Genomic DNA, 56,235 nt, shown 5'->3' on the forward strand with positions numbered 1-56,235 from the left:
CCCCGCGCCGGGCCGGCGCGCTTGGCTGGCGGCCCCCGCCGCGAACCCACCGGGCTGGCGAACTTGCCGCCCGACTTGCGCGGCGCGCCCGGGCTCGCCTTGCCGCTGGCCTGCCCGCGGTCGAGGACCACCGGCTGGTCCCGCGGCACCAGGTGGCGCGGCGAGGCACCGATCAGGTCGGCGCGGCCCATGGCCCGCAGGGCCTCGCGGATCAGCGGCCAGCCCTCGGGGTCGTGGTAGCGCAGGAGCGCCTTGTGGAGGCGGCGCTGGCGGCCGGACTTGGGGGTGTCCACCGCCTCGGAATCTGCCGACACCTTGCGCAGGGGGTTCTTGCCCGAGTGGTACATGGTGGTGGCCATCGCCATCGGGGTCGGCATGAAGGTCTGCACCTGGTCGAGCTTGAAGCCGCTGGCCTTCAGCCACAGGGCTAGGTTGACCATGTCCTCGTCGGTGGTGCCCGGGTGGGCGGCGATGAAGTAGGGGATCAGGTGCTGCTTCTTGCCGGCTTCTTTGGAGAATTGCTCGAACATCTCCTTGAAGCGCTCGTAGGTGCCGATGCCCGGCTTCATCATCTTGTCGAGGGGGCCATCCTCGGTGTGCTCGGGAGCGATCTTGAGGAGGCCGCCAACGTGGTGGGTGACGAGCTCCTTGACGTATTCGGGGGAGCGCACCGCCAGGTCGTAGCGCAGCCCGGAGCCGATCAGCACCTTCTTGACGCCCGGGATCGCCCGCGCCTTGCGGTACAGGCGGATCAGCGGGCCGTGGTCGGTGCCGAGGTTCTCGCAGATGCCGGGGAACACGCAGGACAGGCGGCGGCACGACGATTCGATCTTAGGGTCCTTGCAGGCCATCCGGTACATGTTGGCGGTGGGGCCGCCGAGGTCCGAGATGGTGCCGGTGAAGCCGGGCGTCTTGTCGCGGATCTCCTCGATCTCCTTGAGGATGGAGGCCTCCGAGCGGCTCTGGATGATGCGCCCCTCGTGCTCGGTGATCGAGCAGAAGGTGCACCCGCCAAAGCAGCCGCGCATGATGTTGATCGAGAAGCGGATCATGTCCCAGGCCGGGATGCGCGCCTCGCCGTAGCTGGGGTGCGGGCGGCGGGCGTAGGGCTGGCCAAAGACCCAGTCCATCTCCTCAGTCGTCAGCGGGATCGGGGGCGGGTTGAGCCACACGTCGCGGCAGCCGGGGCCGACGCCGTGGGCCTGCACCATCGCGCGGGCGTTGCCGGGGTTGGATTCGAGGTGGAAGGTGCGCGAAGCGTGGGCGTACATCACCTTGTTGTCCTTCACCACCTCGTAGGCCGGCAGGCGGATCACCTGGCGGGCTCGGTCGGCCTTGCGGGCGGCGACGCGTTCGGCGGCGGGAACGATGCGCACCGGCTGGGCGCCGGCCGGCAGCGCCGGGGTGGGCGGCGAGGGCTCCATCGCGTAGGGGTCGGGGTGGGGCTCGACGGGGCCGGGGCGGTCGATCAGTGTGGAGTCGATCTCGACCCAGCCCTCCGGGTGCCAGCCCGGCTTGACCATGAAGGCGGTGCCGCGCAGGTCGCGGATGGCTTCGATCGGCTCGCCGGCGGCGAGGCGGTGGGCCAGCGCGATGACGGCCCGCTCGCCGGAGCCGAAGATCAGCAGGTCGGCCTTGGAGTCGGGCAGCACCGAGCGGCGCACCTTCTCGGACCAGTGGTCGTAGTGGGCGATGCGGCGCAGGCTGGCCTCGATGCTGCCGATCACGATGTTGGCGTCGGGGTAGGCCTCGCGGGCACGCTGGGCATACACCACCACGGCACGGTCGGGGCGCTTGTCGGGCAGCGCGTCGGCGGTGTAGGCGTCGTCGGAGCGTGGTTTGCGGTCGGCCGTGTAGCGGTTGATCATCGAGTCCATGTTGCCGGCGGTGATGCCGTAGAACAGGCGCGGCTTGCCCAGCGCCCGGAAGGCGTCGGCCGAGTGCCAGTCGGGCTGGCTGATGATGCCGACCCGGAAGCCCTGGGCCTCGAGGGTGCGGCCGATCAGCGCCATGCCGAAGCTGGGGTGGTCGATGTAGGCGTCGCCGGTGACGACGATGATGTCGCACTCGTCCCAGCCGAGGGCGTCCATCTCGGCCCGGGACATGGGCAGGAAGGGCGCCGGCTTGAGGCCGGGGCGATGGCGGGGATAGCTGAGGAGCGAGGGGGCGGTGCCGGGTTTTTCCATGGGCGCGATTGTACGGGAGGTGGGAAATGGGGAGTAGGAAGTAGGTAGTAGGGAGTGGGAACCCCCCAAAAACCCACTACCCACTCCCCACTACCCACTACCCATCAGACCCCCAGCGCCTCCTTGACCGCCGGCCACTGGCGGCGGCTCACCGGCAGCTGCTCGGGCACCCCGTCGAGCATCACCACCCAGTGGGCCTCGCCGTCCTCGCCGGTGGTGGCGCGGGCGACGCCCTTCACGGCGTGGCGGGCGATCAGGCAGTTGCGGTGGATGCGCAGGAAGCGCTCGGGGAACTCGTCCTCGAGCTGCACCAGGGATTCGTCGAGCAGGTATTCGCGCTCGGCGCTGCGCGCCACCACGTATTTCTGCTCGGCCTTCAGGTAGAGCACCTCGGCCACCGGCACCAGCAGGATGCGGCCGCGCTCGCAGATGCTGAAGTGGCTGCGGATGGCCGGCGCCATCTGGCGCAGGATCTCGTCGGCAGGCGGGCGCAGGCGCCGGGCCTTGGCAATGGCCTCCGCCAGCCGCGCCGCGCGCACCGGCTTGAGCAGGTAATCCACCGCCGCCAGCTCGAAGGCGCGCACCGCGTATTCGTCGTAGGCGGTGGTGAAGATCACCGCCGGCGACTGGGGCAGCCGCCCCAGGTGGCGGGCCAGCTCGATGCCGTCCATGGCCGGCATCCGGATGTCGGTGAGCACCAGGTCGACGGGCTCGCGCTCCAGCACCGCCAGGGCCTCGACGCCGCTGGCCGCCATGCCGGCGATGCGGGTCGGCTGGGTATCGGCGATGTCGCCCAGAAGATCGCGCAGGCGGTCGCGGGCCGGCGCCTCGTCATCGACGATCAGCACCGACAGGGGGGCGAAGTCGGTGCTCATGGGCGAGGCCGCGGCGCCGCGGCGCGGAAGGGCAGCACGATGCGGACGCGGTAGGCGTCGGGCTCCTGCTGGGTGTCGAGGGTGGCTTCAAGGTCGTAGAACAGCATCAGTCGCTCACGGATATTGTCGAGGGCCATGCGGTTGCCCGGCTGCTGGCTGGTCGGGTCGGGCAGCGGGTTGGCAATCTCGATGTGCACCACCGGCCCGCGCCGCGCGATGGTAATCGAAACCGTGCCCGGCCCGACACCCGGCTCGATGCCGTGGAAGACGGCGTTCTCGACCAGCGGCTGGAGCAGGAAGGGCGGCACCAGCGCCGTGTCGGCCGCGGCATCGCGCTGCCAGGCCACCTGCAGGCGCTCGCCCAGGCGCAGGCTCTCGAGGCTCAGGTAGCGCTCGCACAGGGCGAGCTCGTCGGCGAGCGGGATCAGCTCGCGGTTGTCCTGCATCAGCGCGCGGAACAGGTCAGCCAGCTCTTCGAGCGCCTCCTCGGCCCGCCGCGGGTTGGCCCGCAGCACGCCGAGCACGCCGTTGAGGCTGTTGAACAGGAAGTGCGGGCGGATCCGCGCCGTCAGCGCCAGCAGGCGCGCCTCGGCCAGCGCCGGCTCGTGGGCGGCCACGTGGCGGCGAAAGTAAACCAGCACGCACAGCGCCGCCGCCAGCGCCCAGCCCACCACCCGCACCAGGCCGCCATCGGCCGAGGCCAGCAGGCCATGGCTGAAGACGGCGCCCCCGGCCACCACGCCCGCCACCGCCAGCCAGCCCACCACCGCTGCGCAGCGGGCCAGCCACGGCTGGAGCAGGAAAAGGAGCGCCACCGCGAGGATCAGCGGGAATTCCACCCGCATCGCCATGTCCAACAACTCATCAGGCAGCAGCGAGACATCGGCATTGCGCAGCAGCACTGCCACCACCGCCAGCCCGTTCACAAGCAGCAGGATGCGCAGCACGACGCCCAGGTTGCGGAAGTCCGGCAGCGCCCGGGGCGCCTCCGCAGCCCCGGCGAGATGCGGGTTTTGCTTTATAATCATGGGTCAACACATGGGCTGAAAGCGAGTCTCCACGCGATTCTCCGGCCCGCTCCCTCATCGCACAAGGCATTAATTGACATCGACTATGGCAGATCAATCCGCGCCCCAGGACAACCCCGCCAAGGCCTGGTCCGGCCGCTTCTCCGAACCCGTCTCCGATCTGGTCAAGCGCTACACCGCCAGCGTGTTCTTCGACAAGCGCATGGCCGCCCAGGATATCCGCGGCTCGCTGGCCCACGCCAGGATGCTGGCCCGCCAGGGCATCATCGGCGCCACTGATCTCGCCGACATCGAGCGTGGCATGGCGCAGATCATCGCCGAGATCGAGCGCGGCGAGTTTGCCTGGAACCTCGACGACGAGGACGTCCACCTCAACATCGAAAAACGCCTCACCGCGCTGGTCGGCGACGCCGGCAAGCGCCTGCACACCGGCCGCAGCCGCAATGACCAGGTCGCCACCGACATCCGCCTGTGGCTGCGCGACGCCATCGACACCATCCTCGGCCTGATCCGCGAGTTCCAGCTGGCCGTGCTCGAGCTGGCCGAACACCACGCCGACACCCCGCTGCCCGGCTTCACCCACCTGCAGGTCGCCCAGCCGGTCACCTTCGGCCACCACCTGATGGCCTACTTCGAGATGACCCGCCGCGACGCCGAGCGCTTTGCCGACTGCCGCAAGCGGGTCAACCGCCTGCCGCTGGGCGCCGCCGCGCTGGCCGGCACCACCTTCCCGATCGACCGCGAGTTCGTCGCCGCCGAGCTGGGCTTCGACGAGGTGTGCTTCAACTCCCTCGACGCGGTCTCCGATCGCGACTTCGCCATCGAGTTCTGCGCCGCCTCGTCGCTGCTCATGACCCACCTGTCGCGCCTCTCCGAAGAGCTCATCCTGTGGATGAGCCCGCGGGTCGGCTTCATCGACCTGGCCGACCGCTTCTGCACCGGCAGCTCGATCATGCCGCAAAAGAAGAACCCCGACGTGCCCGAGCTGGTGCGTGGCAAGACCGGCCGCGTCAATGGCAGCCTGATCGCCCTGCTGACCCTCATGAAGGGCCAGCCCCTGGCCTACAACAAGGACAACCAGGAAGACAAGGAACCCCTCTTCGACACCGCCGACACCGTCATCGACACCCTGCGCATCTACGCCGACATGATGGGCAGCCGCACCGATGCCGACGGCACGCGTGTGTTCAACGTGCGCGTCAAGCGTGAGGCCATGCGCGCCGCGCTGCGCCAGGGCTACGCCACCGCCACCGACCTCGCCGACTACCTGGTCAAGAAGGGCCTGCCCTTCCGCGACGCCCACGAGGCCGTCGCGCTGGCCGTGCGCGGCGCCGAGAAGCGCGGCATCGACCTGCCCGAGTTCACCCTCGACGAGCTCAAGGCCGAGATGGCCGAGGTGCCCCGCGCCGTGCCGCTGCTCGAGGCCGACGTGGCCCATGTGCTCACCGTCGAAGGCTCCCTCGCCGCCCGCCAGCACATCGGCGGCACCGCCCCCACCCAGGTCCGCGCCGCGATCGCCCGGGCACGGGCAGCCCTGGCCTGAGGCACGCACCATGGAAAGGATCGGCAAGTACGAAATCAGGCGGGTGCTGGGTGAAGGCGCGACCAGCACCGTCTACCTCGGCTACGATCCTTTCGCCCAGAGCGAGGTGGCGATCAAGCGGCTCCACCCGGAGCTGCTGCGCATCACCGACCACACCACCCTCTATCACCACCTGCTGCTCAACGAGGCCGCCCTCGCCGGCAAGCTCCAGCACCCGCACATCGTCCAGATCCACGACGCCGTGATCGAGGACAACGACGCCTACGTGGTGATGGAATACGTCCCCGGTGGCACCCTCGAAGCCTTCACCAGGCCCGGGCACCTGCTGCCCTTCGAGCGCCTCGTCGAGATCGTCTTCAAGTGCACGCGGGCGCTCGACTACGCCTACCTGCAGGGCGTCACCCACCGCGACATCAAGCCGGCCAACATCCTGCTCGTCTCCCCCACCGGCCAGGACATCAAGATCTCCGACTTCGGCGCGGCCATCTTCACCGCCAGCGAAACCACCCAGACCCCCAACCTGGGCTCGCCGGCCTACATGTCGCCCGAACAGGTGCGCGAGCAGCCCATCGACCACCACACCGACATCTACTCGCTGGGCGTCGTGATGTACCAGCTGCTCACCGGGCAGCGCCCCTTCGAAGGCAGCAACAACGCCAGCCTCGCCTACCAGATCGTCCACCACGTTCCGCCGCCGCCCTCCAGCCTGCGCCCCGAGGTCCCACCCGAGCTCGACGCCATCGTGTGCAAGGCAATGCAGCGGGATGTCGACCAGCGCTACGCCACCTGGATGGAGTTCTCCCACGACCTCGCCCAGGCCTACCGCAACCGCAAGCTCGCCCCCGACCGCGTCGAGCTGCCCGAGAGCGAGAAGTTCGAGCGCCTGCGCGCCTTCCACTTCTTCCGCGAATTCAGCGACGTGGAGATCTGGGAGATCGTCCGCCTGTCCGAATGGCGCAGCCTCGAAGTCGGCACCGTCGTCATGAAAGAGGGCGAGCCGGGCAACTATTTCTGTGTGCTCGTCGACGGCCGGCTGCGGGTGCTCAAGCAGGGGCACCTGCTCAACACCCTCTCGCCCGGCGACTGCTTCGGCGAGATGGCGTTGTTCACCGCTGGCCGCGGCGCCCGCACCTCGTCCGTCGAGGCCACCAGCGAAGCCTGCATCCTCACCATCCGGGCGCCCTCGCTGCTGCGCGCCTCGGCGGTGTGCCAGATGCACTTCTACAAGGGCTTCCTGGAAGTCCTTGCCACCCGGCTGTCGGTGGCCAACAGCCGCATCGCCAACGACTGAGCGCGCCGCCCCCCGGCGCCGTCGACGGCCATCGCCGCCCCCCGTTTTACCCGCCGCCTGACCATCCGCCCCATGCGCCACGATGGCGCAGCACGCACCAACCCGGTGCCCGCCACCGGCAGCCGGCCACCCCAGCCTGGCCAGAAACCCCGCCAGATCAAGGCTGCGGTCCTTGGCATGGAACCTGCTAAAGATCATCCAAGCCCGACGGCAGCGCCGCCGCGGGCCCTTTGCCTCCGCCAACGACGGCGGGACCGGAGCGAGCCTGACGCGCCAACGCGCGGCGCTCGCCAGTTCCAACCCGACCTTGATCCGCGTTCCGCGGGGGCCCAGTCAGCCGCGTCACTCACCCCGGTGAGCCAGACGCCCTGATCCTGCATGGCCTCTCCGGGCCCGGACGTGCAGGATTCCCCATGAAAATCATCGTTGTCGGTCACGGCATGGTGGGCCACAAGTTCCTCGAGGAACTCCACCAGCTGAACCTCCCCCACGCCGAAGTCAGCGTGCTGTGCGAAGAACCGCGCCCCGCCTACGACCGGGTGCATCTGTCCGAATTCTTCGCCGGAAAGAGCGCCGAAGACCTGTCCCTGGTGGCACCGGGCTTCTTCGGGCAGACCGGCTTCTCGCTCCGCCTCAAGGCCCGCGCCAGCGCCATCGACCGCCGCAAGAAGACCGTCACCACCGCCGACGGCGAAGTGCTGGCCTACGACAAGCTGGTGCTGGCCACCGGCTCGGTGCCTTTCGTGCCGCCGGTGAGCGGCAACGACCGCGCCGACTGCTTCGTCTATCGCACCATCGAAGACCTCGAAGGCATGACCGAATGCGGCGCCCGCTCGCAAAGCGGCGTGGTGGTGGGCGGCGGCCTGCTCGGCCTCGAATGCGCCAAGGCCCTGCGTGACCTCGGCCTCGAGACCCACGTGGTGGAGTTCGCCCCGCGCCTGATGGCGGTGCAGGTGGATGACGACGGCGGCCGCGTGCTGCGCAGCAAGATCGAAGCCCTCGGCGTGCAGGTGCACACCAACCGCAACACCGTCGAGATCACCGACGGCGCCCGCGCCCGCCACCGCATGGTGTTCGCCGACGGCAGCCACCTCGAGGCCGACATGATCGTGTTCTCCGCCGGCATCCGCCCACGGGACGAGCTGGCCCGCCAGCACGCCCTGGCGGTGGGCGCCCGCGGCGGCATCGCGGTGGACGACCACTGCCGCACCAGCGATCGCGACATCTACGCCATCGGCGAATGCGCGGCCTGGAAGGACCAGACCTTCGGCCTGGTCGCCCCGGGCTACGAAATGGCCCGCGTCGCCGCCCGCCACCTGGCCGGCCAGAGCGACGCCGCCTTCGCCGGCGCCGACATGAGCACCAAGCTCAAGCTGATGGGCGTGGACGTGGCCAGCATCGGCGACGCCCAGGGCAAGACGCCCGGCTGCCGCAGTTTCCGCTACGCCGACGAGCTGAAGCAGATCTACAAGAAGATCGTGACGAGCGCTGACGGCAAGCGGCTGATCGGCGCGGTGCTGGTGGGCAACGCCGACGAATACGGCACCCTCCTGCAGATGGCCCAGAACGGCATCGCGCTGCCGGCTGCGCCGGAGTTCCTGATCCTGCCGGCCAGCGACGGCCAGGCCAAGCCCGGCCTGGGCGTGGATGCCCTGCCCGACAGCGCCCAGATCTGCTCGTGCAACAACGTGAGCAAGGGCCAGATCTGCGCGGCGGTCGAAGGCGGCGCCACCACCATCGGCGAACTCAAGGCCTGCACCAAGGCCGGCGCCACCTGCGGCGGCTGCGTACCGCTGGTCACCCAGGTGATGAAGGCAGAGATGGCCCGCCGCGGGATGGCGGTGAACAACCACCTGTGCGAACACTTCGCCCACTCCCGCCAGGCGCTGTACCACCTCGTCCGCGTGGGCCAGATCAAGACCTTCGACGAACTCCTCGCCCGCCACGGCCAGGGCCTCGGCTGCGACATCTGCAAGCCCACCGCGGCCAGCATCCTCGCCTCGTGCTGGAACGACTTCGTGTTGAAGGACGACCTGGCCAGCCTGCAGGACAGCAACGACTACTTCCTGGGGAACATCCAGAAGGACGGCAGCTACTCGGTGGTGCCGCGCATGGCGGGCGGCGAAGTGACGCCGGACGGCCTGATCGCCGTCGGCCAGGTGGCCAAGAAATACGGCCTCTACACCAAGGTCACCGGCGGCCAGCGGATCGACCTGTTCGGCGCCCGCGTCGAGCAGCTGCCCTTCATCTGGGAAGAGCTGATCGCCGCCGGCTTCGAATCGGGCCACGCCTACGGCAAGAGCCTGCGCACCGTCAAAAGCTGCGTCGGCTCCACCTGGTGCCGCTACGGCGTGGGCGACAGCGTCGGCCTGGCGGTGGAACTCGAGAACCGCTACAAGGGCCTCCGCGCGCCGCACAAGATCAAGTTCGGTGTGTCCGGCTGCACCCGCGAGTGCGCCGAAGCCCAGGGCAAGGACGTGGGCATCATCGCCACCGACAAGGGCTGGAACCTGTATGTGTGCGGCAACGGCGGCATGAAGCCGCGCCACGCCGAGCTGCTGGCCTCCGACCTCAGCAAGGAGGCGCTGGTCCAGCTGATCGACCGCTTCCTGATGTTCTACGTGCGCACCGCCGACCGCCTGCAGCGCACCAGCACCTGGCGCGACAACCTGGAAGGTGGCCTCGACTACCTGAAGGACGTGGTGCTGAACGACAGCCTCGGCCTCGCCGCAGAGCTAGAGGCGCAGATGCAGCACGTGGTGGACAGCTACCAGTGCGAATGGAAGACCGCCGTCACCACCCCCGATGTGCGCAAGCGCTTCCGCTCCTTTGTAAACAGCGACAAGGCCGACGAGCACATCGTCTTCGTCGAGGAGCGCGGCCAGATTCGCCCCGCCCGCCCCGACGAATGCCCCGCCACCCCGGCCACCGGCGACGCCGCCGAGCTCGCCACCACCGCCTGAGGAGCCCCGCCATGAGCATCGAACCCCTCGTCTGGACCACCGTCTGCGCGGTGGACGACATTCTGCCCGACACCGGCGTGTGCGCCCTGGCCGAGGGCCGCCCCGTGGCGGTCTTCCGGGTCGGCCACACCCAGTTCTACGCCATCGACAACGTCGACCCGAAATCCGGCGCCAGCGTGCTGTCGCGGGGCCTGGTCGGCAACCTGGGCAAGCACGTCGTCGTCGCCTCGCCGCTCTACAAGAACCACTTCGACCTCAGCGACGGCGTCTGCCTGGAAGCCCCCGAGCACTCCGTGCGCGCCCACTCGGTGCGGGTCGAGGACGGCCGCGTGCTGGTCGCCCTGGGCTGACGCCTGCCCGAACAACAAGATCGCCTGAACTAAAAAGGAAACAACATGGCCTACCTCGCCCCCGCCGAGTTCGTCACCAAAATGGTGGACGCCGGCGAATCCAAGCTGCTGATGTCCACCCGCGACACCCTGATCCGCGCCTACATGGCCGGCGCCATCCTCGCGCTGGCCGCCGCCTTCGCGGTGACGGTGTCGGTGAACTCCGCCAACCCGCTGATCGGCGCCCTGCTCTTCCCGGTCGGCTTCTGCATGCTCTACCTGCTCGGCTTCGACCTCCTCACCGGCGTGTTCACCCTCGCCCCGCTGGCGGTGTTCGACAAGCGCCCCGGCGCCACCTGGAACGGCGTGCTGCGCAACTGGGGGCTGGTGTTCACCGGCAACTTCGCCGGCGCGCTGACCGTCGCGGTGTTCATGGCCATCATCTTCACCAACGGCTTCACCGAGGCCCCCAACGCCGTCGGCCAGAAGATCGGCCACATCGGCGAGGGGCGTACCGTCGGCTACGCCGCCCACGGCGCCGCCGGCATGCTCACGCTGTTCGTGCGCGCGGTGATGTGCAACTGGATGGTGTCCACCGGCGTGGTCGCCGCGATGATGTCCACCAGCGTGTCGGGCAAGGTCATCGCCATGTGGATGCCGATCCTGGTGTTCTTCTACATGGGCTTCGAGCACAGCATCGTCAACATGTACCTGTTCCCGTCGGGCCTGATGCTGGGCGGCAACTTCACCTTCATGGACTACATGATCTGGAACGAGATCCCCACCGTGCTGGGCAACCTGGTGGGCGGCCTGACCTTCGTCGGCGCCACGCTGTACTCCACCCACTACAAGACCGCGCCCAAGCGCCGCGCCGCCTGAGCGCCCGCGCCGGCCGAGGGGCACATCCCATGACTGCACGCTTGCGGGTGACCCTCGGCCAGGCGTCCCTGGTCGGCGCCCACGACACCAACCAGGACTTCCACGGCGCCCTCCTGCCCGAAGGGCACCTGCTCGCCAGCAAAGGCATCGCCCTGGCCATCGCCGACGGCATCAGCTCCAGCGCGGTGAGCCAGCTGGCCAGCCAGACCGCAGTGCGCAGCTTTCTCGACGACTACTACGCCACCTCCGAAGCCTGGTCGGTACGCCGGGCCGTCGAGCGGGTGCTGGGCGCGCTGAATTCATGGCTGCACGCCCAGACCCAGGCCAGCGACGCCCGCTTCGAAAAAGACCGCGGCCACGTGTGCACCTTCAGCGCGCTGATCCTCAAGGGGCGCGAACTGCACCTCGTGCATGTGGGCGACTCGCGGATCTACCGCCTCCACGCCCAGGCCCTCGAACAGCTCACCGACGACCACCGGGTGCGCCTGTCGTCCACCGAGTCCTACCTCGGCCGCGCCCTCGGCACCGGCCCCCACGTGGAGATCGACTACCGCAGCTGGGAGGCCGAGCCCGGCGAGATCTACCTGCTGGCCACCGACGGCGCCTACACCCACCTCGACGCAGCGGCAGTGCACGACGCCGTGGCCCGCCACCCGGGCGACTTCGACGCCGCCGCCGTGTGGCTCACCCAGCAGGCCCGGGCCTGCGGCAGCAGCGACGACGCGACCCTGCAGCTCCTGCGCATCGACGCCCTCCCCGAGCCCGGCGCCTCTCACCCGCAGCTGCGCCGGGACGGCCTCGCCCTGCCGCCGCCGCTGGCCCCGCGGGCGGAGTTCGAGGGTTTCACCATCGTGCGCGAGCTGCAGCAGAGCGCCCGCAGCCACGTCTATCTGGCCACCGACACGGCAAGCCAGCGGCCGGTGGTGCTGAAGACCCCGTCGGTCGAACGGCGCGAGGACAGCGCCTACCTGGACGGATTCGTGCTGGAGGAGTGGGTCGCCCGCCGGGTGGACAGCCCCCACGTCATCAAAGCCTGGCCCGACGATCGCCGGCGGGCCCACCTCTATGTGGCGATGGAATACATCGACGGCCAGACCCTCGCCCAGTGGATGGCCGACAACCCGGAGCCCTCGCTGGCCAGCGTGCGCACCATCGTCGAGCAGCTCGCCCAGGGCCTGCAGGCCCTGCACCGGCGCGAGATGCTGCACCAGGACCTGCGCCCCGAGAACGTGATGATCGACGGGCAGGGCACCGTCAAGCTCATCGACCTCGCCACCGTCCACGTCGCGGGGCTGGACGAGATGCACGGCTACGCCGCTGCCGACCCGGTGCCCGGCGCGCTGCAGTACGCGGCCCCCGAATACCTGCTCGGCCAGGGCGGCAGCCCGCAGTCCGACCTGTTCTCGCTGGCCGTCGTCACCTACCGGATGCTCGGCGGGCAGCTCCCCTACGGGCTGGACCTCGCCAGGGCCCGCGCCCCGGCCGATGTGCGCAGGCTGCGCTACATCCCCCTGCGCCACCACCGACCCGACCTGCCGGCCTGGCTGGACGCGGTGCTAGGCAAGGCCCTGCAGGCCGACGCGGCCCGGCGCCAGGCGGTGATCTCGGAGTTCATCCACGACCTGCGCGCGCCGGGGCAGCAGTTTCGCAGCCAGCGCCCGCCCCCGCTGATCGAGCGCAACCCGGTGCTGTTCTGGCAAGCCTCGACCCTGGTGCTGGCCCTCGTCGCGCTGGCGCTGGCCTTCCGGCAGGCGTAAAAAAAAGCAGCCGAAGCTGCTTTTTTTACGGGTAGCACAGGACGCTCAGGCCATCTCGGCCAGCATCTGGCGCAGCTCGCCGGACTCGTACATCTCGCGCATGATGTCGGAGCCGCCGATGAACTCGCCCTTGATGTAGAGCTGGGGGATCGTCGGCCAGTTGGCGTATTGCTTGATGCCCTGGCGGATGTTCTCGTCGGCGAGCACATCCACGGCCAGCACTTCACGGGCGCCGCAGGCCTGCAGGATCTGAACGGCGGTGGAGGAGAAGCCGCAGCGCGGCATCTGGGGAGTGCCCTTCATGTACAGCACCACCGGGTTGGAGGTGACTTGTTCGTGAATGATCTTTTGAACGTCCATCGTGATCTCGCTAATAGTTGAGCAATTCAGTCGGGAAAGTCTAGGCTTGCCGGGCGCCCGCGTCAACACCACGGAGGGGGTAGCGGCCCAGGGTGACCCGCTCGATGCCGGCCAGGTCGCGGGCCGAGGCCACCGCAACGAAGCCTTCGGCCTGCAGCAGCACGCGCACCGCGGCAGCCTGGTCGTAGCCGTGCTCCATCAGCAGCCAGCCGCCCGGCGCCAGGAAGGCCGGCGCGGCGGCGGCGATCCGCGTGAGGTCGTCCAGCCCGCTGCGGCCCGAGGCGAGGGCCGTGCGCGGCTCGAAGCGCACGTCGCCCTCGGCCAGGTGGGGGTCGTCGTCGACGATGTAGGGCGGGTTGCTGACGATGAAATCAAAACGCGCTGCACCCACCGCGGCGAACCAGTCGCTCTCGACAAAACTCACCTGCGCGCCGAGGGCCGCCGCGTTGCCCCGGGCGACCGCCAGCGCGGTGGGCGACAGATCGACCGCGGTGACCCACGCCGCCGGGATCTCGAGGGCCAGCGTGACGGCCAGCGCGCCGCTGCCCGTGCCGAGGTCGAGGATGGCCGGCGCCGCCTCCGGGGCGATGCGGGCCTTGACGAGGTCGACGATCAGCTCGGTCTCGGGCCGCGGGATCAGCACCGCCGGCGAAACGCCGAAGCGGCGGCCGTAGAACTCCCGCTCGCCGAGCAGGTAGGCCACCGGCTCGCCGGCCGCGCGGCGGTCGAGGAGTTCGACGTAACGGGCGGCCTGTTCGGCGGCGAGCCCACGCTCGGGGTAGGCCGCCACCTGGGCCGCCGTGCAGCCGGTGACTTCGCGGAGGAACATCCGCGCCTCGCCGGCCGGGATGCGCCCCCGCGCGGCGGCCAGCGCCTCGCCAAGGGTGGCCGGCAGCTCAGCCATTCTCGTCGGCAAGCTGGGCGAGCAGCTCGGCCTGGTGTTCGGCGGTGAGGGCGGCGGTGACCTCATCGAGCTCGCCCTGCATCACCGCGTCGAGCTTGTAGAGGGTGAGGTTGATGCGGTGGTCGGTGAGCCGGCCCTGGGGGAAGTTGTAGGTGCGGATGCGCTCGGAGCGGTCGCCGCTGCCCACCAGGCTCTTGCGGGTGGCGGCCTCTTTGGCCTGCTGCTCGCGCACCTGGATGTCCTTGATGCGGGCCGCCAGCACGCGCAGGGCCGAGGCCTTGTTCTGGTGCTGGGAGCGCCCGTCCTGGCATTCGGCGACGATGCCGGTGGGGAGGTGGGTGATGCGCACCGCCGAGTCGGTCTTGTTGATGTGCTGGCCGCCAGCCCCGGAGGCGCGGAAGGTGTCGATGCGCAGGTCGGCCGGGTTGAGCTCGACTTCGCCCACCTCGTCAGCCTCGGGCATCACCGCCACGGTGCACGCCGAGGTGTGGATGCGGCCCTGGGTTTCGGTGGCCGGCACGCGCTGCACCCGGTGGCCACCGGACTCGAACTTGAGCTTGCTGTAAGCGCCATTGCCCGCCACGCGGACAATGGCCTCTTTATAGCCGCCCAGCTCGGAGTCGCTGGCCGAGATGATCTCGACGCGCCAGCCCTGGCGCTCGGCGTAGCGGGTGTACATGCGCAGCAGGTCGCCGGCAAACAAGGCCGCCTCGTCGCCGCCGGTGCCGGCGCGGATCTCGAGGAAGATGTTGCGCTCGTCGTTGGGGTCGCGGGGCAGCAGGGCGGCCTGAAGCTCGGCGTCGATGCGCGCCTGGGCTTCCAGCGCCGATTCGAGTTCGGCGGCGGCGAGCTCCTTCATCTCGGGGTCGGAGAGGAGCTCGCGGGCGGTGGCCTCGTCTTCCAGGGCCCGGCAGTAATCGCGGTAGAGGCCCACCACCGGCGTGATCTCGGCGTGCTCGCGGGTGAGCTTGCGGTAGTTGTCCATGTCGCTGGCCGCCTCGCTGGTGGCGAGCAGGCGGTCGAGCTCCTGCAGACGGTCGGCGAGGTTGTCCAGCTTGTCGCGGATGCGCTGTTTCATGGGATGAGGGCCCGCGGTGGCGGGCATGGCAGACCCCGACCCGGCAGGCTAGTGGTCGCGGTGGAGGTTGAAGAGGCGCTGCACCAGCTCGGCGCAGTCGCCGTGCAGTTCGCCCTCGGCGTCGTTGAGGAAGCGCGTCGGGGCGTGGATGAGCTTGTTGGTGAGGCCCTGGCTGAGGGCTTCGAGCACCTTGTGGGGGTCTTCGCCCCTGGCCAGCAGGCGGGTGGCGCGCTCGAGCTCGGCTCGGCGCAGGGCGTCGGCGTGCTGGCGCAGGGCGCGGATGGTGGGCACCGTGCCACGGCTGTCGAGCCAGTGCAGGAAGCCGTCGACCCGCTCGTCGATGATGCCCTCGGCCTCGATCACCGCCGCCTGGCGGGATTCGAGGCCCGAATCGACAACCTTGGCGAGATCGTCGACGGTGTACAGGAACACGTCGCCCGAGGCGGCCACCTCGGCTTCGATGTCCCGGGGCACGGCGAGGTCGACCATCACCATCGGGCGGTGGCGACGGGCCTTGAGGGCGCGCTCGACCATGCCGAGGCCGATGATGGGCAGCGGGCTGCCGGTGCACGAGACGACGATGTCGTAGCCAGCCAGCACCTCGGCCACCTGGTCGAGGCGGATCACGTCGGCGCCGAAGCGGGCGGCCAGCGCCTCGGCACGGGCCGCGGTGCGGTTGGCGATGGTCACCTTGCGCGGCTGCTCGCCGCAAAAGTGGGCAGCGCACAGCTCGATCATCTCGCCGGCGCCGATGAAGAGCACGCGCTGGTCGCGCACGCTCTCGAAGATGCGCTCGGACAGATGCACCGCAGCGGCGGCCATCGACACGATGTTGGCGCCGATGGCGGTGGTGGAGCGCACCTCTTTGGCCACCGAGAAGCTGCGCTGGAAGAGCTTGTGCAGCGTGGAGCCGAGGGTGCCGGCCTGCTCGGCGTGGCGCACGGCGTCCTTCACCTGGCCGAGGATCTGCGGCTCGCCGATGACCATCGAGTCGAGCCCGCTGGCCACCCGGAAGACGTGCCGGATGGCGTCGCGCTGGGGGAAGGTGTACAGGTAGGGCGACAGATCCTGCAGCGCCACCCGGTGATATTCGGCGAACCAGTCGGCGGCGTGCTGGGGGTGCTCGGTGGCGAAGTAGAGCTCGGTGCGGTTGCAGGTGGAGAGGATCGCCGCCTCCTTCACCGGTTTGGCCCGCACCAGGTCGGCCAGCGCCTCGGTGAGCAGCTCTGGCCGAAAGGCCACCTGCTCGCGGATGGCGACGGGCGCAGTATGATGGTTGAGTCCGAGGGCGAAGAGTTGCATGCGCGACACCGGGTCGAGCCGAAATTTTCAACCCGCGAGTATATCACCCCGACTTTTTCGGGTAACGACGGGCTTCCCTGATGGCGGAGCCCGGGCAGGTCTGCTGCCCGGGCTCCGCCCGCCGCTCAGCCCGGCCCCAGGCCGACCGGCGCCGGGGCGATGTTGACGATCTTCGAGAAGAGCTGCTCGTACTCCCCGGCCGGGCCGCTCCAGGGGTTGTCGTTGGCGAGGAAGGCGGCGTCGATGGCAGCCCAGTCGTCGGCCTGCAGGTCGCGCTCGGCGAGGGGGAAGATCTCGTGCTCCTCGGCGTTCATGTGCCGCCACTCGGCGTCGATGTATTCGACGACCGCCGCCTGGAAGCCCGCAAAGCCGGCCGGGCCGCGCTGCTCGTAGGCCTCCAGCGCCGCCTCGAGGGCGCGGATGCGCGCGTCGCCGATGCGGTGCTCGGCCTCCAGCCGCTCAATCACCGGCACGGCCTCGGGGCAGCGCAGGCGCAGGCGGGCAAAGAGGTATTGGTCTTCCTTCGGGTGGTGGACCTTCTCGGGCACCTTGTCGATGTACGCGATCATCTTCCGGAACAGCCCGAAGTCGGGCTTGATGCGGCCCTTGGCGATGCCGTCGACGAGCTGCCGCAGGCCGTTGAGCATGGCCGCCAGGGCGCGGTGCTCGGCGTGGATGATGCTCAGGGATTTCTTCATGATGGGCTCCTTTCCTTAGACGCCGAGGTGCTTCTGGATCAGGCCGGGGTCTTCGCGCACCTGCTCGCTGCTGCCGTCGAAGACGACCTCGCCCTTCACCAGGATCATCGCCCGGTCGCAGATCGAGGTGACCGCCGAGTGGTTCTTGTCGACGATCATGGTGGCGATGCCAGTCTTGCGGATCTCCTTGACGATGCGCCAGATCTCGAGGGCGATCAGCGGCGCGAGGCCCTCGGTGGCTTCGTCGAGGATCAGCAGGTCGGGGTTGGTCATCAGCGCGCGGCCGATGGTGAGCATCTGCTGCTCGCCGCCCGACAGCTGCCAGCCGCCGTTGTTGATACGCTCGCCGAGGCGCGGGAAGGTCGCCATCACCCGGTCGAAGGTCCATTCCCGCTGGCCGTCGACGCCGGCGCGGGCGGCCATCTGCAGGTTTTCGCGCACCGACAGGTTGGGGAAGATGCCGCGCCCCTCCGGCACGTAGGCGATGCCGCGCTGCACGGTGCGGTAGGTGGGCGCGCGGGTGAAGTCGTCGCCGCGCACCAGGATGCGGCCGTGGCGCGGGCGCACGATGCCCAGCATGCTCTTGATGAGCGTGGTCTTGCCCATGCCGTTGCGGCCCATCAGCGCGATGCCCTCGCCCTGGCGGATGTGGAAGTCGATGCCGTGCAGGATGTGGCTGGCACCATAGTAGGTGTGCAGCTCCTTGGCCTCGAGCAGCATGTTAGACATGGAAGCTATCCTCCTGGCCCAGGTAGGCCTCCTGAACGGCGATGCTGGCGCGGATCTGCGCCGGGGGCCCGGACTCGAGCACCTGGCCGTTGACCATCACGGTAATGGTGTCGGCGACGGCAAAGACGGCGTCCATGTCGTGCTCGACGAGCAGGATCGCCCGCGTCTCGCGCAGGCGCTTGAGCACATCGACCATCTTGGCCGATTCCTCCGAGCCCATGCCGGCCAGCGGCTCGTCGAGGAGCAGCACCTGGGCGTCGGTGGCCAGCACCATCGCAATCTCGAGCTGGCGCTGCGCGCCGTGGCTCATCACCCCGGCCAGGCGCCCTTCGTTGCCGGCCAGGCCGGCCTCGGCGATGCAGGCCATGGCCTTGTCGATGGACCACTGCTGCTTCATCGCCTGGCTGAAGATCCGCCAGGGTTGCTGGCGGCGCGATTGCGCGGCCAGACGCACGTTCTCGAGCACCGTGAACTTGGGGAAGATGTTGGTGCGCTGGTAGCTGCGCCCGATGCCCACCAGCGAGCGCTGGGCGGCAGTGAGGCCGCTGATGTCGCGCCCCTGGAACAGGATGCGCCCCGAGCTCGGCGGCAGGTCGCCCGACAGCATGTTGATGCAGGTGGACTTGCCGGCGCCGTTGGGGCCGAGCAGCGCGTGCAGCTGGCCCCGCGCCAGGGTCAGGCAGACGTCCTGGTTGGCCAGCAGGCCACCGAAGCGCCGGGTGATCTTGTCGGCCACCAGCAGGGCTTCCGGGTTGCGTGAATCAGTCATTGGCGGAACCTCCCTGAAGCGCCCGCTTGATGCGCCCAGGCACCGCAGACAAGCCGCCCGGCATGAACAGCACGGCGGCAACGATCAACAAGCCCATGGCGAGCTGCCAGTGCTTGGTCCACATCGAGAACACCTCCTGCATCGCGACGAAGGCGAAGGCCCCGGCCACCGCCCCCACCAGGTTGCCCATGCCGCCGAGGATCACCATCAGCAGCACGTTGCCCGACTGGTGCCAGGACATCAGCTCCGGCGTGACGAAGCCGAACACCACCGAGTACAGGAAACCCGCCACGCCGCCCAGCCCGCCGGCCAGCGCGAAGGCCGCCAGCTTGTAGCGGAAGGTCACGTAGCCCAGCGACTGCATGCGGTGCTCGTTGCTCTTGATGCCCACCAGCACGCGGCCGAAGGGTGACTGGAGGACACGGGCCAGGAACAGGTAGACCAGCACCAGCATCGCCAGGATGAAGTAGTACAGGTGGGTGGGGTTGTCGAGGTCGAAGGGCATGAAGCCCGCGATCTCGGCCGTCGGCTTGACGTTGAGGTAGAGGCCGTCGGAGCCACCGCCCAGCGGCGTGTCGTGGAACACATAAAAGAACATCTGGGCGAAGGCCAGCGTCACCATGATGAAGTAGATGCCCTTGGTGCGCAGCACGAAGATGCCCACCACCAGCGCCGCCAGCGCCGCCAGCCCCACCGAGGCGGGCAGCACGTACCACAGGCTGGCCGCCTCGTATTTGGGCGACAGCAGCGCCACCGCATAGGCAGCGACGCCGAAATAGGCCGCGTGGCCGAAGCTCACCAGCCCGGTGAAGCCCACCAGCAGGTCGAGGCTCATCGCGAAGATGGCCATCACCAGGGTCTTGGCAATCAGCTCGGTGTAGAAGTCGGCGCCAGCCAGCGGGACGCAGGCGAGCCCCACCAGCGCCAGCAGCTTGAAGGCCATGGAAGTGTCGAATTTCATTGCATCAACCTTTCTTGAAGATGCCTTCGGGCCGCCACAGCAGCACCGCCGCCATGACCAGATAGACGACCATTCCCGACAGCTCCGGCACCAGCACCTTGCCGAAGGTGTCGGCAAAGCCGATGACCAGCGCCGCCACGAGGGCGCCCCACACCGAGCCGATGCCGCCGATCACGACGATCACGAAGGAGATGATCAGCACATGGCTGCCCATGTTGGGGAACACCGACGAGATCGGCGCCGCCAACATGCCGGCCAGCGCCGCCAGCGCCACGCCGAGGGCGAAGACGACCCGGTAGATCATGTTGATGTTGATGCCCAGCGCCTCGACCATCACCCGGTCGTGGTTGCCGGCGCGGATCATCATGCCCAGGCGGGTGCGCTGGATCACGAAGTACAGCGCCACCGCCAGCACGATGCACACCGCCGAGATCACCAGCCGGTACACCGGATAGCTCAGCACTTCGCTGAGCTGGATCGAGGCGCTGAACACCGCCGGGATATCCACCCCGTGCACTTCGTCGCCCACCAGCAGGCTGCGCACCTCCTCGAAGATCAGGATCAGGCCGTAGGTGAGCAGCACCTGCTCCAGGTGGTCGCGCTTGTAGAGGTGGGAAAACAGCGCCCATTCGAGGAAGGCCCCGAACAGCAGCGCCAGCGGAATGCCCAGCGCGATCGCCGCAAAAAGGTTGCCCGTGAGGCTCGCCAGCACGAAGGCCAGGTAGGCCCCGATCATGTAGAAACTGCCGTGGGCGAGGTTGATGATCCCCATGATGCCGAACACCAGCGTCAGCCCGCTTGCCACCAGAAAAAGTAGCAAGCCGTACTGCAGCGAGTTCAGCGTCTGGATCAGGAATGATGCGAAATCCATGACGTGCTCCTGCCCGGCCATCGCGGAGGGGTGGCCGGTGAAAGAGTGTTGAAGGTGGAGAGCCGAGCCCCGCAGGGCTCAGGGCATGCCCGCCGAAGCGCCCCGCGCAGGAGAGGCGGATCGTCGCCGGAGCCGGACGCAGCTCCGCCGCCCCGGCTCAACCCGGGCAGGGAGGCGCATCGACGCGGCGGCGATCCGGCCCGCTGGCGGGCCGGCAACGGACAGGCCCTTACATCTTGCAGCCGCGGGCCGGGTCGGCGAGACCCTTGATGAGGGTGCTGACGACCTTGTTCTGGCCGCCCTGGACTTCACGCAGGTAGATGTCCTGCACCGGGTTGTGGGCCTTTGAGAGGGTGAAGGTGCCACGCGGGCTGTCAACCTTGGCGCCCTCCATGGCCTTGATGATCTCGGCCTGCTTGGCGGGGTCGCCACCGGCGGCGCTCAGGCCGGCGTGATAAAGCTGGGCCGCGTCGTAGCCCTGCATCGCGTACACGTCGGGCTGCAGCTTGTAGGTCTTGGCGTAGTTGAGGCGGAAGGCCGCATCCTTCTTGTTGGGGAGGCCGTCGGCGTAGTGCAGGGTGGTCTGCAGGCCCTTGCCCGCCTCGCCCATCGCGTCGAGGGTGCCGTCGGTCAGGAAGCCCGAGGCGTACAGCGGGATGGTGTTCTTGAGGCCGGCCGCGTGGTAGTCGCGGACGAACTTGGCAGCCCCGGCGCCGGCAAAGAAGACATACACCGCGTCAGGCTTGAGCGCTGCGATCTCGGTCAGGAAGGGCTGGAACTCGACGTTCGGGAAGGGCAGCGTCATCTCCTTGACGATCTTGCCGCCGCCCTTCTCGAAGCTCTCCTTGAAGCCCTCGATGGACTGCTGGCCGAAGGAATACTTCCAGGTGAGGGTGACCACCCGCTTGTGGCCCTTGTCGGCCACCACCTTGCCCATCGCGTAGGCCGGCTGCCAGGCCGAGAACGAGGTGCGGAACAGGGTCGGCGCGCACAGCGGGCCGGTCAGCTCGTCGGCGCCGGCGTTGGCCACCAGGAAGAGCGTCTTGTTCTCGCGGGCGACCTTGGCCATTGCCAGCGCGACCCCCGAATGCACGGTGCCGACCAGCACGTCCACCTTGTCGCGCTTGATAAGCTTGTTGGCGTTCTCGGTGGCCTTGGAGGGGTCGGACTCATCGTCGACGGAGAAGTACTCCACCTCACGCCCACCCAGCTTGCCGCCCTGCTCCGTCACGAACAGCTTGAAGCCGTTGCCGATCGCCGTGCCTGGCGAGGCGTAGGTGCCGGTGGACGGCAGCATCAGGCCAACCTTGACCTTGGGCTGCGCCTGGGCATGAAGGGCACCGCAGGTGGCGGCGAGGGCAAGAGCGAGGGCTGCCTTGCCGAAGAATTGCTGAGTGGTTTTCATGAAAATGTCTCCTCGTCTCTTTGTACGATGGTGTGTTTATTCGGGTGTGGCGCTGAGTCGCGCAGGCTTGGAGTAGCAGGCACGCAGCCCAGTTGCCACTTCTTGAGATTACCTCAATTTATCGAGAAATCAATAGAATCTATCGAAAAATCGTGTATTTCTCATCGGCCCCAGCGCGCACAAGGCAGACAAGGCGCGGCGCAGGCACACCCGGACAGTGAATCGACGCGCCCCACCCCGAGCGTGCCAGTTCAAAGCAAGGTTAGCCCGCCGGTTTTGAAGAGTCGGAATGAGAGTACGGCTGGACGAGGACCGATTTTGTCGATTTTGCCGGCCCATGCATGCTTCATCGGCCGCCAGAGCGGCGAAACACGGGCCAGCCGGGCAGCCTAGCGGCCGATCACCTTCAAGTCCGACCGGCGCTAGGCCGCGCCCCGGTCGATGAGTGCGATCAGCACGTCTTCGGGGAGCTCGTCGCCCACCTGCACATGCACCGACACCACCCGCCCGGCCACGCTGGTGGGCACGTCGGTGCTGACCTTGCTGGTCTCGGTGCGGACGATGACCTGGTTGAAGCTGACCTCGTCGCCGGGGGCGATCAGCACCTCGGTGACGAAGGCGCCCTCGCCGGCGCAGTTGCCGCAGCTTTTCCAGCACACGGGCCACAGGGGCGAACGGACCTCGACGGGTGCGGACATGGCTCTCTTTCGCAGCGGGGCACCCGCCCTCAGCGGGTGCAGGCCTCGGCGGCCTTGGGTTCGAGGTGGGGCAGGATGACCGGACCCATCGACTTCAGGATCTGCACCGGCAGCGCCGAGGTGAAGTTGTACTTGCCGGCCTCGGGGCCCATGACGTAGGCGGTAAGCGTACCGAAGTGGCGCGGCCCGAGGTAGAACACGAAGGTGGCGGTGCGGTTGAGGGCCACGCCGCGGGCACTGCCGCGGCCGATCACGATGCGGTTGTCACCGGTGCCGGTCTTGCCGCCCAGGGCCAGCGGCGTGCCGTCGGCGAGCTTGAAGGCCCCCGCCAGGCGCCGCGCCGTGCCGCCCTCGACCACCTCCGACAGCGCCGTGCGCAGCGCCGTGGCCACCTCGGCCGGCAGCACCCGCTCGCCCTCGCCGGTCTTCGGCGCAAAGCGCGTCTCGTAGGGCGTGCCGACCGCAAAGTTGAGGCGGTCGACGCGCAGCGTGGGCTGGCGCACGCCGTCGTTGGCGATGATGCCCATCAGCTCGGCCAGCGCCGCCGGGCGGTCACCGGAGCTGCCCAGCGCGGTGGCGAACGAGGGCACCAGGTGGCCGAAGGGGTAACCCACCCGCGCCCAGCGCCGGTGGATGTCCACAAAGGCCTCGAGCTCCAGCATGGTGTAGATGCGGGAATCCTTGGCGCCCTTGTGGCGAGTGCGGAACAGCCAGCGGTACACCGCCTGGCGCTCTTCGGCGCTGTCCTTCACCACGTCGGCCCAGGTGGCGTCGGGCTTGTTCTGCAGATAGGCGGCGAGCCACAGCTGCAGCGGATGGATCCGCGCCACGTAGCCCCGGTCGGCCAGGTCGTAGGCCTCGAGGCCGTTGCGGGCGTAGAGCTTGTCGATGTTCTGCTCTGAGAACACCTTGCCGTCGAGCCGCTCTTTGAGGAACTCGCCCAGCGCCTGGGGCGTAGCCTTCGGCGACAGATAAAGGAACACCGCCGACAGGCGATCGACGCCAGGGCGCAGGTCGTCGAGCAGGTCTTCGCGGATCTCGTCCGGCTTCTTGCCGCGGTACTTGTTCCAGAAGCGGCGCAGGAAAACCTGCCCCTCCCGGTCGGCGAAGCGGGCGAGGTATTCCTGCCGCCGCGGGTCGTCTTCGTCCTCGAGGAGCCTGGAGAGGTTATCCGGGCCCTGGTAGATGGTGTGGCGCACCACGTCGCGCATGATGCGCACGAAGGGCAGGTTGATCGAGCCCTGCAGGGCCTCGCGCACGGTGGGCTGGCGGCCGTCGTCCTGGTGGCGGAAGTTGTTGAAGGTGTGCACGCCGCCGCCGGTGAAGAAACCCTCGCCGGGGCTGGCGGAGTAGCGCCGCTCGAGGGCGGCCTGGAGCATCGCCGGCAGGCCGCGGTCCTTGGCGGCGGCGAGGTATTCCACCGCCCACAGGCTCAGCCGGTCGCGGGAATCGGGCTTGACGGCGCGCAGCTCGGCGAGCGTCTTGCCGGCGTATTTTTCGTGCAGCTCGGCGACGATCTCGAGGTAGGTGGTGAGCACCCGCAGCTTGGCGGTGGAGCCGAGCTCGAGCTTGCTGCCTTCGTTGATGTCGAGGGCCTGGTCGCTGGTGTCGGTCTGCACCCGCACGCGGTTGCCGCCGGGGGTGCTCTCGACCAGGTTGAAGCTGTAGCGCACCGCCTTCAGGCTGGCCGGGCTGAGCATGCGCTCGCCGGCGAGGCCCTGCTTGCGGGCGAACTCGGGCTCGGCGAGGCGCTCGAGAAACTCGCTGACCTCTTTCTGCAGGGCGCCGTCGAGGGTGGTGGACACGTCGGCGTCGAAGCGGTCGAGCTCGTAGAGCGAGGCGTCGAGCATGCCCGCCAGGCGGTTGCGGAGGGTGATCGTGCCCTTGCCCAGGTCGGCGGGCAGGAGGGCCGGGTTGGCCTGCATGTCGCGAAACTTGAGGGGTTCGGCGAGGGCCGCGTCGCGCAGGGCGGGGCTGATCACGCCGTTTTCGGCAAACAGGCGCAGATAGCTCGCCGACAACTGCCCCAGCCGCTCGCGCCCGCCACCGGCAAGGTAAAACGACGGCCGGCGGTGGGCGATCATCAGCGCCACCACCTGGTGCAGCGCGCGGCCCTGGGCGGCCAGGTCCGCGCCGCTGGCTTCGGGCGCGGCGAGCAGCTTGTTGGCGGCGTCGAAATCGGCAGCGAACCACACCCACAGGCCGTCGCCGAGGCCATTGACCTCACCATGCCCGGGCGCCGCCGACAGCGGCACGGTGTTGAGGTAGTCGAGCAGCAGGCGCCGGCGGGCCGGCAGGGTTTCCTCGCCGTCCTGGTAGGCGCGCACGCTGGCCGAGGCCATCTGGCGCAGCTTCTCGCTGCCGCTGTAGGTGACGCCGTCGCGGGAGTGGCGGAACTTTTCGATCTGGGTGGCCAGGGTGCTGCCGCCGGGGGCGTCGAAATCGCTGCTCACCAGGTGCCCGACCCGGCCGAGCACGGCGCGGGCGAAGCGCACCCAGTCGACGGCCGGGTTCATCTGCGGGCGGGACTCGTCGAGGAGGTCGCGGTTCTCGATGAACATCAGCGCCTGGGCCACCCGCGGCGGCACCGCGGCGAAGTCGGCGTAGCCCCGGTAGGGGTAGCGGAAGCCATGCAGCGGCTTGCCGCGGCAGTCGGCCATGTCGAGGCCGGCGCGGGTCTTCTCGCGATAGGGGGCGAACAGGCCGTGGCCGGTGTATTCGAGTAGGTCCTTCGAGAAGCGGGCCTGCTCGGTGAGCGCGTAGCCGCGATCAGTAAGGCGCTGGGCAAAGCGCGGCAGCTCGGTGTAGCCCATGCGCTGGTCGAAGGGGCCGTGGAGCGGAAAGCGGATCGCCTCGCTGGGGCCCTTCAGCACCTGGAAGCTCAGGCTGCGGGCATAGGCCGCCAGCTGCGTGGCCTGGAAACGGGAGGTCTCGATCTCTTCGGCCACCCAGTAGCCGCCGGCCGCGAGCAGCACCGCCAGCAGCCCGACCGCCTTGGCGTGGCGACGCAGGAAACCGCGGGTGGGCGGGGGCGGAGCGGGAGGCTCGGCGGGCGGAGGCGTGTCATCGGAAAGCGACGCTGCAGGGGGCGCCTCGGCAGGAGGCATCCCTGCGGAGGGCGTATCGGCGGCAGGCGTTGCGACGGGATCGTTGGGGCTCACAGGGGGAATCTTCGATGTTGCACCGCCGCAAGTATCGCCCATCCGGCATGACGGAATCGAGATAAATACGGCGTGCCGCCGGGCGGCAGCGGGGTGGATGTGGTCAGGTGACTTTCTTGAACAGCGCGGCCGTCTCGAGGGACTCGATGGGCTTGTAGAAGAGCTCGCCGAAGATGCGGTCGACCATCGTGTAGCGGCCGTCGCTGAGCAGCACGGAATGGCAGATGTTGTCGGCGGTGCTCTCGAAATGGCGGATGCCGTACTCGGCGAGGTCCATGTCGAGCACGTACTCGCAGTCGCGCCCGATGCCGGGGGAGACGTCGAAGTAGGTTTTGGCGGCGGCGTCCACGTTCCACCAGTGCTGCACGATCTCGGTCTTGTTGAGCGCCTTGTCGTGGGGCCGCACCAGCCAGCCGCTGACGATCTTGATGTTGCGCTCGCGGTCGATGCGGCGGTGGGCGTTCATGTAGCCATTGCCGTCCTCACCGCCGCCGATCTGCTGGACGCTGACCTGCTTCACCGCGTACTTGGCAAACGGCTGCCGGTCTCGGATGAAATCCCTGGTGGCTTTGTACATGGGCGTGGAACCTGGAGAGTGAGCCTGGAGTCGGTGCCGCCGCAGCCGGGCGGGAACACGGCGAAAGCCCCGGATTATGGCCCAAAATGGCCTTCTGCCAAGGGCCAGCCACGCAGCCGGCACGCTCCTACCGGCGCACCCGCCCCGAGGAGCCCGCCGACGCCCGCGGGGCCGGCCGGGTGATCAGCGCCGGCGCCCCGGGCCGTTGCCCCCGGCCGGCGCATAGGCGCAGTAGCCCGGCCGCGGCCCGACCTGGGGGTGCTTGCGGCAGGTGTCGGGGCGCTGTTCGTACACCGTGCAGCGGCGCGTCGATGCGTCGAGGTACAGGCAATCGCCGCTGGCCCGGCGGGCCAGGGTGAAGATGCTGCGCTTGAAGTTGAAATGCTCGACCACGCCGGCCTTGGCGAGGCGCCGGGCGATCTGCTTGGGCGCCTCATGCTCGGCCTCGAAGGCGTCCACCAGCTGCAGCCGCACCAGGTCGGGCAGCCGCACCTCCACCGGCATGGTGCAGCAGTTGGCCACGCAGCCGGTGCACAGGCCATTGCGGTAGCGGGTCCAGGTGTCCAGACGATCGACGTCCACCTGGGAAGAGCCGGTTGATGCCATCGAAACTCCCTCGGGTTGCAGACAAACCCGGCCGGGGCAGGCCAGGCCGGGGGCGCATGTATCGGCCCCGGGGCCCGCTTCTGTCAAGGGCAAGCTGACGGGCCGCTTGGGCGGCGCACCACACCGGGGCATAATTGACATAAATTCACCCAAAGAGACCCCCGATGTCCCTGCGCCATTTTCTCACCGCCGCCCTGCTCGCCGTGGCCCTGCCGTCCGCCTCGGCCCAGGAGCCCTCCTACCGCTTCTCGCCGGTCAATCAGTGGGACATCAACAAAACCGCCGCCTACTGGAACCCGATCATCCAGTACGTCTCCGAGAAGAGCGGCGTGAAACTCCAGCTCAAGATCGGGCGCACCTCGGCCGACACTACCAGCTATGTGCTGGCCCAGGAGGTCGAATTCGTGTTCAGCAACCATCTGTTCAGCCCGGAGCGCGAGGCGCTCGGCTGGAAGGTCTTCGGGCGCCGCAACGCGCCGGCGCTCCATGGCCAGATCGCCGTACCCGCCGATTCGCCGATCACCCGGCTCGAGGAGCTCCAGGGCCAGGAGGTGGCCTTTGCCGGGCCGGAAGCCTTCATCGGCTACAAGGTGCCCTACGCGCACCTGGCCTCGAAGGGCGTCGACGTGAAGGTGGTCTTCGGCGGCAACCAGAACGCGGCGATCGCCCAGATGTTCGCCGGCAAGGCCAAGGCCACCGGCAGCAACTCGATGCTGATCGAGGGCTACGCCAGGCGCGAAAACAAGAAGTTCCGCATCCTGTGGACCTCCGAGCCCTACCACGACCTCGCCCTGATGGCCTCGGGCAAGGTGCCCGACAAGGACCTCAAGGCGGTGGCGGGTGCCTTCCTCGGCATGCATAAGGACGCCCGCGGCCGCGAGGTGCTGCACAAGGCCTCCCAGGAGGTCGGGCTCGATGCCGACGCCTACTTCATCCCGGCCAGCGGCAGCGACTACGCCGCCTATCGCAAGTTTTACCAGAGCGCCCCCGCCGGCGTGCGCTGAGCCTTCACAGTGGCCAAGCTCGCTGCCCTGCTGCCCAAGTCCCTGGTGGCGCGCATCTACGCGCTCTACTCGGCGGCCCTGCTGTTTTTCGTCGGCGGCGGCCTCGGCCTCTTCTACCAATATCAGTTCGCCCAGCAGCTCGAAACGGCCCAGCAGTCGGCCACCATGCTGATCGAGGTCACTGCCCAGACGATAGCCGACAGCGCCGTGATCGGCGACTACGACACCATCCGGCGCACCCTCGAGAGATCCACCCTGCGCTCCCAGTTCGCCGCGGCCACCTTCATCGACATGGGCGGCGGCCGGCTCCACAGCGAGAGCCGCACGCCCCCCGCCGCCCCGGCGCCGGCCTGGCTGCAGGCGCGCATCGCGGAGCATCTCTACGAGGTCAACCGGGTGATCAGCGCCGGCGGGCGCGACTACGGCGTGCTGCGCCTGGCCTTCGACGTGGACATGATCGCCGGCAGCCTGTGGGTGCTGTTCCGCAACGCCCTGCTACTCACCGTGCTGGGCTTGTCGGGCGGGCTGCTGATGATCTGGTTTCCCCTCAAGCGCTGGCTCGGGCCCCTCGGCCGGGTGCGCAGCCTCGAGGACGGCGAGGCCCCCGGCGCCCTGGCCGAGCACACCGCGGCGCTGGCCGAGCTGCCCCTCGAGTTCCGGCCGATGTTCGACGTGCTGCACCAGACCGCCAGCCGCCTGCAGCACGAGCTGGCCACCCGCGAGAAGGCCCTGGTCTCGCTGCGGCAGGTGCTCGCCGACCTGCAGGCCCTGCCGGCCAGCCCCGGCAGCCCCAGCGGCAACGACATCGAGGGCATGACCGCGGCGATCAGCCGCCTGGTGGCCGAACGGGAAGCCGGCCGCCTCGCCCTCGAACAGGCCCGCGACGCCGCAGAGGCCGCCAACCGCGCCAAGAGCGACTTCCTGGCCAACATGAGCCACGAGATCCGCACCCCCATGAACGGCATCCTGGGCATGACCGAGCTGGCGCTGCAGACCCCGCTCAGCGATGAGCAGCGGGACTACCTGCAGATCGTCAGCAGCTCGGCCGACGCGCTGCTCACCATCATCAACGACATCCTCGACTTCTCGAAGATCGAGGCCGGCAAGCTGCGCATCGAGAACATCCCCTTCGACCTGCCCGGCCTGCTCGAGGAAACCCTGCCGGCGATCACCGTCAAGGCGCGGGAGAAGCGGCTCACGCTCAAGTGGGGCATCGGCGCGGGCGTGCCCAGTTTCATCGCGGGCGACCCGGTGCGGGTGCGCCAGGTGCTGCTCAACCTGCTCAGCAACGCCGTCAAGTTCACCGAACAAGGCGAGGTGGAGCTCACGGTGCGGCGCGAGCCCGGCGCCCCGGGAATGCCCGACATCCTCTGCTTCTCGGTGCGCGACACCGGCATCGGGATCACCCCCGAGGCCCAGCGCCACATCTTCGAAGCCTTCTCCCAGGCCGACAACTCGGTCACCCGCAAATTCGGCGGCACCGGCCTGGGGCTGTCGATCTCCAGCCACCTGGTCACCCTGATGGGCGGCGAGATCCGCCTCGACAGCGCGCCCGGCCGCGGCTCCACCTTCTGCTTCACCCTGCCCTGCCGGCCGGCCGAGGCGCCGGCCCCGGCGCGGCAGGCCCCGCAGGCAGCAGCCGCCCTTGCCAGCGGCCTGCCGGTGCTGCTGGTCGAGGACAACCGGATCAACCAGCGGCTGGCCAGCAAGCTGCTGGAAGACCGCGGCTACCGGGTCACCCTCGCCGAGAACGGGCAGCTCGCGCTCGACGCCCTGGTCCAGGCCCGCTTCGCCGCGGTGCTGATGGACATGCAGATGCCGGTCATGGACGGCCTCGAAGCCACCCGCCGCATCCGCGCCCGCGAGGCCGCCGAGGCCCGGGCCCGCACCCCGATCATCGCGATGACCGCCAACGCCATGCAGGGCGACCGGGAGCGCTGCCTGGCCGCCGGCATGGACGACTACATCAGCAAGCCGATCAACGCCGACGAACTCTTCCGCCAGCTCGAAGGCTGGGCGCAGGCCCGGCCGGCGGCCTGAACGACAAGCCCGGCAGCGGGCCGCCCGCAATCCGTCGACGCCCCTTCCCTGCACGCGGCAGACCATCGCCGCCCCGCCCTCGAACGCAAAACCGCCAAACTTTCCGGTATCGTGGCCGTTGACCACGGGGTGCCCGTTTCGGCTTTGTCCGGGCGGGCCGGAGCTCATCGAAAACCCACACCGCCATCCAGCACGGCGGCACGCACCAGACTCCTGCGGGGAACACCATGATTCGCACCCTGATCGCCACCACCCGCCCGGCCTTGCCCGGGCCCCGGGAAGGCTGACCCGATGCCCGACCAAGACGCCGGCAGCCTGAGCTTCAAGCTGGTTTATTACGGCCCGGCCCAGAGCGGCAAGACCACCAACCTGCTGCGCCTCCACGACCTCCTGTCGCCCGAGCTCAAGGGCGAGGTAATGACCATGGAGACCAAGGACGACCGCACTCTCTTCTTCGATCTGCTCCCGCTCGGCTTTCGCGCCCCCTCGGGGCTGCTGATCAAGCTGCGCCTGTTCACGGTGCCCGGCCAGGTGGCCCACGACGGCACCCGCAAGGCCGTGCTGTCACGGGCCGACGGGATCGTCTTCGTGGCCGACTCCGACCGCACCCAAGAGACCAACAACGGCGAGGCCTTCCAGAGCATGGCCGACAACTGCCACCGGGTCGGGCTGGATTTCGAGCACATCCCCCTCGTCGTCCAGTTCAACAAGCGCGACCTGCCCGGCGCGGTGCCCGAGGCCGAGATCCGCGAGCGCTGGGAGGCCGCGCCGTGGCCGCTGCACTTCGCGGTGGCCCTCACCGGCGACGGCGTCGAGGCCACCTTCGAATCCCTGCTGCGGGCGCTCTACCGGCGCCACGACGCCGAGCTCGGGCTGGCCCGCGATCACGGCGTCAGCGAACAAGCCTTCGTTGCCGGCATCCTGGGGCGGCCATGAACAGCTCCGACTTCGATCGCGAATGGCGGCTCGGCGAACTCTTCGACGCGCGGATGCTGGAGCGCGTCGCGCCCCCGCTGGCCGAGCTGCTCGGCGCCGACCTGGCCATCCTCGACCGTGACGGCGCCCCGCTGTGGGGGCGGCCCGCCGCCGAGGCCCGGCGCGAGGCGCTGGTGCTCGAGATCGAGCCCGCCGGCTACCTCGCCAGCAGCACCGCCGACCCGGCCCGCCTGCACAGCGCCGGCCGGATGTTCACCGCCCTGCTGCGCGCCGAGGCCCGCTACCGCATGGCCTCGGCCCTGCACATCGAGGCGATCACCCAGGACTTCGAGACCCTCAAGCTCGAACACTCCCGGCTGCTCGCCTCCGAGGCCCGCTACCGCAAGCTGTCCGAAGAGCTCGAAGCCCGCGTGGAGGCCCAGGTGGCCGACCTCGAGGCCCGCCAGCAGCAGCTCTACCAGGCCGAAAAGCTCGCCTCGATCGGCCAGCTCGCTGCCGGCACGGCCCACGAGATCAACAACCCGCTGGGCTTCGTCAGCAGCAACCTGGGCAGCTTCAAACTCTACCTCGACAAGTTTGCCGCTCTCCACGGGCGGCTGGCCGAGGGCGAGGCGGCGTGGCAGAGCCTCGACCTCGACTTCGTCCTCGAGGACGGCGCCGAGCTGCTCGCCGACTGCACCACCGGGCTCGAGCGGATCGCCCGCATCGTGGCCGACCTCAAGAGCTTCTCGAACGAGGGCCGGCCGCCCACCGAGCTGGCCGACCTCAACGGCTGCCTGCAGCACGCGGTGAGCGTGGTCGGCACGCCGCCGGCCGGCATCCAGCTGCACACCTCGCTCGCTCCGCTGCCGCAGCTCGCCTGCAACCCGGGGCACCTCAACCAGGTCTTCTTCAGCCTGATCCGCAACGCCATGCAGGCCATCCAGGACGCCGGCCGGCCGGGCACCGTGGGCATCGCCAGCGAGGCCAGCCCCGCCGGCATCCACATCCGCATCGCCGACGACGGCGTCGGCATGAGCCCGGCCCAACTGGCGAAGGCCTTCGAGCCCTTCTACACCACCCGCGCCATTGGCACCGGCACCGGGCTCGGCCTGTCCACCGCCCGCAACATCGTGCTCGCCCACCACGGAAGCATCGAGCTGGCCAGCACCCCGGGCGCGGGCACCACGGCAACGCTCTTCTTTCCGACCGCGCCATGACCGACTACAAGAGCCTGTTCACCGGCAGGAGCGATGCGCCGCAAGCGCCGGCGAGCCACCTCACGCCGCCCAAATATCGCCTGCTGCTGGTGGATGACGAGCCAGGCATCGTCAATGCGCTGCGCCGGGTGTTCCGCCAGGAAAACTACGAGATCGTCACCGCCAACAGCGGCCAGGACGGGCTGGCCCGGCTCGCCGAGGGGCCGGTGCAGCTGGTCATCAGCGACTTCATGATGCCGGGCATGAACGGCGCCCAGTTCCTCCGCGAGGTCAAGCAACGCTCCCCCGACACGATCCGCATCATGCTCACCGGCCACGCCAACACCGACGCGGTGATGGGCGCGATCAACGAAGGCGCGGTGTACAAGTTCATCCTCAAGCCCTGGAACGACGACGACCTGCGCGTTACCGTGGCGCTGGCGCTGGAGCAGTTCGACCTGATCACCCGCAACCGGGCGCTCAAGACCGAGAACGCCCAGAAGGCCAAGGAGATCTCCGCCCTCTCCAAGCTGGCCGCCACCCACCGCAGCCGGCTGGGGATCATGCTGCACAAGAAAAACCTGCTGTCGTCGGCCCAGCTGCAGGAGCTCACGCTGCTGCAGGAGCGCCGCTCGGAGCCGATGATCGCGTTGCTGCTCGAGAAGGACTGGGTGGAGGAGCGCAAGATCCGCAAGCTGCTCACCAGCGATCTGCTGATCGAGGAAGTCCAGCTGCCCGAATTTGCGATCGACCCGGTGCTCACCGAGATCATCCCGCGCAGCTTCTGCTCGCGCCAGCTGGTGGTGCCCCTCAAGCTGCAAGGCAAGCACCTGATGATCGCGATGGCCGACCCCCTCGACGAGGGGCTGGTGGACGAGGTGCGCTTCACCGCCGGGCTCGACCTGCAGATCGTCACCGCCGACGTGGCGGCGATCCGCAAGAAGATCGAGGAGGTCTACGGCAGCGGCAGCGACGTGGACTTCAAGGAGCTCGAAACCCTCATCGCCTCACCCGACCCCTACGAGGGCATCGAGATCGTCATCGAGGACGACGACGGGGCGCGTCTCGAAGACCTGCTCCGCGAGACCGAGGCGCCGCCGGCGATTCGCCTGGCCAACGCCATCATCATCGAGGCGATCCGCCTCGGCGCCTCCGATATCCACATCCAGCCGCGCACCAAGAGCGTGGTGGTGCGCTACCGCATAGACGGGGTGCTGATCGACAAGATCCAGATCCCCCACCAGCAGCACCAGTCGCTGGTGTCGCGGCTCAAGATCATGTCGGAACTCGACATCTCGGAGCGCCGCCACCCGCAGGACGGCCGCATCACCGTCAAGACCCCGATGCGGATGGTCGACCTGCGCATCTCCACCCTGCCCACGATCAACGGCGAGAAGGTGGTGATGCGCATCCTCGACCGCAACTCGGCGGTGCATAGCCTCGCCAATCTGGGCTTCTCGCCCGTCGACCTGCCCCGCGTCACCGACACGGTGGCGCGACCCCAGGGCATCATCCTGGCCACCGGCCCCACCGGCAGCGGCAAGACCACCACGCTGTATTCGCTGCTCCAGCACGACGCCACGCCCGACAAGAACTACGTCACCATCGAAGACCCGGTCGAGTACTACCTCGACATGGCCGGCCAGGTGCTGGTGCGCGAGAAGATCGGGCTGACCTTCCCGAGCGTGCTGCGCGCCCTGCTGCGCCAGGACCCGGACGTGATCCTGCTCGGCGAGATCCGCGACTTCGAGACCGCCGAGGTGGCCTTCCACGCCGCCCTCACCGGCCACCTGGTGTATTCGACGCTGCACACCAACTCCGCCGTCGCCACCATCGCCCGGCTGTTCGACCTGGGCCTCAAGCCCTACGTGGTGGCCAGCGCGCTGGAGGGCATCATCGCCCAGCGCCTGGTGCGCCAGGTGTGCCCCAAGTGCCGCGAGGCGGTGGCCGCCGACCCCGCCCTGCGCCGCCGCCTGGGCGGTGACTATGCCGGCATCCAGCAGACCTTCCGCGGCAGGGGCTGCACCGACTGCCACGGCACCGGCTACAAGGGGCGGGTGGCACTTTATGAGGTGCTGGCGATGGACGACGAGCTGCGCGACTGCATCGGCAGCGGCGCGAGCGTGCTGGAGATCCGCCGCAAGGTGCGCGGCAAGGGCCAGCGCGGCATCGGCCAGCACGGCCTGGAGAAAGTCCAGGCCGGCGTCACCACCCTCGACGAGATCCTGCGCGTGCTCGGCCCGCAGGCCGGGGAATCCAGCTGAGCCTGCCCGGCGACACCGGGCCAAAAGCCCTCAGCGGCCTGCCGGATGCCCCATCTCGACGGCCTCGGACATGCGCTGGATCACATCGACAACGCGCCGGGCGTCCTCGCGGATGCGCTTGATCGCGCTCCCCGCGGTATTGGCCAGCGCCACCCCTTCGGCAACCTGGGTCAGGCCGGCGCTCATGTTGGCGGTCACGGCCCGGTTCTCGACCTCGATGGCGGCGACCATGCGGGTGATTTCCTGGGTGGACTTGGCGGTGCGCTCGGCCAGCTTGCGCACCTCGTCCGCCACCACCGCGAAGCCCCGCCCCGACTCGCCGGCCCGCGCCGCCTCGATGGCCGCGTTGAGCGCCAGCAGGTTGGTCTGGTCGGCGATCTCCTTGATGGTGTTGGTGATCGAGGAGATCTCGGCGGTGCGCTGCCCGAAGCTCGCCACCTGGGCCGCGGCATCGTCCACCGCCTGGGCGATGGTCTGGATCTTGGCCACGGTTTCGAGAATGATGGCCTCGCCCTCGGACGAGATCTTCTCGGTCTCGACCGCCGCCTCCGAAGCCATCGCTGCGCTCTCCTGCTCGGCCCGGTAACGCAGCACCTGCCCGGTCACATCGGAGGCGGTCTTGACGATCCGCTCGATCTTGCCATCGAGATCGAAGACCGGGTTGTAGCTCGCCTCCAGCCAGATCGGTTCACCCCGCCGGGTGACCCGGCCAAACTGGCCGCTGATGAAGCGCCCGGACCGCAGGCTGGCCCAGAACGCCGTATATTCGGGGCTCGCCGCGTGGCCGGCCTCGCAGAACATCCGGTGATGCTGGCCCACCACCTCGCCGGCTCCGTAGCCCATCAGGTCGAGGAAGTTGTCGTTGGCCCGCAAAACGGTGCCATCCGGCGTGAACTCGACGACAGCCATCGAGCGCTCGATCGCCTTGACCAGGGCGGTCGTGCGGATCGCCTCCTCGACCTGCTCGGTCACATCGATGGCGAACTTGATGATCCGCGTCACCTTGCCACTGCCCTCATCCAGCACCGGGTTGTAGGTTGCCTCCAGCCAGACCACCCGGCCCGACTGGTGACGGCGCTTGAAGCGCCCGCGAAAATACTGGCCGGCCCGCAGGTCGGCCCAGAACTGCTGGTAAACCGGGGAGCTCACGTAGTCGGGCTCGCACAGGGCCGCGTGCTTCTGGCCCACCAGCGCCCCGGGCGCAAAGCCCATGACGGCGCTGAAGTTGTCGTTGGCGGCCAGCACGACGCCCTCCGGGCTCAGTTCAACCACCGCCGTCGAGCGGTCCAAGGCACGCCGGACGGCAAGCTGCTCTGCGCGCTCCGTCTCAAGTTGCGCCACCCGCTGCTTCCACTCTCCACAAAACATCTTTACTCCCTCGCTCAACGCCGGACCCCGTCGGGGCCGGGCCGGATTTGACTCTCACCTTGAGTGGTTACGGTAAATCCACGGCTTCCTTGACCCTGGACAGGGTGAGGTCGGGCGTTTTCTCGCCGCGCCCCACCCTGGCGTGCCTGGCAACCGGCCCCATGGGGCTAGAATCGTGGCCTTGGGCTGGCAGGCTGCCCCCGCAGGCGCGGCCTTCCGGCAAACCCCTGGCCCCTGGCCCGACACACCATGCCCCCTTGCTTCCGCCCGGCCTGTTTCAAACGCGCGCTGCTCGCCCTGCTCGCGAGCCTCGCGCCCCTGGCCTGGGCCGAACCCTTCAGCGCCTCCGCGCAGATCGTCGCGGGCGACGTGGGCACGGCGCGCTCCGAGGCGGTGCGGGAGATTTTGTGGGAGGCCGGGATGCGCGGGGGCGCCGTGGTGCACAGCCAGTCGGCGCTGATCGGCGGCAGCCTCCACGAAACCACGCTGGTCCGCTCGGCCTTCCGCATCAAGAGGTTTCAGATCCTCCACGAGGAGATCGCCGACGATCGCCTGCGGCTCACCGCCGACATCGAGCAGGAGGAAGCCGCTGCCGCCGGCTGCGCCGCCGCCCTGCCGCTCCAGAATATCGCCTACGCCTGGGAAGGCATCGTCGGCGGGCGGACATCCGACGCCGACGACCAGGCCGGCATGGTTCTCGGCGCCGCGATCGGGCGCGAACTGCGGGCCAGCGCCGCGTCTTATCTGCAAACCCCCGGCGCTCCGCAAGCCGACGCCATCTACCGGATCGGCGCCGCCCTCGAGCTTCCCGGCCATGCTGCGGCCGGCGGGGTGCTGCGGCTGCAGCTGCGGGGCGCCACGGTGGACCGCCTGATAAAGGAAATCCGCCTCCCGGCCGGGCCCTCGCCGCTGGCCCGTCAGGAGGAATCCAACCTCGGCTACGCGCTGCTGCGCCAGTGGGTGCCCACCGCCGCCACCCGGCAGCTGGCCGGCGAAGCGGCAAGGCAGCTCGCCGAGACGGTCCGCTGCCTCCCCGCCTTGCTGCGGATACCGCGCCTGGAGCCGGACGGCGGTTTCAGCCTGACGACGCGCGCCCCGCTGGACCTGGGCCAGCGCGGGCTGGTGCTGTTCTTTGCCGCCTGGCCCGTGGCCGAGGGCGGCACGGTGGATCTGCTGCAGGCCGACGGCTACCTCAAGCCGCAGCAGGTCGATGACCACAGCCTGCGCTTCCCCGGCGGACCACGGCAGCCCGGCAAAAAGTACCCGCTCGGCGGCGGCTACTTGCTCGTCCTGTAGCCCCCGCCCCGCAGCCCGGGCGGCGCCGTCAGCGGATGAAGACGGTGTTGGGCTTGAGCGGCGGCACCACATTGCGCTCGACCACCACCTTCTCGACCGCGCCGCGGTTGGCGTCGCTCAGGATGTAGTTGAGGTCGCGGTTGTTGAGAAAGGCCTGGCCCGACGAGACGATGACCCCGCTGTCGGCCTGGATCAGGCGCGCGTTGATGACGACCCCGTCGCCGTTGCGGGCAACCGTGCCGGCCAGAAAGTAATGGATGTTGTGGTTGCGGCGCAGCTCGGCCACGTCGCGGCTGAACACGAAATCACCATTGCTGCGCACCTTGACGTGGTCCCGGGCCTTGAAGTCGACCACCCCGAAGCCGCGCACGTACATCTCGTGCATCAGGTTCTCGGCCAGCGTCATGCCCAGCCTGTCGGTCTCGTCGAGGGACGTCATGTTGACGAAGGACGCCACCGCGATGCGGCTGTCGGAGACGTTCTTGATGTCCCGGTTGCGCGCCAGCTGGGTGGCCAGGAAGCTGCTGACCTGGTTGAGGGTGTTCGACGCCGAACCCCCGCCGATCTGCACCGTGGCCGGAAACACCGGGAAGTCGGCCAGCGCGTTGGAACACAGCAGGGCGGCGCCCAGCGCCAGAATGATCTTTCTCATGCTCGTTCTCCTTGTTTATCGCGCGCAGGCGCTGTCGGCACGAACCGAAACCTGGAAGCGGGAGCACACCTGGCACGGCGACACCTGGGTGACGTCCTGGACGTTGCGGGTGCACTCGGCGACGGGCCGGTCTACATAGACGACCTCTTTCGGGGCGCCGCAGCAGTCTTGCTGCGTGGCAACCGTGCTGCAGCCGGACAACAGCGCGGAGAGCAAGAGGGCGGTGGTCAGGATTTTCATGTTGTTTTTTCCTTTACGATGGATTCGAGGCCCCGGACTGCACCAGCTCGCCCGGGGCAGGTCAGTCAATACCGGACGTCGAGCTCGGCGACGGCCTGGTAGATCCCGGGTTCCACGGGCTCGACCCGGATGAAGCGGACGCCCTTCAGCGTCGCGCCCGACTCCACCACGATGCTGTCCGTGCCCATCTCGGATTTCTCCGACTGGCTGCGCGACTGCAGCGTGACACCGTGGGCCTGCTCGGCCAACGAGCGGATGGCCTCGAGTTTGGCGGCACGGATGGCGGCGAGCTGCTTCAGGTTGTGCGGGCGTTCGTCATCCGGCCGCACGGCGGCAAGGCCCACGCCGGTGATCCGGACACAGCGCTCGTCCGCCCAGCACGGCCCATCGGCCACCGCATTACCCACCAACAGCGCCGCCGACAAACCCAGCATCAAAAGTCGAAAGTTCATATGCGTACAGCAGAACCCAGATGCATGGGTTTCGGCATATATCCGTCGATCTTGAGGTTTTTAATGTATTTAATGTTTTTTGTGGGCCATCGCAGCCTTTGATGGCTGGCGCGATGCAAGGGATGCCCTGGCGATCACCGGAATCCTCCAGACATGCCAGGACACAGGCCTGCGCCGCAGCAGGCCCGGGGCTCAATCAAGGGCAAGCGCTCGAAAGCGCGCAAGGGGTAGCGATCGCTTCGATGGGGCCAGGCCGGTGGCACCAGGTGCAGATCAGCGCGGGAGGTGACGCTTCAACCAGCCGACAACCTCATGCAGCTCGTCGTCCTCCTGGACCTGCGCAGCAAAAGCCTTGCAGATCGCCTCATCCACCAGCACACGCTCCGCCAGCACCAGAAAATCCGCCAGCCTCGAAGGGTCGTGGAGCAGCCTGACGGCAAGCCGGAAAGCCAGCCGGCTCGGCACGCAGTACCAGATGTCGTAGTACAGATCGACGAGCCCCGCACACGGAACAACCGGCAGCAAGGCGGCAAGCTGCGGCAGGAACTCGGGGTCCGGCCCGTAGCTGAGGAGGTTGTCCAGCTCGGCGCGGACAGCGGGCGGCTGATCGTCCAGCCAGGCGGTAGTGGAAGCGGTCATGATGGGTGGAGTGAAGGTGGCCGGGCGCAAGGATACCGGGGCTTGCGGGCGGGATCTCGATTGCGGCCGTTGGCGCAGCAGCCTGACGACCAGTTAGGGGAACTCGCCAAGCCGCTGGAAGTTTTTGGCGCTGCGCTTATCTACACGATCCGCCCCCAGGGCATGCGCACCTATCTGGACCTGCACGGCCAGACCGCCAAGGTTCGCGCCAACCGGGAGTGCGCCCTGCTGTCCCATATCTTCAACCAGGCGCGGGCATGGGGTTACACCGACGCCCCGAACCCCTGCGCGGGCATCAAGGGTCACAAGGAAACCGGGCGTGACCGCTACGTGGAAGACGACGAATTCAGGGCAGTTTGGGAGAAAGGGCATTACACCCTGCAGGATGCGATGGATCTGGCCCTACTGACGGGCCAGCGCCCCGCCGACGTGCTCAAGCTGACCCGCGCCGACATCCGGGACGGCGCGCTGCACCTCAAGCAGAACAAGACAGGGCAGAAACTCGCCATCGAGATCACAGGGGAGCTTGCCCAAGTGATCGAGCGGACACCAGCCGGCCGGCGAAGATCAAGGGCGCCTGGCTGATTCAGGACGAGAGCGGTCAGCCTCTCACCTACTGGATGCTGCGGAATCGGTTTGACGAGGCCAGGGAAGCCGCTGGGGCAACTTTTCAGTTTCGGGATATTCGGGCCAAGGCGGCAACGGATACAGGCGACCTTGGACACGCTCAGAAACTACTAGGGCACAAAACGCGGGACATGACAGAGCACTACACACGCAGTCGACGGGGTGAAAAAGTTAAACCGTTGAGATGAAGGGCGCTATACGCCCTTCTCCGACATCTATGATCGATAGCCCAATAACCGGAGTTCGTTTGAACTCGGCTAGTTAGCTGGTGCTCAGGCACCATTCGCGTCTTGTTACCCGGTAGAGGGCTGACCAACATAGCCCAACCCCAAAAGCTCGCCAAATCGAAAACCACGTTCAACTATTCGATGTTACGAACCAACCTCTGTATGTTCGGAACTTGCTTATCAAGTTGACTTTGGTTCACGACAATCGACTTTCCAGCCACGTTGGCACGGCCCGATGGGAGAACAGAGATTGGAACGCCTCGTGCTCCGGATACGACCGATGCCGTATTCGCGTCATTAACCTCGTACTGAAACATTGCTTTAAAGGTCCGTTTGTTCGTCGGAGCCGGGGCGCCATTTGGATGAAGGCAGAATACATTTGGTTTGGTCTGCCAGACACCCCAGACCTCATCGCCAATTTCATCCACAACAGTCTTGAATGCCGATGCTGAAGAATTATTCATTTGCGTCAACCTATTCCCGATATACATATATATCTCTGGAACTCGCATCCGAAACTGGTTGTTGTTAATCACAAACTCTGAGAGCGGGTCGGTTGGCAAGCGACGCACGCCGTAAACAAGCGACAGGACCGCTTTTACAGCACGCTTTGACGAACCATCTGCTGAGAACGGGATAAGCAATCGCTCTGCCGCGCTTAACGCCAATTCCGTGTAAATCGAGAAACTCGGATTGCAGTCAATGAACACACACGAATCTTCATGATTCCAGTGCGTCAAAATGTCCTCAATCAAGTCTGCAACCCACAAGTGCACAATTCGCCACGCCTCTTGAGGACCAGGTCTCGTCGCATTCGCAACGCGCGATGCTTGAGTTTCGAGTTGCTCGTCCCCAACAACCAAAAATAGGTTATCTGGCACTGCAGGATTGTAGTTATTTACTTGCGTAAGATAGGTAGAGCCCGTGCCCGGCGACTGATAGGGACTTGCAATCCGATCTTCAAGGTAGCCAGAAATCGTGACTCTACGTGTCTGCGAATGGATGGCATTCAATCGAGTTTCGCCCTCAACCATGCCGCCGAGCAGCATAGATGAGGAGTTCGCCTGAGGACACATGTCTACAACGAGAACCTTCTTCCCTGGGTTCTGCCGCGCATATTCGCAGGCAACTTGAAAGGTTAGGTAACTCTTACCCACCCCGCCTTTATTGTTCCAAATTGCGTAAATAGCCATGTCTATCAAGCCTCCTTTTGTTAGTCCAGATGCTACAGGAACCCAGACGCCTACTGTTAAGCAGTTGACGCTCAGGACACTTCAGAGCTCAACGTGTAGTGATTGGGCAACAACCTTTAGCGCGCGTAGGCACCTTCGGATAGTTTCTAGGCTAGCCGCCTTTACCTTGGCCCGTCCAAGCAATAGCAGCCAGCAAACGCGCAAAGACGAAGACCGCCATGGCTGATTACGACGCATAGACGGGGGTTGATGCAAGCACCACCGGCAGCCCTGATCATGAAAAAGACCTCAGCCATGGGAGGCAGCTTTTGTAGAAAACAAGCCAAAAATGTAGAAAAGCCGCTTCGCGCACAAAGTGCGGGAAGCGGCTTAGAATCTGGTGGCCAGTCGCGGAATCGAACCACGGACACGCGGATTTTCAATCCGCTGCTCTACCAACTGAGCTAACTGGCCTTCGAGAGCACGCATAATAGACAATCCTGAGGCGCGTGTCAAACAAAATCGTAATCTTTTTGCCTTTTTTCCCGCAGCAAGTGGCTCAGGTGGGCGGGAACTGCCGGGACGAGGGGCGGGATAGGGCGATCTGGAGGCGTGAGGCCTCTTCTTCCTGGGCGACGCGGCTGCGGGGGAAGACGACCTGGGCGATGGTGCCCTTGCCGCTGGGGTTGGGGTTGAGGCTGACCTTGGCGCGGTGGAGTTCGGCGATCTCGCGGACGATCGGCAGGCCGAGGCCGGAGCCGCTCTCGGCGCTGCCCAGCACGCGGTAGAAGCGCTCGAAGACGCGCTCGCGGTCGGCTTCGGGCACGCCGATGCCGGTATCCTCGACTTCGACGATGGCGTGGTCGGTGGCGATGGTGCGCACGGTGACGCAACCGCCTTCGGGTGTGTATTTGATGGCGTTGTCGATGAGGTTCTTGAGGAGCTCGGCGAGGAGCACCGGGTTGCCGTCGATGATCAGGGCCTCTTCGGCGGTTTCGAGGCCGAAGTCGATGTGCTTCTGGCGAGCGCGGGGCACGAAGTCGCTGAGCATGGTGCGCAGCAGGTTTTCCAGGTCAACCCGCTCGACGGCGTAGATCTTTTCGTAGCTGGCCTCGGCGCGGGCCAGGGACAGCAGCTGGTTGATCAGGTGGCTGGCGCGCTCGGCGCTTTCGGAGATCTGCTTGAGGGAGCGGTGAACCTGCTCGGGGTCGGCCTCCATCAGCGCCAGGTCGGTCTGCATTCGCAGGCCGGTGAGCGGGGTGCGCATCTGGTGGGCGGCGTCGGCGATGAAGCGTTGCTGGGCCTGCAGGTTTTCTTCGAGGCGGGCCATCATGTCGTTGAAGGCGATGATGAGCGGCCGCACTTCTTCGGGCACCCCCGAGACCGAGATGGGCGACAGGTCGGACGGGCGGCGGCGGCGGATGTAGCTCTGCAGGTGGTTGAGGGGCGCGATGCCGCGGGTGAGGCCGAGCCAGACGAGGATCACCGCAATCGGGATGATCGCAAACTGCGGCAGCAGCACGCCGGTGACGACCCGGGAGGCCAGGGTGCTGCGCTTGTTGCGGGTTTCGGCGACCTGCAGCAGCACGAAGCGGCCGCGGGCGCCATCGGGCGGCTGCAGAAACTGGTAGGCGACGCGGACGTCTTCACCAGCGATCTGTTCGTCGCGGAACATCACCAGGTCGGGCTCGACGCTGTCGGGCGGGGTGACGGGCGGAATGTCCTTGTCGCCGACGAGGAGCTCACCCTTCAGGCCGATCACCTGGTAGTACACGGTGTCGTCTTCGTCGGCGCGCAGGATGAGGCGGGCCGGCGCCGGGAAATTGAGTTTGGCCTGGTTGGCCTCGACCTTCACGAGCCGGGCGATGGCCCGCACATTCACTGCCAGCGCCTGATCGTAGGGCTGGTTGGCGATGCTGTTGGCGACGTTGTGGGTGACGATGATGGAGATCGGCCACAAAAACAGCAGTGGCGCGAGCATCCAGTCGAGGATCTCGCCGAAGAGCGAGTTGAAGGCCTTGCCATCGGCGCCGGGCGCGTCGGTCGCCTTGCGCCGCCTAGGCGACCACATCCGGTTTTTCCAGGCAATACCCGAGGCCACGCACGGTGACGATCTGTACGCCGCTGTGCTCGAGCTTCTTGCGCAGGCGGTGGACGTAGACTTCGATGGCGTTGTTGGAGACTTCCTCGCCCCAGCCGCACAGGTGGTCGACGAGCTGCTCCTTGCTCACCAGACGCCCGGCGCGCAGCAGCAGGACTTCGAGCAGGCCGACCTCCCGCGCCGAGAGGTCCACCACCTGGCCGTCGATCTTGACGACGCGGTCGGCCTGGTCGTAGGACAGCCGGGCGAACTCGATGCAGCGGGCCTGGCCGGTGCCACGGCGGGTGAGCGCCCGCACGCGGGCTTCGAGCTCGGGCAGCGCAAAGGGCTTGGTGAGATAGTCGTCGGCACCGGCGTCGAGGCCGCGGACACGATCCTCGATGCCGTCCTGGGCGGTAAGGATGAGCACCGGCATCGCGCACTTGCGGGCCCGCAGGCGGCGCAGCACCTCGATGCCCGACAGCCTGGGCAAGCCGAGGTCGAGGATCAGCAGATCGAAGCTCTGGCCCAGCAGCGCGGCATCGGCGTCGGCACCGTTGGGGACGTGATCGACGGCGTAGCCGGCCTTCTTGAGCGCCCGGCCCAGGCCATCGGCGATGATCAGATCATCTTCGGCCAGCAGTATCCGCATGGCGTACCACCCAAAGCAGAAGTGTAAGTTTTAAGTAAGCGGAGCGCAGCACACTGGAATGGCTGTTCTCCTTTACTCGGTCTTGGAGGCGCTCGCGCCTCGGGGGATTGGACCGCCCGACGGGCCTCTCCCCCGCCGTTTTTTTGGGCCACGGGCAGCCTCGCCCGGCTGGCAATCTGCCGGCGAACCCCGCACAACAAGCACCGGCACCGACAGGCTTGCCGGCACGCTCCAGCGGTTTCAACCGCCACTCTCAAGCCAGTAACCCGCACACCCGGCCAATTGCGCCGGGCGCAGGTCGTTGACGCTCCCAATCAATCGCGGCCGAGTCTAGCACAGGGCCGGCCGCCCCACGCCGGGGCGATGGACAAACAAAACCCCGGTCAGCCAGAGGCTGCCGGGGTTTTTGCCATGCGGCCGGGTCGCAAGACCCGGCCGCAGCGGATGGTGCTTAGTGGCCGGACGCGCCAGCCGCGCCGATACCGGTTTCGGAGCGGATCAGCTGGGCGGCGAAGTCGGCACGTTCCTGCTGGGCGTTCGGGCTGCGGTCGAGCAGCGAGAAGATCCAGATACCCACGAAGCCGATGGTCATGGAAAACAGGGCCGGCGAGGTGTAGGGGAACGGAGCGCTGCCCTTCGGGTTGCCAAGGGTGGCGACCCACACCGAGTCGGACAGGACGGTCATCACCACGGCGCTGATCAGGCCGAGGAAGCCACCGATAACGGCACCCTTGGTGGTGCAGTCCTTCCACAGCACGCTCATGAAGAGCACCGGGAAGTTGGCGGAAGCGGCGATGGCGAAGGCCAGGGACACCATGAAGGCGATGTTCTGCTTTTCGAAGGCGATACCCAGGACAACCGCGATCACGCCCAGCACGATGGTGGTGATACGGGAGACGCGCAGCTCGGCGGCGGAGTCGGCATTACCCTTCTTGAACACCGTGGCGTACAAGTCGTGGGACACGGCAGACGCGCCGGACAGGGTCAGACCAGCAACCACGGCCAGGATGGTGGCGAAGGCAACCGCGGAGATGAAGCCGAGGAAGACGTTGCCGCCAACAGCGTTGGCCAGGTGGATAGCCGCCATGTTGCCGCCGCCCTTCAGAACGCCCTTGGCATCCAGGAAGGTCGGATCGGTCAGCACGAAGGTGATGGCGCCGAAGCCGATGATGAAGGTCAGGATGTAGAAGTAGCCGATCCAGACGGTGGCCCAGCCCACGGACTTGCGAGCTTCCTTGGCATCCGGCACGGTGAAGAAGCGCATCAGGATGTGCGGGAGGCCGGCGGTACCGAACATCAGCGCCATGCCGAAGGAGATCGCGGAGATCGGATCCTTCACGAAGTTGCCCGGGCCCATGATGGAGTCGCCCTTGGCGGCAGCCATCGCGGCGGTCACTTCAGCCACGTCCTTGCCGGAAGCAGCGGCCGCGGCGGCGGCATCGGCGATCAGCTTGGCATCCTTGGCGGCGAGGGCAGACTTGATCTCGACGGCCTTGGCGAACATCGCCTCGGGGCTGAAACCAAACTTGACCAGCACCATGAAGGCCATGAAGGAGGCACCGCACAGCAGCAGCACGGCCTTGATGATCTGCACCCAGGTGGTGGCGGTCATGCCACCGAAGAGCACGTAAACCATCATCAGCGCGCCGACGATCACGACGGCCATCCAGTACTCGAGGCCGAACAGCAGCTTGATCAGCTGACCGGCACCGACCATCTGGGCGATGAGGTAGAAGGCCACCACGACCAGCGTGCCGGAGGCAGCGAAGGCGCGGATCGGGGTCTGCTGGAAGCGGTAACCGGCCACGTCGGCAAAGGTGAACTTGCCGAGGTTGCGCAGGCGCTCTGCCATCAGGAAGGTGATGATCGGCCAGCCGACGAGGAAGCCGATCGCATAGATCAGGCCGTCGTAGCCGTTGGCCATAACAGCAGCCGAAATACCCAGGAAGGACGCGGCGGACATGTAGTCACCGGCGATCGCCAGGCCGTTCTGGAAGCCGGTGATGCCACCGCCGGCGGTGTAGAAGTCGGCAGCCGACTTGGTCTTGGAGGCGGCCCACTTGGTGATGTACATCGTGCCGGCAACGAAAATGCCGAACATGGCGATGGCGGTCCAGTTGGTGGCCTGCTTTTCGGCCTGGCCGAGGTCGGCGCCGGCGGCCAGGGCAACGCCGGAGGCCAGCAAGGCCAGCAGGCCGAGGAAGAGCTTGGAAGTGCGCATCACTTGGTGGCCTCCTTGATGACTTGTTCCTTCAGCGCGTCGAACTCGGTGTTGGCCCGACGGATGTAGATGCCGGTGATGATGATGGTGAACACGATCACACCAACGCCGATGGGGATACCGTAGGAGGTGACACCTGCACCCGTCTTCTGGGCCAGGAACTCTTTATTGAAGGCCACCAGCACGATGTAGCCGTAGTACACGAGCAGCATGAGGATGGTCATCACCCAGCTGTACGAATTGCGCTTTGAGACCAGCTCCTGGTACTTCGGATTTGCCCGGATGCGGTCGCCGAGTTCGTCTCTCATATCTCTCCTCCTCTTCGAATGAACCTCGCAAGGGGCCGGCAGGCTCCTCTGAGGGTGAGTGCAAGTTACCGGGGCAGTCTTACGGTGAACTTACGTTTGATTACAGCTCAGGTTGGACTTCGAAAAACCAGGCTAAGTGTGCAGCGCACAAAAAGAAAAACCCCGCGCGAGGGGAGTCGCGCGGGGTTTTCGGTGAAGCGGGAAAGCCTCCCGAGGGAGGCTCCGGGCAGCGGATTACATCCCCATGCCCATGCCGCCCATACCACCCATGCCGCCCATGTCGGGCATGCCGCCGGCCGGCTTGTCTTCAGCCAGTTCGGCAACCATGCAGTCGGTGGTCAGCATCAGGCCGGCCACGGAGGCGGCGTTCTGCAGCGCGGTGCGGGTCACCTTGGTGGGGTCGAGGACGCCCATTTCGACCATGTCGCCGTACACATCGGTGGCGGCGTTGTAGCCGAAGTTGCCGGAGCCTTCGGTGACCTTGTTGACCACCACGGAAGCTTCGGCGCCGGCGTTGGCGACGATTTCGCGCAGGGGCTGCTCCATCGCGCGCAGCACGATCTTGATGCCGGCGTCCTGGTCGTGGTTGTCGCCGGTCAGGCCGGTCAGGTTGGCGCGGGCACGCAGCAGGGCCACGCCGCCGCCGGGGACGATGCCTTCTTCAACGGCGGCACGGGTGGCGTGCAGCGCGTCTTCGACGCGGGCCTTCTTTTCCTTCATCTCGACTTCGGTGGCAGCGCCAACCTTGATCACGGCAACACCGCCGGCCAGCTTGGCCACGCGCTCCTGCAGCTTTTCACGGTCGTAGTCGGAGGTGGCTTCCTCGATCTGCACGCGGATCTGCTTGACGCGGGCTTCGATGCGCTCGGCAATGCCGGCGCCGTCGATGAGGGTGGTGTTTTCCTTGCCCACTTCGATGCGCTTGGCCTGGCCCAGATCTTCCAGGGTGGCCTTCTCGAGGGTCAGGCCGACTTCTTCGGCGATCACCTGGCCGCCGGTCAGCACGGCGATGTCTTCGAGCATGGCCTTGCGACGGTCGCCGAAGCCCGGGGCCTTGACGGCGCAGGTCTTGAGGATGCCGCGGATGTTGTTGACCACCAGGGTGGCCAGGGCTTCGCCATCGACGTCTTCGGCGATGATCAGCAGCGGACGGCCGGCCTTGGCGACTTGCTCGAGCACCGGCAGCAGGTCACGGATGTTGGAGATCTTCTTGTCGAAGAGCAGCACGAACGGGTTGTCGAGGATGGCAACCTGCTTGTCCGGGTTGTTGATGAAGTACGGGGACAGGTAGCCGCGGTCGAACTGCATGCCTTCGACGACGTCGAGCTCGTTGGCCAGGGACTTGCCGTCCTCAACGGTGATCACGCCTTCCTTGCCGACCTTTTCCATCGCGTTGGCGATGATGTCGCCGATGGAGGAATCGGAGTTGGCGGAGATGGAGCCGACCTGGGCGATTTCCTTGTTGGTCGAGCAGGGCTTGGAGAGCTTCTTCAGCTCTTCGATGGTGGCCACGACAGCCTTGTCGATGCCGCGCTTCAGGTCCATCGGGTTCATGCCGGCGGCGACGAACTTCATGCCTTCGCGGACGATGGACTGGGCCAGCACGGTGGCGGTGGTGGTGCCGTCGCCAGCGATGTCGGAGGTCTTGGAAGCGACTTCCTTGACCATCTGGGCGCCCATGTTGGCGAACTTGTCCTTCAGCTCGATTTCCTTGGCCACGGACACACCGTCCTTGGTCACGGTCGGGGCGCCGAAGGAGCGCTCGAGCACAACGTTGCGGCCCTTCGGGCCCAGGGTCACCTTGACCGCATCGGCCAGGACGTTGATGCCTTCAACCATGCGGGAACGAGCGGAATCGCCGAACTTGACTTCTTTAGCAGCCATTTATCAATCCTCAGTAGTGTCTTTTACGTGGGTCGGGCCGGGGCCCGACGGGCGCTGCAGGGGGCTGTGCCCGCGCTGCAGCCTGGGGTGCGAGGCTCAGGCCTCGAGCACGCCCATGATGTCTTCTTCACGCATGACCAGGACTTCCTGGCCATCGACCTTGACGGTCTGGCCGGCGTACTTGCCGAACAGCACGCGATCGCCGACCTTCACATCCATCTTGCGGACGTCGCCGTTCTCAAGAACCTTGCCGTTGCCGACGGCCAGCACTTCGCCCTGATCGGGCTTCTCGCCGGCGGAGTCGGGGATGACGATACCGCTGGAGGTGGTGCGCTCGGCTTCAACGCGCTTGACGATCACGCGATCATGCAAGGGACGGATTTTCATGTAGCAATCTCCTACTGGTTTCGTTCCGGGCCTCAGGCCCGCTGAAAAAACATTTGGACAACAAGTGTTTAGCGATTTGCACGGGGAGGCTGTTAGCACTCCCCTGCGTCGAGTGCTAATAATAGGGGCGGGGTCGGCGCATTTCAAGTGCGCCCACCGGGATTTTTTTCAGAAGGTTTCGCAAGCCTGCCGGCGCGGCAGGCAGCCGCCCAAGGAAACGCGAGGCCGCTCCAGGTTTCCTTGACCCCACCGGGGCTGGACTCTGCCCCGTCAGGCCTCAGCACTCGACCACATTCACCGCGAGGCCGCCGCGGGCGGTCTCCTTGTACTTCAGTTTCATGTCGGCGCCGGTGTCGCGCATCGTCTTGATGACCTTGTCGAGGGACACGAAGTGCCGGCCATCACCGCGCAAGGCCATGCGCGCCGCGTTGATGGCCTTGATCGCGCCCATCGCGTTGCGCTCGATGCACGGCACCTGCACCAGCCCGCCGACCGGGTCGCAGGTGAGCCCGAGGTTGTGCTCCATGCCGATCTCGGCGGCGTTCTCGACCTGCTCGGGCGTGCCGCCCAGCACCTCGGCCAGCGCCCCGGCCGCCATCGAGCAGGCGACGCCCACCTCGCCCTGGCAGCCGACCTCGGCACCCGAGATCGACGCGTTCTCCTTGTAAAGAATGCCGATCGCGCCGGCTATGAGCAGGAAACGCACCACGCCCTCCTCGCTCGCCCCGGCACAGAAGCGGGTGTAGTAATGCAGCACCGCCGGCACGATGCCGGCCGCGCCGTTGGTCGGCGCGGTGACGACCCGGCCGCCGCTGGCGTTCTCTTCGTTGACCGCCAGCGCGTAGAGGTTCACCCAGTCGAGCACCGTCAGCGGGTCGCGCAGGGCCGCCTCGGGCGTGCTGGAGAGCTGGCGGTACAGCGCGGCAGCGCGGCGGCGCACGTGCAGGCCGCCGGGCATCACGCCTTCCTGCTCGCAGCCGCGGCGCACGCAGGCCTGCATTACACCCCAGATGTCGAGCAGGCCCGCGCGGGTGTCGGCGTCGCTGCGCCAGGCCCGCTCGTTCTCCAGCATCAACTGGCTGATGGCAAGGCCCGTCCGGCGGCAGTTTGCGAGGAGCTCCGCCCCGCTCCTGAACGGGTGGGCCAGCGGCCGCGTGTCGGCGACGATGCGATCCGCCCCCGCCGCGCGCTCATCGACAACGAAACCGCCCCCGACCGAGTAATACAGCTTCTCGCACAGCAGCGCCCCGGCGGCGTCGAAGGCCGCCAGACGCATCCCGTTGGGGTGGTAGGGCAGCGACTGGCGGCGGTGCAGCACCAGGTGCTCGCGCTCGACGAAGCGCACCGGCTGCACGCCGGCGAGGCGGATGCAGTGCTCGCCACGGATGCGCGCGAGCCGGGCGTCGATCTGCTCGGGGTCGACCCGCTCCGGCGCCTCGCCTTCAAGGCCCAGCAGCACCGCCTTGTCGCTGCCGTGCCCCTTGCCGGTGGCGCCGAGGGAGCCGAACAGCTCGGCCTTCACCCCGGCCACCTGGCCGAGCAGGCCCTCGTCGCGGAGCCCGGACACGAAAAGCAGGGCCGCCCGCATCGGCCCCACAGTGTGGGACGACGAGGGGCCGATACCGACCTTGAACAGATCGAGAACGCTGATTGCCATGATTATCTGACCGGAGGGTTCGATGGGTTCGCTAAGCCGTCGCCGCGGGCTGCGCAGGAAGGCCGGCCGGGGCGGGGGCGGTTGGCGCGGAGGCCGGCGTGCCGCAGGCGTGGCAGAAACGCGAGAAGGCGCTCTTGCGCGCGGCGCACTGGCCGCAGTGCTCAAACAGACAGATGCCGCAGTGGGGGCAGTAGTCGATGGCGGCGTTGTTGAGATCCACCACCCGCTCGCAGCCCGGGCAGACGCCCTTGGCGAGCCGCGCCAGCGCCACATCGTAGGCCAGCTCCTGGCGACGCTCGGCGTCGGGGCGCGCCTCGGCGAGCTTCTGCCTTTCGAGGTAGCGATTGAGGGCCAGGATGGCCTGGCGGCCGACCACCACGGTCACCACAACCCCCACTGCGTGGCGCACGTAGCCGCCATAATCAGGCAGATAAGGTACCAATTCGACGAAGAAGGCGAACAGCGCGAAGAACACGAAACCCCACACGAAGGGCCACCAGGTGCTCTTGCGCTGCCTGGCAAACAGCCAGCCCGCCGCAACAAGGAGCGGCAGGGTCAACGCCAGCCGGTAGAGAAAGACCCGCAGCTCCTGCCGGCGCAGCCCCTCGTCCAGTTCATCGGCGGCATCGCGCTCGAGCGCCTGCAGCTCACGCAGCGCGCGCGCCTCGACCTGCTTCGCATCGAGCGCGGACTGCTGATGGGTTTCGACCGCGGCCAGGGCCCGACGCTCGGCGGCCTTGAGGGCGTCGAGCGCGGCGGTGCGGCGGATCAGCTCGGCGTCCTGTGCCGGCAATTGGGTCGCCCGCCGGGTCGCCAGCCAGTTGTCGAAGGTCTCGCGGGCGCTGGCGGCATCGGCGCGCTGGGCGTTCAGCTTGAGCCGGGTCTGGTCCAGCGCCTCGTCGGCCGCAAGGCGGGCCTTGCGGGCTGTGTCGATGGTCGCGCGGGCCTTGGCGGCCGCCGGTTTGTCGATGAAATCCTCGAGTTCAAGGGTCTGCTCGACCTGGGGCAGGTTGCGCACGACGGTGCCGCCCAGCCCGATCAGGAAGCTGGCGAACACGAAGGCCACCAGCCACAGGCCGAAGCGGAACCATTTTTCGGAAAGTCGCAAAGCCTTGCTCACGGAGCCTCCTCAAACACAAAACGATGCAGATTATCGCGCACTCCCTGCGAAAGGCCGCCTCAGCGGCCCCGCCACGCCGCCAACCCGGTGAGCCCCAGCGCCGCCGCCAGCAGCGCGAGCGCCACCAGCGGGTCGCCCAGGGCCTGCGGCGCCAGCACCAGGCACAGGCCGAGCCCCAGCATCATCAGCCCCGACAGCAGCTTGAGCAGCCGCCCCTCCCGCTCGCCGAGCCGGCGGGCGCCCATCGTGCGGACGAACACCAGCACGATCGCCGCGAGCGGCAGCACGTAGATCAGGTTGTAGAGCGCCAGCCAGCCGTACTGCATGGCCCGATCGGGCACCTGCAGGCTGAGCAGGCGCGTATAGACCATCGGGAAGCCCGCCGTACACAGCAGTTCGTAGAAGTTGGCGGCAACGCCCAGAAACACCGTCGCCGCCAGCATGGCCGGCAGGCGGTCGGCCTTCAGGATGGCCCGCGCCCGCTGGAAGATGTCGGCCTTGCCAGCCTCGGGGATGGACAGCGACAGCCCTTTGCGGAAGGCCACGAAATCCTTCACGTTGATCACGCCGATGACGAGGGCGACGCCGCCGGCCGCCGCCGTCACCCACGGCAGCCCGCCGACCACCAGAAACAGCCCCAGCCAGGCCGCCATGAAGGCGAAGTACATCAGCCCCGAGATGGCCACGAAGAGCATCCCGATCAGCAGCATGCGCCGCCGGTCACGCTGATGCACCAGCAGCGACAGCAAGAACAGCAGTACGAAGAACGCACACGGGTTGAAGGCGTCCATGCCCGCCACCAGCAGGGTCAGCACCGGCAGCGAGAGGCGGGCGGCGTCCACCTCGCCGAGCAGGGGCAGGCGCAGCGCCGGGGCGGCCACCGGCGGGCGCTGTCCGCCGCGACACGCCTCCAGGGCCTCCAGCAGCCGCGCGGCGCTGCCGCCCCCGGCATCCCAGCCGACCTCCATGCGGCCGCAGTAGAACAGGGCCGGCACGGCCAGCGCCTCCTCGCCCAGCTCGGCCGCCATCGCCTCGTAGCGCTCGCCGTGGGCCGGGTCGGCGCCGAGCTCGAGGTCGTGGAGCACGATCCACGGGTGGGCCGCCGCCAGCGCCTGGATCTGCGGCCTGGCCGCCAGACAGTGGGGGCAGCTGGCCGACCAGAACAGGTACACCGGCACCTCCGGCCCCTGCGCCTCCTCCCCGCCCTGCCCCGCTCCGGCCGCTGGCAGCACCAGCCCGAGCAGGGCCAGCAGCAGCCCCAGGAAACGCCCTATCGCAGACATCCGTGCCTCCCTTCGGCAACTCGAAACCCAGCTTCAATATAGGCGGCTCCGCGCCCATCGCCGCTGCGCTGCATCAAACAAAACCGGGTGCCGCGCACAAGCACCCCGCGGCGATTCCATAGGCATTCACCGAAACCCTCCGGAATTGACACAAATCACCAATCTCCCCCTTCTTACAAAGGCTTATGGGCCTCTAGAATCGCACCTGTGATTTGGCCGTGAGTCATCGCGCGAAGAAAACGTCGAGCATGGAGAGACCCGAACCCGCCTTCCGGGCACCCGCAAGGCTTGGCCGATCCGGTGCAATCGAAGCCGACCTGGCCTGGCTGGAGATGCACCTCGCCCGCCAGCCCCAGGATCTCCGCAGCCACTCCCGGCGCGTGCTGCTGGCGCGCCGCAGCGGCAACCGGGAGGCGATCTACGGGGCCCTGGTCGATCTGTTCATCGCCCTTGCCGGGCGCGGCGTCGGGCTCAAGTCGGCCCTGCTGTCGCAAACCGCAATGCAGCTCGGCCCGCCCGAGCGACTCTGTCTGGCTCGCCATCTGGCCAGCGGCCTGCGTGCCGACCAGAGCATCGAGCCCCACCCGCGCCGCTCGGTTCTCAGCCACGGCCTGATAGGCAAGCCCAGCCCCGAGCTTTCGGGAGAAAGTCCATGATGACCGCCCACAACACGCTGCGCCTTTGCCACTCGGGCATGGACAAGCGCTCGCTGTACGCCTTCGAGCTGTTCCTGTCGCGGGTCGGCCCCAACGCCTGCCAGATCAGCGACGAAGAATCCGCCGACGTGGCCTTCATCGACCTCGACAACGAACTCGGCCCCTACCTGCTTGAAGGCCACCGCCTGCTCTACCCCGCGCGGCCCTTGATCGTCAGCACCCGCCGGCCGCCGACGGGCGCCGACCCGCTGACCCTCGAAGTCGCCAAGCCGGTCGGGCTGTCGGCCTTCTCGGCCGCGCTCGAGCAGGTCCGCCAGCTGCTGCCCGCCGGCGAGGCTGCCGCCCCCGCCGAGCCCTCCCTCCCCGCCGAGCCCGCCCTCCCCGCAGCGCCGCCGGCCCTCGACAGCCGCCAGCCCAGCGCCGACCCGATCAGCCTGCTGCGCCAGATCGAAGAGCGCCTGTCCACCTTCTATGTGGGCTCGATGCCCGACGTGGACCTCGACGACCTGGCCGCCCGCGGCGCCATCTACTACACGCCGGAGCACTTCCTGCAGGGCGTCATCGCCCGGGCCATCGCCCACGCCCGGGAGATCCAGCGCCCGGTGCGCATCGACGACCCCAACGGCGCCGCGCTCTACCTCGACCCGCGCAGCGGCCTGGCCTACCAGGCCCGCAGCGCCAACGCCCTGCGCGCCCTCGCCCAGCTGCCCACCCGCGGCACGGTCAGCCTGCACCGCGTCGAGACCCACGACGCGCCGGCCCTCGAAAACCTGGCCGGGCGGCCCTTCGAGGCCCTCGAATGGGACATCGCCCTGTGGGCCTCCCGCGGCCGCGTGCCCGTCGGCACCCACCTGGACCACCCGGTGCGCCTGCTGGCCTGGCCCAACCTCACGCGCCTGGCGGTGCCCCCCGAAGCGATGCGCATCGCCGGCCTGTGGTCGAAGGGCGGCATCAGCCTGCGCGACACCGTGCGCCTGCTCGGCGTGCCCCAGCGCTACGTGTTCGCCTTCTACAGCGCCTGCCTGGCACTGGGGCACGTGGAACAGCTCAGCACGCCCGGGGCCGTGGCGGTGGCCCGCCACAACGCCCTCGCCGTCGGCACCGCCGAGGCCGCGGCGCCCCCGACGCGCGGCCTCTTCAAGCGCCTCCTCGGCAAGCTGCTGGGCGCCCGGGTCGGCGAGGCCGCGGCCGGCTGACAGGCCTGCGATGAGCCACTACAAGATCATCTTTGCCGGCCCGGTCGGCGCCGGCAAGACCACCGCCGTCACCGCCGCCAGCGACATTCCGCCGGTGCGCACCGACACTGCCGCCTCCGACGACGTCCGCGACATCAAGCCCCAGACCACCGTCGCCCTCGACTACGGCGCGATGAAGCTGGGCGACGGCAGCACCATCCACCTCTACGGCACCCCTGGCCAGGAGCGCTTCGACTTCATGTGGGAGATCCTCACCGAGGGCGGCATCGCGCTGGTGCTGCTGATCGACAACTCCCGCGGCGACCCGCTCAAGCAGCTGCGCTTCTACCTCGGCGCCTTCAGCGGCTTCATCCGCAAGACCGCCGTCGCGGTCGGCGTCACCCACATGGACCTCCAGGCCAGCCCCAGCCTCGCCGACTACCAGGCCGAGCTCGACCGGGCCGGCCAGCCCGGCGTGCCGGTCTTCGAGGTCGACGCCCGCAGCCGGCGCGACGTGTGCCTGCTGATCGAGGCCGTCCTCAGCGTCATCGACCCCGTCGCGCGGGCCTGACCCCACGCCCCATGGCCGCGCCCGACCCGCTTTACCTGCTGCCGACCCCGGCCGGCGCCTGGATCGCCAGCGCCGAAGCCGCCGCCGACCGGCTGCGCGCCTTCATCCGGCTGCTCCTCGCCCAGCCCGTCAGCCCGCCCTGGCGCGACCCCGACGACCTCTTCGTGCGCCGCCTCGGCCAGCTCGGCTGGGTGCAGTTTCTGGCGGCGCCCCGGCGCGTCAGCCAGGCCCCCTTCGACGACGCCCTGCGCAGCTACCTGCCGGCCCTGTCGGCCAAGGGCTGCGCCCTGCTCGCCGACGCCCACGGCTTTCACCTCGCCAGCAGCGGCTTCAGCGACAGCGCCGCCGAAGCCCTGGCCGCCCTGTCGGCCGACCTCGCCAGCCTCCACGAACGCCACCGGCGCAGCCTCAACCACAACCTCGGCCTGACCGGCAGCGCCTGGGCCATGCCCGACGCCGCCGGCCACAGCCAGCTCGCCTTCTGGCCGCTCCACGTGGGCGAGCACCGCTTCGCCCTGGTCACCGCCGGCGTCCCCCACCTCAACCAGCCCGAACTGGTCGACCTCGTCTGGCTGCTCCACCAGCGCTACGGCCCCCTCGCCAGCCGCACGCAACTCAGCGTCAGCACCACCATCAGCTGACAACACGCCACACCACTGCAAGCTTCGTGCAAGGAAGCCGACAGAGAAGCGCAAGCCAGCCGGCCTAGACTGGGCGAGCCCTGTCCCTTGAGCCCTCCGGCATGCCGCTCCAGCTCCGTTCCCTGCCCGCATTACTGCTCGCGGCCCTCCTGCCGCTCACCGGACTCGCCCAGAGCCCTGCCCCCGAGCCCCTCGAGCTCGCCGCCGCCGAGCGCATCCTGCTCGACGCCAACCCGGCCATCCTGCAGGCCCGCGCCGCCCAGGCCGCCGCCCGGGCCGGCATCGACATGGCCGGTGCCCGGCCCAACCCCCAGCTCACCCTCGGCTCCACCAGCACCGACCCCGGCCGGGCCGGCACCCGTGGCTTCTGGAACAGCTGGACCGACAACACCGTGCGCGTCGACCAGCTCTTCGAACGCGGCAACAAGCGCGACCTGCGCCTCGCCGCCGCCGACCTCAACCTGTCGGCCAGCGGCGCCGACCTCACCAACACCATCCGCCTCGCCCGCATCGACCTCGCCAACGCCTGGCTCGA

50 protein-coding genes, 1 tRNA gene and 1 pseudogene (1 of these 52 only partly in view) are annotated in these 56,235 nt (G+C 67.9%); 18 read left to right on the top strand and 34 right to left on the bottom strand.

What is annotated here, in order from left to right; translation table 11 throughout:
• The 3 genes from ZRA01_RS06170 to ZRA01_RS06180 form a co-directional block, all read right to left on the bottom strand.
• Positions 1–2,186, bottom strand: a 2,186-nt coding sequence (locus ZRA01_RS06170) for a YgiQ family radical SAM protein (protein ID WP_141350322.1), incomplete at its 3' end; no start/stop codon positions are given.
• A 104-nt stretch (positions 2,187–2,290) separates the two neighbouring features.
• Complete coding sequence (locus ZRA01_RS06175) at positions 2,291–3,061, bottom strand: LytR/AlgR family response regulator transcription factor (protein ID WP_141350324.1); 771 nt, start codon at positions 3,059–3,061, stop codon at positions 2,291–2,293.
• Entirely contained in the window at positions 3,058–4,089 is a 1,032-nt protein-coding gene (locus ZRA01_RS06180) for a sensor histidine kinase (RefSeq protein WP_141350326.1), read from the bottom strand. The genes ZRA01_RS06175 and ZRA01_RS06180 overlap by 4 nt, the downstream gene beginning before the upstream one ends.
• A gap of 85 nt (positions 4,090–4,174) precedes the next feature.
• Here ZRA01_RS06180 and argH point away from each other — a divergent pair, with 85 nt between their 5' ends.
• The 6 genes from argH to ZRA01_RS06210 all read left to right on the top strand — a co-directional run bounded on the left by argH (position 4,175) and on the right by ZRA01_RS06210 (position 12,851).
• A complete protein-coding gene (gene argH, locus ZRA01_RS06185; protein WP_141350328.1) occupies positions 4,175–5,632 on the top strand; it encodes an argininosuccinate lyase in 1,458 nt (485 codons plus the stop codon).
• A 10-nt stretch (positions 5,633–5,642) separates the two neighbouring features.
• The gene (locus ZRA01_RS06190; RefSeq protein WP_141350330.1) at positions 5,643–6,923 is read left to right on the top strand and encodes a protein kinase domain-containing protein; all 1,281 of its coding nucleotides are present in this window, start codon (positions 5,643–5,645) and stop codon (positions 6,921–6,923) included.
• A gap of 413 nt (positions 6,924–7,336) precedes the next feature.
• Positions 7,337–9,886, top strand: a complete 2,550-nt coding sequence (gene nirB, locus ZRA01_RS06195) for a nitrite reductase large subunit NirB (protein ID WP_141350332.1) — start codon at positions 7,337–7,339, stop codon at positions 9,884–9,886.
• 11 nt (positions 9,887–9,897) lie between these two features.
• A complete protein-coding gene (gene nirD / locus ZRA01_RS06200; RefSeq protein ID WP_141350334.1) occupies positions 9,898–10,236 on the top strand; it encodes a nitrite reductase small subunit NirD in 339 nt (112 codons plus the stop codon).
• Between the two features lie 45 nt (positions 10,237–10,281).
• Positions 10,282–11,094 (top strand): formate/nitrite transporter family protein, encoded by an 813-nt coding sequence (locus ZRA01_RS06205; RefSeq protein ID WP_141350336.1) that lies wholly within the window; start codon positions 10,282–10,284, stop codon positions 11,092–11,094.
• Between the two features lie 29 nt (positions 11,095–11,123).
• On the top strand, positions 11,124–12,851 hold the full coding sequence (locus tag ZRA01_RS06210; protein ID WP_141350338.1) for a bifunctional protein-serine/threonine kinase/phosphatase: 1,728 nt from the start codon (positions 11,124–11,126) through the stop codon (positions 12,849–12,851).
• 45 nt (positions 12,852–12,896) lie between these two features.
• Here ZRA01_RS06210 and grxD read toward each other — a convergent pair whose 3' ends face one another.
• From grxD to ZRA01_RS06280, 14 genes are all read right to left on the bottom strand, one after another.
• Complete coding sequence (gene grxD / locus ZRA01_RS06215) at positions 12,897–13,211, bottom strand: Grx4 family monothiol glutaredoxin (protein ID WP_141350340.1); 315 nt, start codon at positions 13,209–13,211, stop codon at positions 12,897–12,899.
• 40 nt (positions 13,212–13,251) lie between these two features.
• A complete protein-coding gene (gene prmC / locus ZRA01_RS06220) occupies positions 13,252–14,115 on the bottom strand; it encodes a peptide chain release factor N(5)-glutamine methyltransferase (protein WP_141350342.1) in 864 nt (287 codons plus the stop codon).
• A complete protein-coding gene (prfA, locus tag ZRA01_RS06225; protein ID WP_141350344.1) occupies positions 14,108–15,193 on the bottom strand; it encodes a peptide chain release factor 1 in 1,086 nt (361 codons plus the stop codon). Before prfA ends, prmC begins: the two co-directional genes overlap by 8 nt.
• A gap of 48 nt (positions 15,194–15,241) precedes the next feature.
• Complete coding sequence (gene hemA, locus ZRA01_RS06230; protein WP_141350346.1) at positions 15,242–16,495, bottom strand: glutamyl-tRNA reductase; 1,254 nt, start codon at positions 16,493–16,495, stop codon at positions 15,242–15,244.
• Between the two features lie 125 nt (positions 16,496–16,620).
• Positions 16,621–17,193, bottom strand: a complete 573-nt coding sequence (locus tag ZRA01_RS06235) for a hemerythrin domain-containing protein (RefSeq protein WP_246093295.1) — start codon at positions 17,191–17,193, stop codon at positions 16,621–16,623.
• Positions 17,194–17,208: 15 nt separating this feature from the next.
• Positions 17,209–17,922, bottom strand: a complete 714-nt coding sequence (locus ZRA01_RS06240) for an ABC transporter ATP-binding protein (protein WP_141350350.1) — start codon at positions 17,920–17,922, stop codon at positions 17,209–17,211.
• The gene (locus ZRA01_RS06245) at positions 17,915–18,691 is read right to left on the bottom strand and encodes an ABC transporter ATP-binding protein (RefSeq protein ID WP_141350352.1); all 777 of its coding nucleotides are present in this window, start codon (positions 18,689–18,691) and stop codon (positions 17,915–17,917) included. Before ZRA01_RS06245 ends, ZRA01_RS06240 begins: the two co-directional genes overlap by 8 nt.
• Complete coding sequence (locus tag ZRA01_RS06250; protein WP_141350354.1) at positions 18,684–19,652, bottom strand: branched-chain amino acid ABC transporter permease; 969 nt, start codon at positions 19,650–19,652, stop codon at positions 18,684–18,686. The genes ZRA01_RS06245 and ZRA01_RS06250 overlap by 8 nt, the downstream gene beginning before the upstream one ends.
• A gap of 4 nt (positions 19,653–19,656) precedes the next feature.
• Positions 19,657–20,523 (bottom strand): branched-chain amino acid ABC transporter permease, encoded by an 867-nt coding sequence (locus ZRA01_RS06255; protein WP_141350356.1) that lies wholly within the window; start codon positions 20,521–20,523, stop codon positions 19,657–19,659.
• Between the two features lie 229 nt (positions 20,524–20,752).
• Positions 20,753–21,928: an ABC transporter substrate-binding protein gene (locus ZRA01_RS06260; RefSeq protein ID WP_141350358.1), complete on the bottom strand. Its 1,176-nt coding sequence runs from the start codon at positions 21,926–21,928 to the stop codon at positions 20,753–20,755.
• A gap of 422 nt (positions 21,929–22,350) precedes the next feature.
• Positions 22,351–22,626 carry a biotin/lipoyl-containing protein gene (locus tag ZRA01_RS06265; RefSeq protein WP_141350360.1) on the bottom strand — a complete coding sequence of 92 codons (276 nt, stop codon included), beginning with the start codon at positions 22,624–22,626 and terminating at the stop codon, positions 22,351–22,353.
• Positions 22,627–22,655: 29 nt separating this feature from the next.
• Positions 22,656–25,733 (bottom strand): transglycosylase domain-containing protein, encoded by a 3,078-nt coding sequence (locus ZRA01_RS06270; protein ID WP_141350471.1) that lies wholly within the window; start codon positions 25,731–25,733, stop codon positions 22,656–22,658.
• Positions 25,734–25,890: 157 nt separating this feature from the next.
• A complete protein-coding gene (locus ZRA01_RS06275; protein WP_141350362.1) occupies positions 25,891–26,364 on the bottom strand; it encodes a hypothetical protein in 474 nt (157 codons plus the stop codon).
• Between the two features lie 183 nt (positions 26,365–26,547).
• Complete coding sequence (locus ZRA01_RS06280; protein ID WP_141350364.1) at positions 26,548–26,970, bottom strand: YkgJ family cysteine cluster protein; 423 nt, start codon at positions 26,968–26,970, stop codon at positions 26,548–26,550.
• A gap of 164 nt (positions 26,971–27,134) precedes the next feature.
• Between ZRA01_RS06280 and ZRA01_RS06285 the strand changes: the two genes are divergently transcribed.
• The 5 genes from ZRA01_RS06285 to ZRA01_RS06305 all read left to right on the top strand — a co-directional run bounded on the left by ZRA01_RS06285 (position 27,135) and on the right by ZRA01_RS06305 (position 34,392).
• Positions 27,135–27,974: a phosphate/phosphite/phosphonate ABC transporter substrate-binding protein gene (locus ZRA01_RS06285; RefSeq protein WP_141350366.1), complete on the top strand. Its 840-nt coding sequence runs from the start codon at positions 27,135–27,137 to the stop codon at positions 27,972–27,974.
• Positions 27,975–27,983: 9 nt separating this feature from the next.
• Positions 27,984–30,014 carry a hybrid sensor histidine kinase/response regulator gene (locus ZRA01_RS06290; RefSeq protein ID WP_141350367.1) on the top strand — a complete coding sequence of 677 codons (2,031 nt, stop codon included), beginning with the start codon at positions 27,984–27,986 and terminating at the stop codon, positions 30,012–30,014.
• Between the two features lie 291 nt (positions 30,015–30,305).
• On the top strand, positions 30,306–30,950 hold the full coding sequence (locus tag ZRA01_RS06295; RefSeq protein ID WP_141350369.1) for a GTP-binding protein: 645 nt from the start codon (positions 30,306–30,308) through the stop codon (positions 30,948–30,950).
• Complete coding sequence (locus ZRA01_RS06300; protein WP_141350371.1) at positions 30,947–32,149, top strand: sensor histidine kinase; 1,203 nt, start codon at positions 30,947–30,949, stop codon at positions 32,147–32,149. The genes ZRA01_RS06295 and ZRA01_RS06300 overlap by 4 nt, the downstream gene beginning before the upstream one ends.
• Positions 32,146–34,392, top strand: coding sequence for an ATPase, T2SS/T4P/T4SS family (locus tag ZRA01_RS06305; RefSeq protein ID WP_141350373.1), 2,247 nt, complete (start codon positions 32,146–32,148; stop codon positions 34,390–34,392). Before ZRA01_RS06300 ends, ZRA01_RS06305 begins: the two co-directional genes overlap by 4 nt.
• A gap of 30 nt (positions 34,393–34,422) precedes the next feature.
• Here ZRA01_RS06305 and ZRA01_RS21350 read toward each other — a convergent pair whose 3' ends face one another.
• Together ZRA01_RS21350 and ZRA01_RS21355 are read right to left on the bottom strand one after the other, a co-directional pair.
• Positions 34,423–34,950, bottom strand: a complete 528-nt coding sequence (locus ZRA01_RS21350) for a methyl-accepting chemotaxis protein (protein WP_246093321.1) — start codon at positions 34,948–34,950, stop codon at positions 34,423–34,425.
• 48 nt (positions 34,951–34,998) lie between these two features.
• Positions 34,999–35,760, bottom strand: a pseudogene (locus ZRA01_RS21355) (PAS domain-containing protein); the annotation flags it as partial.
• A 249-nt stretch (positions 35,761–36,009) separates the two neighbouring features.
• Between ZRA01_RS21355 and ZRA01_RS06315 the strand changes: the two are divergent.
• A complete protein-coding gene (locus ZRA01_RS06315) occupies positions 36,010–37,056 on the top strand; it encodes a hypothetical protein (protein ID WP_141350377.1) in 1,047 nt (348 codons plus the stop codon).
• Between the two features lie 28 nt (positions 37,057–37,084).
• On the opposite strand, the gene ZRA01_RS06320 is transcribed toward ZRA01_RS06315, so the two are convergent.
• From ZRA01_RS06320 to ZRA01_RS06335, 4 genes are all read right to left on the bottom strand, one after another.
• A complete protein-coding gene (locus tag ZRA01_RS06320) occupies positions 37,085–37,708 on the bottom strand; it encodes a FlgO family outer membrane protein (RefSeq protein WP_141350379.1) in 624 nt (207 codons plus the stop codon).
• A 15-nt stretch (positions 37,709–37,723) separates the two neighbouring features.
• Positions 37,724–37,948 (bottom strand): hypothetical protein, encoded by a 225-nt coding sequence (locus ZRA01_RS06325; protein WP_141350381.1) that lies wholly within the window; start codon positions 37,946–37,948, stop codon positions 37,724–37,726.
• A 65-nt stretch (positions 37,949–38,013) separates the two neighbouring features.
• The gene (locus ZRA01_RS06330; protein WP_141350383.1) at positions 38,014–38,400 is read right to left on the bottom strand and encodes an LPP20 family lipoprotein; all 387 of its coding nucleotides are present in this window, start codon (positions 38,398–38,400) and stop codon (positions 38,014–38,016) included.
• 273 nt (positions 38,401–38,673) lie between these two features.
• On the bottom strand, positions 38,674–39,039 hold the full coding sequence (locus ZRA01_RS06335; RefSeq protein ID WP_141350384.1) for a hypothetical protein: 366 nt from the start codon (positions 39,037–39,039) through the stop codon (positions 38,674–38,676).
• 69 nt (positions 39,040–39,108) lie between these two features.
• Here ZRA01_RS06335 and ZRA01_RS20970 point away from each other — a divergent pair, with 69 nt between their 5' ends.
• Complete coding sequence (locus ZRA01_RS20970; protein WP_246093297.1) at positions 39,109–39,624, top strand: site-specific integrase; 516 nt, start codon at positions 39,109–39,111, stop codon at positions 39,622–39,624.
• A 403-nt stretch (positions 39,625–40,027) separates the two neighbouring features.
• On the opposite strand, the gene ZRA01_RS06345 is transcribed toward ZRA01_RS20970, so the two are convergent.
• From ZRA01_RS06345 to ZRA01_RS06395, 11 genes are all read right to left on the bottom strand, one after another.
• On the bottom strand, positions 40,028–41,086 hold the full coding sequence (locus ZRA01_RS06345) for a ParA family protein (protein ID WP_141350386.1): 1,059 nt from the start codon (positions 41,084–41,086) through the stop codon (positions 40,028–40,030).
• Between the two features lie 377 nt (positions 41,087–41,463).
• Positions 41,464–41,539: transfer RNA gene (locus ZRA01_RS06350), tRNA-Phe, on the bottom strand.
• Between the two features lie 85 nt (positions 41,540–41,624).
• Positions 41,625–43,136: a sensor histidine kinase gene (locus tag ZRA01_RS06355; RefSeq protein WP_141350388.1), complete on the bottom strand. Its 1,512-nt coding sequence runs from the start codon at positions 43,134–43,136 to the stop codon at positions 41,625–41,627.
• The gene (locus ZRA01_RS06360; protein WP_141350390.1) at positions 43,123–43,797 is read right to left on the bottom strand and encodes a response regulator transcription factor; all 675 of its coding nucleotides are present in this window, start codon (positions 43,795–43,797) and stop codon (positions 43,123–43,125) included. Before ZRA01_RS06360 ends, ZRA01_RS06355 begins: the two co-directional genes overlap by 14 nt.
• Positions 43,798–44,248: 451 nt before the next feature.
• Entirely contained in the window at positions 44,249–46,018 is a 1,770-nt protein-coding gene (locus ZRA01_RS06365; RefSeq protein WP_141350472.1) for a cation acetate symporter, read from the bottom strand.
• Complete coding sequence (locus ZRA01_RS06370) at positions 46,018–46,326, bottom strand: DUF485 domain-containing protein (protein ID WP_141350391.1); 309 nt, start codon at positions 46,324–46,326, stop codon at positions 46,018–46,020. The genes ZRA01_RS06365 and ZRA01_RS06370 overlap by 1 nt, the downstream gene beginning before the upstream one ends.
• A gap of 234 nt (positions 46,327–46,560) precedes the next feature.
• Positions 46,561–48,210, bottom strand: coding sequence for a chaperonin GroEL (gene groL / locus ZRA01_RS06375; protein ID WP_141350393.1), 1,650 nt, complete (start codon positions 48,208–48,210; stop codon positions 46,561–46,563).
• A gap of 96 nt (positions 48,211–48,306) precedes the next feature.
• Positions 48,307–48,597 (bottom strand): co-chaperone GroES, encoded by a 291-nt coding sequence (gene groES, locus ZRA01_RS06380; RefSeq protein ID WP_141350395.1) that lies wholly within the window; start codon positions 48,595–48,597, stop codon positions 48,307–48,309.
• 277 nt (positions 48,598–48,874) lie between these two features.
• On the bottom strand, positions 48,875–50,254 hold the full coding sequence (locus ZRA01_RS06385; protein ID WP_141350397.1) for an L-serine ammonia-lyase: 1,380 nt from the start codon (positions 50,252–50,254) through the stop codon (positions 48,875–48,877).
• Positions 50,255–50,285: 31 nt separating this feature from the next.
• Complete coding sequence (locus ZRA01_RS06390; RefSeq protein WP_141350398.1) at positions 50,286–51,374, bottom strand: zinc ribbon domain-containing protein; 1,089 nt, start codon at positions 51,372–51,374, stop codon at positions 50,286–50,288.
• 59 nt (positions 51,375–51,433) lie between these two features.
• A complete protein-coding gene (locus ZRA01_RS06395) occupies positions 51,434–52,657 on the bottom strand; it encodes a hypothetical protein (protein ID WP_141350400.1) in 1,224 nt (407 codons plus the stop codon).
• A gap of 248 nt (positions 52,658–52,905) precedes the next feature.
• Here ZRA01_RS06395 and ZRA01_RS06400 point away from each other — a divergent pair, with 248 nt between their 5' ends.
• From ZRA01_RS06400 to ZRA01_RS06420, 5 genes are all read left to right on the top strand, one after another.
• Complete coding sequence (locus ZRA01_RS06400) at positions 52,906–53,313, top strand: hypothetical protein (RefSeq protein ID WP_141350401.1); 408 nt, start codon at positions 52,906–52,908, stop codon at positions 53,311–53,313.
• Entirely contained in the window at positions 53,310–54,509 is a 1,200-nt protein-coding gene (locus ZRA01_RS06405; RefSeq protein WP_141350403.1) for a hypothetical protein, read from the top strand. Before ZRA01_RS06400 ends, ZRA01_RS06405 begins: the two co-directional genes overlap by 4 nt.
• A 10-nt stretch (positions 54,510–54,519) precedes the next feature.
• Positions 54,520–55,059 (top strand): GTP-binding protein, encoded by a 540-nt coding sequence (locus tag ZRA01_RS06410; RefSeq protein WP_141350405.1) that lies wholly within the window; start codon positions 54,520–54,522, stop codon positions 55,057–55,059.
• Between the two features lie 11 nt (positions 55,060–55,070).
• Positions 55,071–55,700, top strand: coding sequence for a hypothetical protein (locus ZRA01_RS06415; protein WP_141350407.1), 630 nt, complete (start codon positions 55,071–55,073; stop codon positions 55,698–55,700).
• Between the two features lie 101 nt (positions 55,701–55,801).
• Positions 55,802–56,235, top strand: partial view of a TolC family protein gene (locus ZRA01_RS06420; RefSeq protein WP_141350409.1) — the start only. It continues 826 nt past the right edge of the window; 434 of the gene's 1,260 nt are visible here — the first part of the coding sequence; it begins with the start codon at positions 55,802–55,804; the stop codon falls past the right edge of the window.

The organism is Zoogloea ramigera, assembly GCF_006539865.1.
GTDB classification, from domain to species: domain Bacteria; phylum Pseudomonadota; class Gammaproteobacteria; order Burkholderiales; family Rhodocyclaceae; genus Zoogloea; species Zoogloea ramigera.

What these genes read in the sequence shown, in the direction of transcription:
- ZRA01_RS06355 (WP_141350388.1), bottom strand. Translation starts at nt 43,136, where the DNA reads ATGTGGTCGCCTAGGCGGCGCAAGGCGACCGACGCGCCCGGCGCCGAT.
- ZRA01_RS06270 (WP_141350471.1), bottom strand. Translation starts at nt 25,733, where the DNA reads ATGCCTCCTGCCGAGGCGCCCCCTGCAGCGTCGCTTTCCGATGACACG.
- ZRA01_RS06205 (WP_141350336.1), top strand. Translation starts at nt 10,282, where the DNA reads ATGGCCTACCTCGCCCCCGCCGAGTTCGTCACCAAAATGGTGGACGCC.
- ZRA01_RS06305 (WP_141350373.1), top strand. Translation starts at nt 32,146, where the DNA reads ATGACCGACTACAAGAGCCTGTTCACCGGCAGGAGCGATGCGCCGCAA.
- ZRA01_RS06365 (WP_141350472.1), bottom strand. Translation starts at nt 46,018, where the DNA reads ATGCGCACTTCCAAGCTCTTCCTCGGCCTGCTGGCCTTGCTGGCCTCC.
- ZRA01_RS06275 (WP_141350362.1), bottom strand. Translation starts at nt 26,364, where the DNA reads ATGTACAAAGCCACCAGGGATTTCATCCGAGACCGGCAGCCGTTTGCC.
- ZRA01_RS06190 (WP_141350330.1), top strand. Translation starts at nt 5,643, where the DNA reads ATGGAAAGGATCGGCAAGTACGAAATCAGGCGGGTGCTGGGTGAAGGC.
- ZRA01_RS06345 (WP_141350386.1), bottom strand. Translation starts at nt 41,086, where the DNA reads ATGGCTATTTACGCAATTTGGAACAATAAAGGCGGGGTGGGTAAGAGT.
- ZRA01_RS06385 (WP_141350397.1), bottom strand. Translation starts at nt 50,254, where the DNA reads ATGGCAATCAGCGTTCTCGATCTGTTCAAGGTCGGTATCGGCCCCTCG.
- ZRA01_RS06180 (WP_141350326.1), bottom strand. Translation starts at nt 4,089, where the DNA reads ATGATTATAAAGCAAAACCCGCATCTCGCCGGGGCTGCGGAGGCGCCC.
- ZRA01_RS21350 (WP_246093321.1), bottom strand. Translation starts at nt 34,950, where the DNA reads ATGGCTTCGGAGGCGGCGGTCGAGACCGAGAAGATCTCGTCCGAGGGC.
- ZRA01_RS06265 (WP_141350360.1), bottom strand. Translation starts at nt 22,626, where the DNA reads ATGTCCGCACCCGTCGAGGTCCGTTCGCCCCTGTGGCCCGTGTGCTGG.
- ZRA01_RS06255 (WP_141350356.1), bottom strand. Translation starts at nt 20,523, where the DNA reads ATGGATTTCGCATCATTCCTGATCCAGACGCTGAACTCGCTGCAGTAC.
- ZRA01_RS06405 (WP_141350403.1), top strand. Translation starts at nt 53,310, where the DNA reads ATGATGACCGCCCACAACACGCTGCGCCTTTGCCACTCGGGCATGGAC.
- ZRA01_RS06370 (WP_141350391.1), bottom strand. Translation starts at nt 46,326, where the DNA reads ATGAGAGACGAACTCGGCGACCGCATCCGGGCAAATCCGAAGTACCAG.
- nirB (WP_141350332.1), top strand. Translation starts at nt 7,337, where the DNA reads ATGAAAATCATCGTTGTCGGTCACGGCATGGTGGGCCACAAGTTCCTC.
- groES (WP_141350395.1), bottom strand. Translation starts at nt 48,597, where the DNA reads ATGAAAATCCGTCCCTTGCATGATCGCGTGATCGTCAAGCGCGTTGAA.
- ZRA01_RS06295 (WP_141350369.1), top strand. Translation starts at nt 30,306, where the DNA reads ATGCCCGACCAAGACGCCGGCAGCCTGAGCTTCAAGCTGGTTTATTAC.
- ZRA01_RS06325 (WP_141350381.1), bottom strand. Translation starts at nt 37,948, where the DNA reads ATGAAAATCCTGACCACCGCCCTCTTGCTCTCCGCGCTGTTGTCCGGC.
- nirD (WP_141350334.1), top strand. Translation starts at nt 9,898, where the DNA reads ATGAGCATCGAACCCCTCGTCTGGACCACCGTCTGCGCGGTGGACGAC.
- argH (WP_141350328.1), top strand. Translation starts at nt 4,175, where the DNA reads ATGGCAGATCAATCCGCGCCCCAGGACAACCCCGCCAAGGCCTGGTCC.
- ZRA01_RS06315 (WP_141350377.1), top strand. Translation starts at nt 36,010, where the DNA reads ATGCCCCCTTGCTTCCGCCCGGCCTGTTTCAAACGCGCGCTGCTCGCC.
- groL (WP_141350393.1), bottom strand. Translation starts at nt 48,210, where the DNA reads ATGGCTGCTAAAGAAGTCAAGTTCGGCGATTCCGCTCGTTCCCGCATG.
- ZRA01_RS06400 (WP_141350401.1), top strand. Translation starts at nt 52,906, where the DNA reads ATGGAGAGACCCGAACCCGCCTTCCGGGCACCCGCAAGGCTTGGCCGA.
- ZRA01_RS06415 (WP_141350407.1), top strand. Translation starts at nt 55,071, where the DNA reads ATGGCCGCGCCCGACCCGCTTTACCTGCTGCCGACCCCGGCCGGCGCC.
- prmC (WP_141350342.1), bottom strand. Translation starts at nt 14,115, where the DNA reads ATGGCTGAGCTGCCGGCCACCCTTGGCGAGGCGCTGGCCGCCGCGCGG.
- ZRA01_RS06300 (WP_141350371.1), top strand. Translation starts at nt 30,947, where the DNA reads ATGAACAGCTCCGACTTCGATCGCGAATGGCGGCTCGGCGAACTCTTC.
- ZRA01_RS06210 (WP_141350338.1), top strand. Translation starts at nt 11,124, where the DNA reads ATGACTGCACGCTTGCGGGTGACCCTCGGCCAGGCGTCCCTGGTCGGC.
- ZRA01_RS06260 (WP_141350358.1), bottom strand. Translation starts at nt 21,928, where the DNA reads ATGAAAACCACTCAGCAATTCTTCGGCAAGGCAGCCCTCGCTCTTGCC.
- ZRA01_RS06245 (WP_141350352.1), bottom strand. Translation starts at nt 18,691, where the DNA reads ATGACTGATTCACGCAACCCGGAAGCCCTGCTGGTGGCCGACAAGATC.
- prfA (WP_141350344.1), bottom strand. Translation starts at nt 15,193, where the DNA reads ATGAAACAGCGCATCCGCGACAAGCTGGACAACCTCGCCGACCGTCTG.
- ZRA01_RS06235 (WP_246093295.1), bottom strand. Translation starts at nt 17,193, where the DNA reads ATGAAGAAATCCCTGAGCATCATCCACGCCGAGCACCGCGCCCTGGCG.
- grxD (WP_141350340.1), bottom strand. Translation starts at nt 13,211, where the DNA reads ATGGACGTTCAAAAGATCATTCACGAACAAGTCACCTCCAACCCGGTG.
- ZRA01_RS06280 (WP_141350364.1), bottom strand. Translation starts at nt 26,970, where the DNA reads ATGGCATCAACCGGCTCTTCCCAGGTGGACGTCGATCGTCTGGACACC.
- ZRA01_RS06395 (WP_141350400.1), bottom strand. Translation starts at nt 52,657, where the DNA reads ATGTCTGCGATAGGGCGTTTCCTGGGGCTGCTGCTGGCCCTGCTCGGG.
- ZRA01_RS06410 (WP_141350405.1), top strand. Translation starts at nt 54,520, where the DNA reads ATGAGCCACTACAAGATCATCTTTGCCGGCCCGGTCGGCGCCGGCAAG.
- ZRA01_RS06360 (WP_141350390.1), bottom strand. Translation starts at nt 43,797, where the DNA reads ATGCGGATACTGCTGGCCGAAGATGATCTGATCATCGCCGATGGCCTG.
- ZRA01_RS06335 (WP_141350384.1), bottom strand. Translation starts at nt 39,039, where the DNA reads ATGACCGCTTCCACTACCGCCTGGCTGGACGATCAGCCGCCCGCTGTC.
- ZRA01_RS06250 (WP_141350354.1), bottom strand. Translation starts at nt 19,652, where the DNA reads ATGAAATTCGACACTTCCATGGCCTTCAAGCTGCTGGCGCTGGTGGGG.
- ZRA01_RS06240 (WP_141350350.1), bottom strand. Translation starts at nt 17,922, where the DNA reads ATGTCTAACATGCTGCTCGAGGCCAAGGAGCTGCACACCTACTATGGT.
- ZRA01_RS06285 (WP_141350366.1), top strand. Translation starts at nt 27,135, where the DNA reads ATGTCCCTGCGCCATTTTCTCACCGCCGCCCTGCTCGCCGTGGCCCTG.
- ZRA01_RS06175 (WP_141350324.1), bottom strand. Translation starts at nt 3,061, where the DNA reads ATGAGCACCGACTTCGCCCCCCTGTCGGTGCTGATCGTCGATGACGAG.
- ZRA01_RS06330 (WP_141350383.1), bottom strand. Translation starts at nt 38,400, where the DNA reads ATGAACTTTCGACTTTTGATGCTGGGTTTGTCGGCGGCGCTGTTGGTG.
- ZRA01_RS06320 (WP_141350379.1), bottom strand. Translation starts at nt 37,708, where the DNA reads ATGAGAAAGATCATTCTGGCGCTGGGCGCCGCCCTGCTGTGTTCCAAC.
- hemA (WP_141350346.1), bottom strand. Translation starts at nt 16,495, where the DNA reads ATGCAACTCTTCGCCCTCGGACTCAACCATCATACTGCGCCCGTCGCC.